Genomic DNA, 57,671 nt, shown 5'->3' with positions numbered 1-57,671 from the left:
AAATCTTGACTACATTGAAAATAGCGGTTTTTTGCTTTTTGGTATTTTTTAACGTCCGGCTCTGATTGAATTGCACAATGCGCAGCGCTAAGACCTTAAAACCTTCCAACATGAATGAATACTGAGGCGAAAGAACACTGTTAAAAATTAAAAAATAGGTGCGCATGATCCCTCAGTAACTATCAGGGGGGCTTTTGTTAAATATTTTTATTTTATAAACTTTCAAGATAAATGAATATGTTGTAGTCTATTTATCTTATGTTTTGATGATATGTAGAACTAAGAAAAATTTTGAAGATTTTTTTCATTCCTGCATAAAAAATGATACGTAACATTAGCTATAAATGTCACTTTACAGAGGAAGTAAGCTTGTGGGAGATAATGCATGAAAGCAATTGTGACCGGTATATCTGGACAAGATGGGGCTTATTTGGCTGCCTTTTTATTAGCAAAAGGATATCAAGTATATGGGACCTACAGGCGCACAGCCTCTACCAATTTCTGGCGTATTGAAGAGCTTGGTATTAAAAATAATCCGAATTTACAACTCGTCGAATATGATCTGACTGATTTAGGAGCTTGCATTCGGTTGGTTGAACTTATTCAACCTCATGAAATTTATAACCTTGCAGCACAAAGTTTTGTGGGAGTTTCCTTTGAGCAACCTTATACGACAACACAAATTACAGGCGTTGGCACATTAAATATATTAGAGGCTATTCGAATTATAAATCCCAGGATTAAATTCTATCAGGCCTCCACCTCAGAAATGTTTGGTAAAGTTCAAGAAATTCCTCAGCGCGAATCAACACCCTTTTATCCAAGAAGCCCGTATGGGGTAGCGAAATTATACGCTCACTGGATGACTGTTAATTATCGAGAGTCATATGATATATTTGCCACAAGCGGTATTTTATTCAACCATGAGTCCCCATTACGCGGACAAGAATTTGTTACACGTAAAATTACCAATAGCATTGCACAAATAAAGCTCGGCATGCTGGATACTTTAGAATTAGGTAATATAGATGCAAAGCGTGATTGGGGCTATGCGAAAGACTACGTTGAAGGAATGTATTTAATGTTGCAAGCGGCTAAACCTGATACATATGTTCTTGCAACAAATCGCACTGAAACAGTGCGTAATTTTGTAACTATGGCTTGTCAAGCTGCTGATATTCAAATTGAATGGGAAGGACGCGAAGAGCAAGAAAGAGGGATAGATGTAGCAACAGGAAAAACTATTATACGTGTAAACCCCAAATATTTTAGGCCTGCTGAAGTAGACTTGCTCATTGGCTCCTATCAAAAGGCCCAGGAAGAACTGGGATGGGAGCCCAAAACCACACTAGAAGAACTATGTGCCATGATGGTTGAAGCTGATATTTATAGAAATCAAAAAGGTATCTCCTGCTAATGAATCGAATATTGGTAACCGGCCTTCATGGATTTACAGGCCGATATATTAAAATAGCCCTAGAAGAAAATGGCTATGAAGTAATAGGCTTGAAATCCAACTTGACACACAAAGATGAGCTTATTAAAGAAATAGAGAAAATGCAGCCAGAAGGGGTTATCCATCTTGCCGCAATCGCATTTGTAGGACATGAAAATATAAATGCTTTTTATGAAGTAAACCTTATAGGCACTCGGAATCTGCTTGAAGCCCTGAGCTTAAAAGCACCGAACATAAAAAGTATTTTGCTTGCTAGTAGTGCCAATGTATACGGAAATCAAACTGAAGGCCTACTCAATGAATCTACAGCACCTAATCCAGCTAATGACTATGCAGTAAGTAAGTTTGCTATGGAAAAAATGGCATGCCTTTGGAAAGATAAATTACCAATTTTCATAGTCAGGCCTTTTAATTACACGGGTGTAGGCCAAAATCCCTCGTATGTCATTCCAAAAATCGTTTCTCATTTCATCCAAAAAAGAGAATTTATTGAGCTTGGTAATATTGATGTGTCTCGAGAGTTTAATGATGTGCGTATGGTAGCTAAGCTTTATGTAAAACTGTTGGAACTAATGCCTTTAAACAAAGCAATCAATATATGCTCTGGCCGCGCATACTCCCTACAAGATATTTTATCTTTATGCGAAAAAATAAGCGAACATCGTCTTAGGGTAGAAATCAACCCTGCCTATGTCCGAAAAAACGAGGTTCGTTTTTTAGCGGGTGATAATAGCTTGTTAAATACCATTGTAGGCGCATGGCAAGCCCCCAACATTGAAAATACATTAGAATGGATGCTTGCCCATTACACGTAAAAGTAAAAAATGCTTTACGCCTTAGCCAAAAAAGGATTATTTCCTATCGATAAGCTTTCAATAACCTGACTCAACCCATCTTTTGCTTTTGGATTTTCCAGTCCCACATAAGCACTTGTTATAAATAATTGATTGAGTTTGGCTCCCCCAAAACAGCAGCTTGTTGGACGGGTATTATCAAGCTCGATGAATTCGATGATTTGTCCTTCTGGATCATAATGTGTCAGGCATTGACCATCCCAGTTGGCGCTCCAAACATGATCGCGGGCATCAACAGTCAAACCATCAGGGTAACCACGATTTACTTTCGCAAACACTTGTCTGCTTTTTATCTGTCCTTTTTCTAAATTGAATCGGTAACGATAAATAATCTGCCTCATTGAATCTGTAAAATACATCCATTCATTATTTAAGCTCCACCCAATTCCATTCCCCACAACAAAGCCTTCATCGTGACTCAAAAGATGGGTTCCGTCATAGCAATAAAGTTTCCCGCTGGCATCTGTTTCTTTAATATCCTTGCTAGCCACCCAGAATCGACCTTTAGCATCAACTTTACCATCATTAAACATTTCATTACCTGAAATTTCAGGCTTGTGAAGAGATACGATTTTTTTATTATCGATCAATACCTTAACAATTTCTCTGGACAAAGCAGCAAGCAAATTACCTTCTTCATTTACCACGATACACCCAACTTTGTCTGGCATGTCTATAACATCCAGATGCTCAAGTTGTTCATCAATAGAATAAATTTTATGTTGATTAATATCGACCCAATGATAAAGCGCTCTAATTGGATTCCAAACAGGGCTTTCACCCAATTCACAATAACAAGAATCTAGTTTATTCATCATCTATTCCAGAGCATTGGCATTCTAAATGGTTCAGGATATCTTATAACAATATATCATTTTTATTAATATCAATAGATTAAATAATTGTCTCATGTAGTTAAGAAACAATTCACTAAGTTAAATAAATCTATTAGACTGTCTAAGTGTACCAATCATTAAAGGGATTTATAATGAAAGCCGTCATTCCAGTTGCAGGTCTTGGCACAAGGATGCTTCCAGCAACCAAAGCTATTCCAAAGGAAATGCTTCCTCTCGTTGATAAGCCGTTGATTCAATACATTGTTACCGAAGCCGTTTTAGCTGGAATCAAGGACATTGTGCTGGTAACCCATTCCAGTAAAAATTCGATTGAAAATCATTTTGATACCAGTTTTGAATTAGAGGCTACTTTAGAAAAACGAGTCAAGCGTGGCTTGTTAGAGGAAATATGCTCTATTATTCCATCAGATATCTCTTTAATGCATATTCGCCAGGGAGAGGCTAAAGGTTTGGGGCATGCCATATTATGCGCACGCCCATGCATTGGTGCTGAGCCTTTTGCAGTATTGCTCCCCGATGTTATTATTAATCCGTACCTGTCAAATTTAAAGCAAGACAATCTTGCAGCAATGATTGCCCGATTTCATGAAACCCAGATTAATCAAGTCATGGTGGAACCAATCCCCAGGGAAATGCTTGCTCACTATGGTGTTATTGACAGCAAAGGCAAACACTTGAAACCAGGAGAAACAACAGAAATTTTTAACCTCATAGAAAAGCCAACTCCTGAAAGCGCTCCTTCCAACCTTTCAATTGTTGGCCGCTATGTATTTTCACCTGCCATTTGGCCGCTCCTGGAACAAATCGAGCCCGGAGTGGGAGAAGAGATTCAACTAACAGACGCTATTGTCAAGCTTATCAATTATGAACCGGTTGAAGCCTATCATATTGTGGGGAAGAGTCATGATTGCGGCAATAAAGTAGGATATGTGCTTACGAATATTGAATTTGCGCTGCATCACCCGGAAGTTTCCTCAGCAGTTCGCCATGCAATTCGCGCCAAAGCAATGCAATTAGATAGGGAGAAAGTTTAAATGCATATTTTAGTTACAGGGGGATTAGGATATATTGGTAGCCATTTCATTGTCATGGCACTTGAAGAAGGAATTCAAGTAACTGCAATTGATAACTTATCCAATTCATCAATCCAAACCCAAAAAGCAATTGAAGATATTTGCGAAAAACCATTTCATTTCATCGAAACTGATTTAAAAGATAAAAATAAATTGGCAGAACTGTTTAAGCAACATAGGTTTGATGCAGTTGTTCATTTCGCAGGCCTTAAAGCAGTTGGCGAGTCCAATGAAAAACCACTGGATTACTACGAAAACAACATGATAGGAAGTTGGAATTTACTCCATGCGATGCATCAATCTGAAGTGAAAAAAATTATTTTTTCCTCCTCCGCGACTGTCTATGGAAAGCCTGTATTTAACCCCTATACCGAAGAGCATCGTAAACTGCCCTTTAATCCTTATGGACAAACAAAATCTCTTGTTGAAGAAATGATGTATGATCTTTGCCAGTCTGATAAGAAATGGTCTGCTATAGCATTACGCTATTTCAATCCCATAGGCGCCCATCCAAGTGGTAAAATTGGAGACAATCCCAAGGGTATACCCAATAATTTGATGCCCTATATTACCAAAGTCGCTGTTGGGGAGTTTGAAGCACTACGAGTATTTGGAAATGACTATCCGACTAAAGATGGAACTGGAGTTCGTGATTATATTCATGTAATGGATTTGGTCAATGGCCATTTAAAAACGCTACAATATCAACAATCACATTCTGGTTTTGATGCATTTAATTTAGGCACGGGGCAAGGATATTCAGTATTAGAAGTAGTCGAAGCATTTGAAAAGGAAAACCATATTCATATTCCCTTGCTATTTAAACCAAGACGAGCAGGAGATTTAGCTGCTTATTGGGCTGATCCCACTAAAGCACGTACGCTCTTGAATTGGCAAACCACTCGGAATTTGAATGAGATGATGCGTGATGCGTGGAATTGGCAAAAATCTCAATCCATTAGTTTTAGCTAAAAGTTTGGTTTTAAAATCATAGGGACTTAAGATGACGACTCTGAAAGAAAAAAATGTTTTTGTTGCAGGACATAACGGCATGGTCGGTTCTGCCATTATAAGATGCTTACAAGAACAAGAAGATTGCAATGTCATTGTTGCAAGTCGCCAACAATTAGAGTTGACTAATCAGGCTGAGGTCAAATCTTTTTTTCTTGATAATAAAATCGATCAAGTATATTTAGCAGCATCCAGAGTAGGTGGAATACACGCGAATAATACATATCCCGCGGAGTTCATTTATCAAAATTTGATGATCGAAGCTAATGTAATTCATGCAGCATATCAAAGCCATGTAAAAAAATTATTATTCCTCGGCTCCTCTTGCATCTATCCAAAGTACGCGCCTCAACCTATGGCAGAAGAAACACTGCTTACGGGTATTCTTGAACCAACCAATGAGCCCTACGCTATTGCTAAAATCGCAGGTATCAAACTTTGTGAAAGTTATAACCGACAATATGGCTGTGATTATCGCAGCGTCATGCCTACTAATCTTTATGGCCCTAATGATAACTTTCATCCGGAAAATAGCCACGTAATCCCTGCTTTACTACGTCGTTTTCATGAAGCACTGAAACGAAATGATAAAGAGGTTATTATCTGGGGTAGCGGTTCTCCAATGCGAGAGTTTTTACACGTTGATGATGTAGCAAAAGCATGTATTTTTGTCATGAATCTAGAAAAAGAAAAATATCAAAGGTTTACAGAACCCAGGTTATCTCATATCAATATTGGCACTGGAAAAGATTGTTCAATCAAAGATCTGGCAGAAATTATCGCCCAAATCACAGATTTCAAAGGCAATTTGATTTTTGATAAAAGCAAGCCCGATGGCCCACCACGCAAACTACTGGATATATCCCGCATCCAGGCACTAGGATGGCAAGCCAGTATTAACCTAGAGGAAGGACTCGAAAAAACTTATAAATGGTTTGTTGCCCATGAAAATAATTATCGCAAATAACAGGATTGCTGATACATTTTCCTTTGCAGTACTCAGTTGTAGAACAAAACTATGAGTACATTGGTTTCAATTGTAATGCCCTCCTTTAATCAGGGCATTTTTATTCGAGAATCTATCGAATCCGTATTAAGCCAATCCTATCAAAAACTGGAATTGATTGTTGCGGATGGCGGTTCCACGGATAACACCCTGGAAATACTTCAGGAAATTCAGGGAACAGATAAACGAGTACGATGGTTTTCTGAAGCAGACAAAGGACCTGCCAATGCTTTAAATAAAGCATTAAATCAAATTCGCGGGACGATAATAGGTTGGTTGAATTCAGATGATTTATATACGCCCGGGGCTGTCGAAAGAGCGGTTGGAATTTTGTCTTCGTCCCATCATTATTTGATGGTATATGGCCAAGGCCAGCATATCAATCAACAGGGCAAAACCATTGATCTTTATCCCACATTACCACCGCAAACCCCCATTGAACAATTCCGTTTAGGTTGCTTTATCTGCCAACCCACTGTTTTTTTTAGTAGGGCTATGAATATCATGCTTGGCCCTCTGGATGAACATCTTAAAACAGCTTTTGATTTCGACTATTGGGTTCGAGCTTTTCAGGGTTTTCAGGATAGAATAGCTTTTATTGATCATCTTCAAGCCTCTTCTCGCCTTCACCAAAATTGTATTACCCAAAAAATGCGCCGAATGATCGCTTTGGAGGGAATGCAAATTATTGACAAACACTTGGGATGGGTGTTACCAAACTGGTTTGAAACGTACGTCGATGAGTATTTAAATTCTGCAGTAAATTTGCAAAAAAAAGAAGCAAACGACCATTTACAAATAACACTTAAAGATGCTACCCCCTATTTAAAGGAGGTAACATTTTTTTATTTGCAAACACTAATCCAGAAAAAACTTGACGCCGTTTATTAGGGCGCAAAGAAATTCTTTTAGATTGTTACATATTTTTCTTCACACTAAAGCCTAATCGATATAAGAAAAAATCAACGAACAGGGCAGGAATAACGGTTAATATTTTCATACCCAAATATAATAAAAAAGGAAAGGCAATATGGGATTTACCCTTTTGCAATTGCTTATGAATAATTTTGGCCGCTTTATCGGCAGTCATCATAAACGGCTTGCTCGCTGGAAATTTATTGCTCATCTCCGATTGAATAAAGCCAGGACAAATGACAGAAACCTTGACACCTTGATGATGCAATAGCTCATGCAAGGCCTCACCATAAGCTTTTAATGCCGCTTTACTGGCACAATAAGCCGGGCTTACTGCCATCCCCCTATAAGCAGCAAGGGAACTCATTAACACAATATGTCCCTGGCCACGTTGGCGCATTCTATCAATTAAAGGAAGAATAGTGGAAATAGCGCCTTTTAAATTAACGTCTAACAAGTGGTTAATGTCTTCCCATTTCTCAGCATTGCAATGATCATCCAGATAAACAGCAATACCCGCATTTGCAATAATTAAATCAACGGGTTGATGCTCATCAATTTGTTTAACAGTTTCCTGTAAATGCAAATAATCTGTCATTTCATGATAATACACATTAACTTGCGCACCTTTGTTATGGCACTCGATAATTAATTGCTCCATTAAATCTTGATTACGTCCAAACAATGAGAGTTGGACACCTGGTGCAGCATACATCTTCGCTAAAGCGCCACCCAATCCCCCGGTTGCGCCAGTAATCAAGATGTGCTGGGTCTTTTTTTTCATAATCTAATCCTAATTGGTACACAAAGGTACGGCATTAATAATACGCAGCAGTAATTATCCATCCCAGACATCCTGACTTTTATTCAATCCCCTTCATAATTGAGGAAATAAGGGTGCAGGGCATCAAGCAGTCGGCTACCCACCAGCTCCCAGGTTGGAAGAGTAGCCTTGTCATTATTGTCCCATAAGGATTGATTGTTGATATGCTCAAGCCAACGCAGAATTTCATCCATCAATAGCGTCGGATCCCTGGTTTTAAAATAACTGACCAGTCCATTACCCGCTGAAATTTCCCTAAACACGGGAATGTCACGCGCCAAAACAGGTTTTGTATGTGCTAAGGCTTCTATAAGAGGCAAACCAAATCCTTCAGCCTCAGAAGCTAAAATAACCCCTTGACTCAAATTATAACAATGGTGAAGCATTTCATCCGTCACATTAACCAACCAGAAAAGATGCTTGTCCCGCTCCGGATGACAAGACAATTGGCGCTGTAGTTGTTGGGTCTTCCAACCCGGTTTGCCAATAATCAATAAAATAATATCTTGTTGATTACGCCATAATTGAGTAAAAGCGTCTAATACCTGTTGATATCCCTTACGTGGTTCTACAGTTCCAACCATTAAAATCACCTTTTTTTGGTAAAGCGAGGAAAGGAAACTTTGCATTTTGAACTCGATACCTACACTAGGCAAGCTTGAATTAATGTCTGAACCTTGCGAAATAACCGTTATTGGAATGTCATTTAACTTCAATCCCGACCAGCGCGCGAGATAGCTCCTGATTTCTTCTCTAACAACATTGGTTGAACAAAGAAAGCTATCGGCAAGTAAAGTAATCGCATACATCCAGCGATGAAAATTATGCTGGGTCTTTTTTTTAAACCAACCGGGATATAGCAAGGGTAACAAATCATAAATCATGAAATGCAGAGAGGCCCCTTGTGTTTTCCATTGCATAAGTTGCGTAAAATGATTCGCTATTTGCAATGCAGCGAGATCAAGACCTAAAAATATATCCCCCACCCCTATTTTGACCAGAGAGCCCGTCTCAACACAAGTAACCCCATTATTGTTTAAATTTAAAGTAACATGGCGATAAGCTTTCTTTCTTGTGGCTGCAACAGGACTGATGCAATACCCCTGAGGGGGATTTTGTATTAGTTGCACTAATAAAGATCTGACGCATCGTTGAATACCCGTTCGGCTATCCTTTTGAGCGATAATGGATACATCAACCAGCAGCTTCCTGGGAAACTGAATCAATGGATTTTCCTGATTCAGCTGCAATTGTTCTGCGATAAACCGGTTAATATTGGCTGATACTATAGGAAATAACAAGGCAAATAAGCGCGGATATCGAAGTAACTGCCCTATCAATCGATATTGATAATAAAGCCTGGTTTTCATAGTCCTGATATCACCTCCAATGTTGTATCAATCTTCTTTTAGCAATTCCATGCACGTATTGCAAGTTTCTGTAATACTCTCGTTGCTTGATCACTTATTTGTCCCTGAATGAGTGATTTTTTAATCTAATGCCCCTAATGCGTAAGGCATTTATTCGATAAAATTTGACCTGCGGGCTATACCAATTTAAACTCTTCGCGTGCATTCCATGTTTAGCATTCAGATATGCTATCCAACGTAATATACTAAACTATAAGGATATTTATTTAAATGGCGATAGAAATGGATTTGCTTTCAGAATCACCTAATTTTCCTAATAGATGCTTTCGCTCACCCAACTCCGGTAATGACAAGAACAGTCAATTATCAAATCTTAGGTTATGCGAAACGGCAGTCCTACTATTCAATGCAAAGATTTTGGTAATCACCAAGAATATGCTTATAAAATAGATAGTCACAGGTACTAGGGGTAACCTGGTAAATGTTCCCATCTTTTACGATGGGCACAACCATTTTTCTGTACATTATATTTTCATTGGTGGAATTCTTATCCATCTAATGCGAGGAAACAATATGACAAGCAGCACAAAAGCAAGCCTGCTTCATAGGACAACAAAGGTTGTGCGACAACACCTTCTCAACGGAGTGAACTCTCTTGGCTCCCTGCTTGAGCCCAATACCTATGACAGAGATGTTCTTCAAATACTAAAACAAATGGCGGGTGATCGATGGTGGGCAACATGGGGCTACACCTGAAATTCGGATGTTACACTCAGGGGATGCAATTCGAGTCTACCAATACCGAGGATTATCCAAGAGGAATCCACTCACATTTGATAGTAGTCTCGATGAACTGATGACATTCGTATTACTCATGACGGACGCGGCGGAGTTTTTCACTGATAGTGCATCATAGTAGCATTGAGTACAAAGTGTTCTACAATGAGCATGTTTCCAATATATGCGTTTTAAGTGAGGCTTCAATATCATTGGGAGTAAAATTTGTATACTCTTTGTTTAATCGGATAATCGCGTTCATATAATGATCTTTATGAGTCAATATTTCTTTTAAGTGTAAAGGAATTGCCTTTAAATCTTCGGCAATAGCCCCTAAACGATATTTGTGAATAATATCCAGTGTTCCAAAATCGTTAGAGGTTATTTGTTTTAGAACAATAGGCGGGGTCTGACTTAGAAGACAATCCATCAGAATTCCTGCCGTTCCTCGCCCAATGCTGCAATCTGCGAGTTGATACAATTCTGCTAGTGAAGCCTGATTAGATAGAGTAATTAAACGGATTCCAGGAGGAAGATCACTTGTCTGTATGGATTCAACCAAATGAGCATCTTGGCCGCAAACAGCGATCAAATTGAGAAGCATTCCATTAAAAAGTTGATGATTGTCAATTATTTTCTGGATAATTTTCTTTATTATTTCTCCGCCGAATCTTCCATTTGAGATCAATATAAATTGTCCATCAGAGGGTAATTGATATCGAGTAACAATACTTGTGCGGCAGCCAGGTTGATAAAATTTTTTTTCACGTACAGGTCCCAGCACTGAAACTTGTAATTGATTTCTTCGGGGTAGGGATGAGCGGTAACGAGTAAAATAAGGACTTAAGGGGTACCCCAGGGAATATCTGGTTAACAAACAACAGGCATCAAAAATTTTAGCTGCTAATGATGTTTTATCGGTAACATCCCGAGAGAAATACCCCGATAGACGGACACTCTTAATTATCTTGGCCGTTTCTTTTAGGTAAACCAGATGATGAGCATGCGCATGGAGCATGTCGACGAAAATGGCGCCTGAGGTAATGAATATGTAAAAAGGGATACCTTTACTCTTAGCATAACTGCCAATTAATCGATTTACATCAGCCGTAGAAATAATAATATCCGGATTAAAACGATCAACTCCCCGCTGTAATGCCTTGGGTGTCAGAATATAAAAAAAAGGAAGAAGAAAAATTCGCGATATAAAATTAAGGAAGAAGTCAGCAAGTTTCAAACAGTTTTTTTTAACCAGGAAATTCCAACCATTTACGAAAATATTATCCTTTTGATTAATAAGTTCAGAACTTGTTGTCAATTCAATAGTAACCATAGGATCATTAAGATATTCAGCGAGCATTTCGGCTGCCTTTTTATGCCCAGACCCCGTATTTTCATATATTATTAAAATTTTTTTTGGTTGTTGCATCTTTAAGTGATCCTTTAATCATCAGCTTCATTTTAAATTTTTATACAGATCCACAATAGTAAAAATTTTGAGCATCTAAAAAATAACGGCAAACTAAAAATGATGTGCTATTTCATTTACTGTATCACTTATCTGAGCTTCAGTATGGGCACTGCTTATAAAAAATCGTAATCGAGCCTGGTTATCAGGCACCGCAGGATATATTATAGGTTGTACATTAATATTTTTTTCATAAAGTTTACTCGATAAAAGAATCGCCCTCTTGGAGCTGCCGCAAAGAATAGGAATAATACCCTGTCCGGCACTAAATCCAGTATTAAGCTTTAATGCCTTAGCCTCTTCTAAAAATTGGGTTGATCGCGCCTTTAAAGTGGTTACCCGCTCAGGTTCTTCGAGCATAATTTCCAAAGCTTTAAGGGATGCTGCCGCGAGCGGCGGAGACATACCAACGCTGTATAAGAAACCAGGCGCAGAGAATTTAAGATGCTCTACTAATGCTTGACTACCAGCAATGTATCCCCCACAGCCGGCCAAACTCTTACTAAGCGTGCCCATCCAAATATCCACTTCATTTCCTTTTATCCCAAAAAGTTCATGAATCCCTTTGCCATTTGCTCCGAGGACTCCAATTGAATGAGCTTCATCAATCATTAAAAAAGTTTTATAGCGTTTCTTGAGGTCAATAAAAGCTGGCAAATCGGGATAATCACCATCCATGCTGTACAAACCCTCAATAATAATAAGCACTCGCTCGAACTCATGGCGACGTGTTATTAAAATATCCTCCAATGCCTGCCAGTTATTATGAGGAAAGGACAGCCTAAAAGCGCCGGATAATTTAATTCCCTGTAATGAGCTGTCGTGAATCAGTTCATCATGGATTATTAAATCCTTGGGACCGAATAAATAACCAATGGTGGTAACATTAGTCGCGTGGCCGCTAACAAAAATCAGCGCACTCTCTACACCGTACATTTTAGATAGAGCGGATTCCAATTGTTGATGAATGGGTCGTTCCCCAGAAACCAATCGGCTGGCTGATGCAGAAGTGCCATAACGCTTTATCGCATCTTGCGCTGCGGCATTGACACGAGCATCTCCATTTAGATTAAGGTAATTATAACTTGAAAAATTAATAAAGGATGTTCCACGGATAACAGAAGTCGCAGAAGCAGTTCCCTCATGAGTCAAAAAAAAGGGGGATGATATATTTAATTTTCGTAAATAAATTTGTTTTTGTTTAATTGTTTGATAGTTTGGATAATCTTCAAAACGATAAAATCGCTCTGGAATGTGATATGCTGATGAACGAGACTCAATCAGTTCATGGTTAGTATTATTGGCATTGTCTTTTAAACGCAGTTGGCGTTTGCTTAATGCCATCTTGATAAGACCATCCTTTAACTTATTCATTCTACTGTACTCTCGATCATTCTTGATTCTTTCTCCAGTTCCATTGCTTCCTTAACAGAGATAATCTCTCCATGAAGAGACGCCTCATGAAGAACCCTTAATATTGAAGCTTCATTTTCTGCTATGTTTTCGTTTGAATTACCTAGTTGGCTAACAATCCGTTCTGTTAATGTCTCTAATGACAATCCTTGAGACAATGTCATCATGGGTAAAGGAATATTAAAGCGTTGTTCAATAGCATTGCTTAATTCAGCGCCTACAAGGGAATCCATACCAATATTAAGCAGTGATTCTTTCCTATCTATTTTTTCCTTGGGTAGCCGCAGAATACGTGCAATATCCTCCGCCAACATATTACCCACCAGCTCCAATGCTTCTTGCGTTGATTTACCAGCAAGTAATTCATGAATATCTGCTGATTGCTCCTTATATTTTGAATTTTGATTTTGTTCTACTGCAAGTAAATTGGAATATTTAGGTGCATTCATCTTTGGAAATGTACTTTGCATTTTCCTCAAGTTTAAATCGGCAATTGCAACACCAATTTCATTATTGAGAATTAATTGTTCCAGCATATTCAAGGCATTTTCCGAGGTAAGAATTTGGCCTCCCAATTGGGTCATGAGTACCGATCTTAACTTTTCATTTCGTGCCAAATATCCAGCATCGTAAATTGGCCCCCAAGCAATAAATAAACCACTTAAACCCTGTGCCCGGCGCATGGCAATTAGTTTCTCCAAATAACAATTCGCAGCAACGTAATTGCCTTGTCCGGGATTTCCAAAAAGGGTAGTCACCGATGAATAAACCACAAAAAAATCCAATGATAGATCCCGGGTGCTCTGATGCAAATTCCAAGCCCCCTTCACTTTAGCAGCAAATACATTATTTATTTTTTGAGCATCCAAGTTTTTAATAAATGCATCTTCATAAACTGTTGCGGCATGAATAATTCCTTTCAATAGGATCTTGTTATTCTGCAGTGAGTCAATAAGCTGTTGTATTTTAACAGGATCACTGACATCAAGCGCCCGGATATCAACGTTGACGCCTTGCTCTGTCAAGCTGGCAATTGCGGGTTGGGCTTCTTCTTTCACTGCTCCTTGCCTACCCACGAGGATTAAATGGCGCGCCCCTTTTTTCGCTAGGTATTGGGCAGTCTTCAAACCAAATCCACTCAATCCTCCTGTAATCAGATAAGCAGAATGCGAACATAAGGATAATGAAGAAAGAGATTGGCTATTGAAAAAATAATCATCGGGCTTTTCTTTAAAATTGACGACAATCTTGCCAATATGTTTCGATTGCTGCATATACCGAAAGGCATCATGGATATTTTTATTGTCAAATTGTCGATACGGCAACGGGGATAAAATATTTTGCTTGAATAAATCCAGAATATTTCCAAAAAGCTGGGAGCATAAGCGCGGATTTTTAATGATTAATTGATCTGCATCAATACCAAAATAAGCGATATTGTTTTTAAATGGTCTTAACCCGATTTTACTATTGACATAAAAATCCCGTTTCCCTAATTCTAAAAATCTACCAAAAGGTTTCAAAATACTCAGATTAGCGTTAATGGCCTCCCCTGCCAGGCAGTTTAAAATAACATCAACCCCCTCGCCTGCAGTCTCTTGCATAATTTGATCCGCATAAGCAAGTGAGCGAGAATCAAAAATATTTGTTACTCCAAGGAGACGAAGGAAATCACGTTTTAATGCAGAGCCTGCCGTAGTATAAATTTCGGCACCAGCATGCCGAGCAAGTTGAATTGCAGCGAGCCCTACACCACCTGCGGCACCATGGATTAAAATACGTTCGCCAGGTTGTAAATGTGCCAGATGATACAAGGCATAATAGGCAGTGAAAAAAGCGATAGGGATACCCGCTGCCGTTGCATAATCCCATTGAGATGGCAAATGTGCGATGGCATGCGCTTTGGTAATCGTTTCGGTGCTAAAACTCGCCGGGGCAAATCCCATGACCCGATCGCCAACTTTAAAATTTGAAACCATTTTCCCGGTTGCAAGAATCTCTCCAGCGAACTCCATGCCTAGAGTAGCTCCCAGAAAACCATACTGTACCGCCTCATCGGGTACAAAACCCATTGTATACATAAGATCGCGAAAATTTAGCCCGGTAGCATGGGGTTTAACCAGCACCTCGTCTTCTTCGAGATTTCTCTCCTGAATGGGAAACCATTTTAAATGATTAAGAGAACCAGAGCGCTCAAAATCAAGCCTATATTCTTGTTGAGAATTGCATTCCAGCCGGCTTGGCGTTTGCGTACAAATGCGGACTCCATATCGTGCTGTAGCAGTAAGAATAATTTCATCTTCGCTGTCATCAAGAAATAATTCATTTGCAAAATTGTCTGCAAGTTCCGGCGTAATATCACCTTGTAAATCTATAAGCTTGCAATCGAGGGCTGGATGTTCATTGATTAACACTCGCCCAAACCCCCATAAAATGGATTGTACCGGGTTATGAAAAAATGGGGGGTTAATATCGCAAGGAGCGGCATTAGATGTAACCAAAAAAAGTTGGGGTGTCACTGTCCAACTATAATTTTCGATGATCTTTATTAAATCAATAAGCGCATTACATTTAGTTCCAGCTTCCTCTATTTCAATGTAGTTATCAACAAGAACAACAAGACGTAAACGGGTTGATTTTTTAATAAAAGGGGCTATCGTTTGCTCGAGGCAGGAGAAAAGCATTTCGCGGGCATTGCTGAAGGAATAAATATCCGCGATGTCTTTTCTTTTTTCCAGTGCCTGAGTCAAATGTTCATTCACCTTATGTTCAGGTGCAAGCACTAGAATATCTATAGGGTGTTCCTTTATTTCAGCGCCAATAACTGCTTTTGCATCACTGGCAGGCTGCGCCATAAATATAAAACTACCTTCTTGTTCGGCTGCTCCAGGTTCAAGTAAAGGTTCGGTATATTGAAAACCAGCATCTTTTAAGAGCTTACCCCATGTCGGCAAGGAATAAAAACGTGATAATGGTTCATTTTCTTCATTAAGACGCCACCATCCCGGTTTCAGACCCAAACTCATATCATAAAGACGATCACTATGCCTTTCAATGAGAAGTAACATACCATTCTTGCTTAATAAAGATCGCAACAGAGTCAGAGGATGCAACACATTGTCCACCTCATGCAAACAATTGCGAACCAATACGATATCAAAAACTTGGTCAGAAAAGGGTTTCTGAGTAATGAAATTTGAGTCAAGGACAAAGGTTGTTGTCTTGGCAAACAAATATTTACTTAGATGATGTTCTGCTTCCGAGCAAGCCGTTTCATCTCCCAGCGCCAGTAAATAATCCGTTCTATCTGCCGGAAGAGCGTTTAATAGATCAATAGTTAAGCTACTTAAACTTTGGCCAATATCCAAAATACGCAATCGCCTTTCACAGGGCCAATGACCTGCTAAAGCATGGATTGCTTCCCTGGCAAGGATATAAATACCATCAGCAGAAGGAGCACTATCCAGAAAATAATCGAAGGTATCACTTTTGTGCAGTAAAGGTAAAAACTCATCTGTGGCAATTTTTCCCTGCAAAAGCGAAGTTAAATACAGCCCCCAGCGCCCGACAATTAATAACTCGGGAAGATAATTTGGATAGCTGTTTAGTAGTGCATTCCAAACAAGATATGCATCATATTGTTCTTGGGGTTCAACAAAAGAGTATTCTTGTGTTTGATTTTTTAAAAGCAGGTTGTCTTCAACAAGAATTTTCAAGCATTGCTTTAAGAACGGTTGTTGCGACTGAATTATTCCAGCATCATCAATTAAAGAGTTCAAAGTGAAGGTGTGCTTATTTGCTGTAATTTCTTTGATCGCCTGATAAACAAATTGAGCAATCATCACATCAAACAAAGGCATTACTTCTTCAAAGTGACGTATCCGTTCTTCCTTATTTTCATGAGCAATGTCTTGGACACGTTGACTAATCATGCTTAATGTCGAAAAATCTATATATGATTGTGCCGCAAATGATAATAAATGTGCTTTATTAACATACATTTTCATAGCACTATTTTGTTTCCAAAAACATATGCTTTTAAAGCGGCAGTCCTCAATTAAAGCGATTAACGTACCGGAATTGTCAATGATCTTAAAACTGGCATGAATTCCCTGTTTCGTGGTAGCTAAAATTTCAGCATAAAGATATATTTGCTCAGGTAAGGGAGCCAAAAGCCGAACCCGTCCCATGCGCACAGGCAGCGCCGCCTGGTGAGTAAAACCCTGGCTATATAAAATACCAATCAGCAGCTGAAAGCAACCATCAAGAATAAAGGGTGGGAGACAATAATGCTCAAGCTCAGCAAGCATGCTTGGGTGAACAACCGCCCGCGCCAAAGCGCGTTGCTCCTGAAACCAAATATAAGAAATACATTGAAAGGTTTGTTCATAGACCAGCCCTATTGAGCGAGCCATAGTATACAGGACTTCCCCTTCGATAGGAGATTTAGCATCTTTCTGGAAGGAGTTGATGTCAATCTGCTCTGTTTCGGGAACTACAGGTTCGTGTATTACGCGTCCAACAGCATGAACGACCCATGCTTCATCAGAATGTCGATTGCGGCTTTTAATGTTGAAGTTCCCTTCTTGAGGTTGTAACTCAAAACGAGTAATCCGGCAGTTTTTTACATCGAAAACCATGGGAGCCAGTATATCAATATCTCGCACATCATGGTGATAATTGCCAAACCACAGGCGAGAAGCAGCCAACGCCATTTCAGCAAAACCAGAAGCGGGCATGATCTGGGTTCCGTCAACAATATGATCAGCAAGGTAACTTAAAAGGTGATTGTCTAAATGATTTTCCCAAATATATTCCTGGGGTCGGATTCTCCAGCCTAATAAAGGATGCTCGATACGTAAATCGGTTTGATTACTATTTTCACTCGTTGGTTGCAGCCGATGCACCTCTTTAATCCAGGGATACGCAGGCAAAGGAATTGCTTTTCCTGTAACCGGAAATAAACATGATTTATCAAAATTTGATCCGCTAAGTAAAACTTTATAAATGGATTGTTTGAGATCAAGAGACTCATCACCCTGTCGCTTTAAGGTAGTGAAAACTGCGCCTGTAACTTTTCTGGCACGCAATATGTCTTCGATATAGCGTTTTAAAATTGGCTGTGGCCCAACCTCAAGGAAAACTTTTACTCCATCATTGATTAATTGAGTGATTGCTTGTTCAAATTGTACGGGTTGGCGAACATTATTCCACCAATAATTTGCATCCAGTTTTTTACCACGAAGTTTAGTACCCGTTACAGTAGAGAAGAAATCAATTGAGCTGGTGTTAGGATGGATATCCTGTACTCCTGAGAGAAAGCTCGATTTTAAAGGTTCCATTTGTCGACTATGGAATGCATAATCAAGATCCAGTACCCAATGCAGGATATTGTGTTGGACGCAGAAATTATGTAATTGCGTAATCGCCGATTTTTCTCCTGAAACGGTACACCCTTTGGGGCTATTTACCGCGCAGACTTCCAAATAAGAGGATAGTTTTAATTCATTAATTAATTGGGCTGCCTCCCCGGCATTCAACCCAAGCGCGATCATTTTGCCTTGGCCACGGGTTTTTCCTTGCCAGAAGCTACGCTGAAAGATGACTTGGCACGCTTGTTCCAGGGTTAACGCACCACAAGCCCAGGCCGCGGCAACTTCTCCTACACTATGGCCTACAACCGCATGAAATTTGACTCCTTTAGCCATTAGACAACGGGTGAGGGCTACCTGCAGCGCAAATAAGCATGGTTGTGCAATTTCTGTGGTTAAATACCGGGCGCTTTTTTGCGTATTTAATAATTCCTCTTTAATTGAAAAACCCATTTGTTTTGGTAATAGGGAATCTACTTCTTCAATCGTTTCTCTAAATAATGGGTTACATGCGAATAGCTTGCATCCCATTTCCTGCCATTGAGAACCATTTCCTGAATATACCAGGGCTACACGAGCATTTTTTTCAACATGATGTCCATATGTTGCACCAAAAGAATCTACTTCCTGTCCGTCGCCAATTTGTTCAAGTGTGCCAATCAGTTCTTGGACAGTTGGACTATCGATGACCAGGCCTTTATTGAGTAAATTATGGCGGTGAGCTAGAGTATAGGCGAGATCGTGATGAATTTCTGGTTTTGTCCGAAGCAATTGAGCGTATTGTTTTGCCATTTTAGGCAGAACTCGTTCGTCATGCGCCGAAAATAACAAAGGAGAAGGATCTTTAGAAAGATAGGACGATGCAGGCACGACATGAGAAAATTTAGGATATGCCTGTAATACTACATGGGCATTAGTACCCCCAAAGCCAAATGAATTAACAGCCATAATATGGGGACTAGATCCTGGCGATAAATCTGTCAGTTGATCGACAACCTGCAAGTGCAATTGAGTGAAATCAATATCAGGGTTAGGAGCGTTATAATGCAGTGTTGCCGGTATGGCATTATTTTGAAGAGATAATACTGTTTTTAATATTCCTACCAGTCCTGAAGCCACTTCCAGATGTCCCAAATTACTCTTAATTGAGCCGATCAATAAGGGATTTTTATTTTTTTGCTGACGCTTTTTCCCTAAAGCAGTACCTATAGCCTGCGCTTCAATAGGATCGCCTACTGGCGTTCCAGTTCCATGAGCTTCCAGATAGACAATATCTTCTGGTGCAATTTTTGCTTCCTTGTGAATTTTTGTGATCAATTGGGCTTGTAATTCAGCGCTAGGCATCGCAATATTTCTAGTTCGTCCATCACTATTCACACCAGTATTAAGAATAACCGCATGAATGGGATCTCCGTCTCGTTCTGCGTCGGCCAGGGGTTTTAAAAAGAAAACGACGCAGCCTTCGGAGCGAACGTATCCATCAGCAGCAGCATCAAAGCTTTTACAACGCCCTGATGGAGAAAGCATTGATGCCTTAGAAAAACCAATAAACGGAATTGGCGACATCAATAAGTTGACCCCTGCAACAATTGCCGTTGATGACTCTCCACTCCAGATGCTCTTACAGGCTTGATGTAAAGCGACCATTGATGAGGAACATGCTGTATCAATTGAGACACTGGGGCCTCTTAAATTAAACATATAGGAAATTCGATTCGCGGCTATGCTCATACAGCTTCCGAGCATCATATGAGAATAGGTTACGGAGCAGTCATTAATATATTTGAACATATGCTCATTGCTGCCAATACCTACATACACGGCACAATTAGAACCTTCTAATTGTTCTACATTTTGACAGCCGTTCTCCAGAGCCTCCCACGTTGTTTCGAGAAGTATCCGCTGTTGCGGATCCATCTGGCGGGCTTCTCTAGGAGTAATATTAAAAAAACAGGCATCAAACTCATCAATTTTTGATAATACGCCTGCACTAAAGGTATAACTTTTACCAAGTTCTGTTTTTCTTGGATGCAGATAATTTTTAATTGGCCAACGATGATCATCAATAGAAGAAATCAGATCCTTCCCTTCTTTTAAAGCATCCCATAATTGCGTGATTGTAGATATGTCGCCAGGCAGGCGAAATGCCATACCCACTATGGCAATTTCCGTTTTCCTTTTGCTTCTCATGTACCTACCATTCCCTTTTGATTAAGTCACATTAATGAAATTAGCGCATGAGGGTTATTATTTTTATAAACCTTGAACCTTAAATTACACCAATTTTCAAAAGCCAGTTCGCTTCCTTAAATAGAACAACCTAATTATTTTACAACGTTTAACTATATGAAGTTTCAAAATAAGCCCACAGGAAACCTTAAGTCTAGCAATTTTTTTTATGATACAAAATAGTTTCATCAAAATTCGAAACCAGCATTGGGTTTGATTTTAAAAATAAATTGGAATATTTTAATTATCGTCCAGGCAACATATCAGATTTCGAGGAAGAAATCCTCATTTGATTAAAGCAAGATCAGTCACAATAAATTATGAATGTGAATAGAAGGATAAGATGAGAATTTTAATTACAGGTTGCGCAGGATTTATTGGCATGCATACCGCCTTACGCTTTTTAGAGCGTAAAGAGGAGGTCATTGGAGTAGATAGCTTAAATAATTACTATGATGTCCGGTTAAAAAAAGCTCGCTTGGCACAACTTACCTCTAGCCCTAATTTTAAATTTTATCCATTTGATATAGGACATTGCCAATCAGTACACAATTTGTTTGTGGACGAAAAGCCAAGTCTGGTAGTGCACCTGGCAGCACAGGTTGGAGTACGTTATTCACTCATCAATCCTCAGGCATACATTGATTCAAATATTCAAGGCTTTATGAATATATTAGAAGCCTGCCGGCACCATTCTATTGAGCATTTGGTCTACGCCAGCAGCTCTAGTGTTTATGGCAATAATATCCTTATTCCATTTGATGAGTCATATGATACATGTCACCCGGTAAGTCTTTACGCCGCAACTAAAAAATCGAATGAACTGATGGCTCATGTATACAGCCATTTATATCAATTACCAACAACAGGATTGCGTTTTTTTACTGTATATGGCCCATGGGGGCGACCCGATATGGCTTTTTTTAAATTTACGCAAGCAATGGTCACAGGAAAACCCATTGATATATATAACAATGGAGAAATGATACGTGATTTCACCTATATTGACGACATAGTGGAAGGAATTGTACGAATTGTAGATAAATCGTCTGCAACGGCAAATGATGATAATTTAACAAAAAACAGCTCTGCTGACGCTGACATACCCTACCGAGTTTTTAATATAGGAAATAATCATCCTATTGATTTAATTACCTATATCCAAGCAATTGAACATGCTCTCGGTATTAAAGCATTAAAAAATTATTTACCTATGCAACCCGGAGATGTCCTTGCTACAGCTGCTAATATTGAGGCACTTGAAGAATGGATTTCGTTTAAACCCAGCACACCGATTTCTTTAGGAGTCCAGCACTTTGTTGATTGGTATCGCGAGTATTACATGAAAATCATGCAATAATTAAATCGGGCAAAACCACACCATATTCCCAGGGATCAAATACGCCACCCATCAAACCCTAAGTGCCTACTAAAGCAAAATCTACAATTTATGCAAGAGCTCCATGATATCCTGGCTCGTTCAAAATAAGCTCGAGACATCCTCGCAAAATGAGTTTCAGACGCCCGGCATTTCGGACAAGGGTATTAAATTTTCCCTTGTCTGACTCATCATCCACATGATAGTTTAGACTCATTAGTTAAAAACAATGGTTATGTATTTTGTTTTTTAAGATCCTGAATAAACATAAGAAGTGAACGCAATGGAAAAAATGAAACCCTTACTATGCTGCTGTATTTTATTTTTCCAGATATGTCAGGTCTTTGGAAAACCGCCAAATAACTCTCCCGTTGTATCCCATCAACAAGAAATAATTAATTACAAAGAAGATGATTTTATTATAGCGAAATATCAGTTCACCAACGGTCAAAGCCTAAAAAATTTGCGCATACATTACATTACATTAGGCACCCCCCAAAAAAATAATCACGGTGAAATTACTAACGCAATTCTATTTTTACACTGGACTGGCGGCAGCGGGAAAGAAATGTTTGAGCATTTTAAAAAAGCACTATTAGCGCCAGGGAAGCCTTTTGATGCAAATAAATATTTTCTTATTTTCCCAGATAATATAGGCCAAGGACAATCAAGCAAACCCAGTGATGGCTTACGTATGGCATTTCCCCAATATCATTATCATGATATGGTGGCTCTGCAGCATCGACTGGTTACTGAACAATTAAATATTTCACATTTAAAAATGATTGTGGGTACCTCAATGGGGGGCATGCACTCCTGGATGTGGAGTGAGTTATATCCTGGGTTTATGGATGGGGTAATGCCTATTGTATCCCTCCCTCACGCAGTCGATGGCCGAAATTTATTATGGCGGCAAATCGTTATTAACAGTATCAAAAATGATCCATCGTGGCTTAACGGTAACTACAAGACACCTCCTTATGGAATAAAGTCAATATGGCCGTTAGTAGCAATGATGGTTGATGGTGTACCGCATATGCAACACATCATTGCCAATACTAAAGATGCGGTCAATTACATTGATAAAGCAATGTCAGACAGTGAGAAACAAGATGCCAATAATATAATTTATGTGATGTCAGCTTCAGAGGATTACAATCCAGAACCTTTGTTGCATACCATAAAAGCCAAAGTATTTGCACTCGACTTCACTGATGATGCATTAGATTCACCTGAATTTTATCAAATAGCTGCATTAATGAAGCGTGTAAAGCATGGGCAATGGATATTACAAAAGGGAACGCCATTATCGTACGGTCATTTTACTTTATTACATCCAGAATTATGGAGCGACCAAGCAGATCGTTTTGTGCAATGGGTTAATTAATAAAATACCAGGCTGCTGACATTGGACTCCTGCAGCCTAATTGATAATTGATTCGCGCCTTTTTCTCTCATTCCTTGTCTCTTCTGAATTATCCCGTTGATATGCACGCTTATTTCTCTCAACGCTCAATGCCTGTTTTGCATAGGCACTTGATGTTAAAATACACTGTTTCTTAAATTCATCACCAATATGATTGGCAACATAAATTGATGCTTCAGCGCCTCCATGTCCATCATAAACCCCCAGCAAAAAGGCAGGGGTATGGTGTGTTATCGTTTGTATTGCAACACTGATATTATCGTATGAACCATTTGTTTTTGCTTTGTAGGCCAATGCTTTTGCTAGTTCTACCTCCGGTTGCTTTTTATTTGATTTTAGAATTTCTTGTAATGATTGATATAAAAATTGCTCATGATCTCTTTTAGTGTCACTACTTGCGCCATCAGTAAACCCATCACAAGTGGCGATAATTTGTATCTTTCCTATTTTCTCGTGATTTGAGTTAACTTTTCTTGCAAGCTCATCAATACTCGTAATATCAATTGTTGCTTCAGAATAAACCCCATGTTGCTTGAGTAACTTATCACCAATAGCTCGTGAAATAGCGAGAACACCATCAACCCTGTCCCACATAACAGCCCCCCCTGCCTGCTCAATTCTCAGGGCTTCTTCCGGATCCGTAGGTTTATGAGTAACTGAATTTAAGCGGATGGCCCCCAAGAGACACTCCTCATTATCATAAATTGCCGCAAAAGATGCAGCATCCGCTAAAGTTGCCGTAATGAAATGACTTCGCCCATCGAATACTGTAGTCGAAGCAGTGGTGCCATCAGTGTATTCCATCTTTAAAATTTGCTCGTCCAAAATTCGATAAGTTGTCCATAGGCGCTTGCCAATTTCTTCTGGATTTAATGAAACCAGGGATTGTTCCAATGTTTCCCAGATTAGTGCATCTTCCTGGGCCGAGCGAAAGGGAAAATTTTGCATTTCAAAGTAACCAAACGATATATGTTTATCCTGGTACATTACATTTTCAGCCTCAGTTTGGTCGTATTTTCCAGGGAAAGAAATAGTCTTCGGCACATTTAATCCTAATTCGGATCTGATTTGATAATTATAGATAAACACAAATGGAAACTGGTAGTTATCAAATTTATTATTAAAATAATATTAATTTATGAAAATTTTTGATTTTAAACTCAAATTAAAACCAAAATTCAGGGCTTTAAGAAACAATATTGCAATCAAGAAGAAACCAGGGATAATAAGTCCTTTTACTCAGAAAGGAAGTAATATGCTGTCATCGGATAATATAAGATCCTTCTTAAATCAAAAAACAGATTATTTGATTAATTGGAACAGGGTAGGAAACTTATTTTTTAGCAATCACCGCTACTCAACCCGAGAATTAGTAGAGCGAGGTTTTGTCATTACATGCACCGCTGCAGGTGGTTTTTTAACCTGGAACAAAAGTGAAGAAGGAGGCGTTACACCCTTTGCATTAGGTGCATCATTAGCATTTCTTCTTTCTCATTCGGTGATTATATCTCCTTTAATCTATAAAAGGTTAAAGGCAAAATGGAGTTGTGACGAGCACATTAGAACCATCAACAGTAAACTGAATGATGAAGATAAGGATTTTGCCCAATTAGTCAAGCAGGTGATCGATAAAATCACGACCCATGCAGCAGAAAAAAGCCCTTCCGCGATCTGGGGAAAAAGGGATCGTCTGATGAAAAATCTTGAAACATGGATAGATGAAGAAGATCATGGCATGCTCGGTGATATTTTAAAGAATGAAGAAATAATCTCCCTTTTAGATAAAGGTAGCTTTCCTGAAACTGAATCATTAATGATAAAGTCCCTGTAAGGGATAAATGCAGCCCCTAAAAGGGGCTTATTTTTATAAGCGTATTTTCAGTAAAATGCCGTCTTGGTAATACTCAAAAGGTTGTAGCCAGGATAGGGGTTATACAAAAATTTGTTGGTTTTCGGGTACAAAAATGTTTGATGAAGTAATATTGGGTTTTATAAAAGGAGTATTTCGGTTTTTAGGATGGCTTCTTCTTGATGTAATTTTCGATCTTTTTATTGATCCATTTATTTATTCAACGGGCAAATTGACACTTAGAGTAATTACTCTGGGGCAATATCAGTTTGATAACCCCTCCCATCTGACAAAATTCTTCATTTACAGTGCTGGGGTTATCATCCTCCTTGCCGGGCTATATTTGTCGATTTCTATTGCCTTTATGTTTATTAAAACCGCCTGAATGCATTATCAAATGCATGCATTCTGGGCTGGTACAAACTCTTCTGAGGGCTCTTTCATAATTTCGTAAACAGCATCACGTAATTTCTCAGGAACATTAATCGAAAAAATAGGTACGATGTTTTCTTCATTATCCTGGTCTGTTGCGAGCCAAATTCTTTGCTGTTGTTTTCTAACACCAAAACTGTCTTTTTGGTAATACGCAACATTTTTTCCTTCTGTCAGGCCAAAACCTCTTCCCTCTCCTACATAATAAAATCCTGCTTTCTCAATAAGTGCTTTAATTTTCTTGTATTTCATCACATGATCTGCTTTATTTAAAAGCATGGATTGTAATTAAAAATCAATCAACTCACAATCCTGTTCTATATTTTCATAATAGAAAATAAGCTTTTGATGGCATAAAAAAATGGGGGGGTACGTTACAGTTTGTATTTTCAACTTGCTTAAAAATTAAAAATGAATAATAGTTGACTTAAATTCTACTTAATAGTTACAGAATCTCCTACGCATCACTTCTGGGAAATTCTACTCTTAACGGTTTTTATTTTGCGAGGGGTACCATCATGAGTAGTAAAAAATGTAATTGGCAAGCATATTTGGTTTATTCCATCATGATGCTTATTTTGCCTTCTATTGCGGATGCGAATAGAGAGCATATTGAGCGCTATAGAAATGGGCCTGTGGAGCGTCCCTACGAGCATCACCATTACCAAAATAAGGTGATTAAGCACAACAATGTTAATGTAAATAATGTTAATGTGAACAAAAACGTTAATGTGAATGTTCATGGAGGCGTAAAACCAGGGCATTATTATTATAAAGGAAAGAATTACAACTATTACCATAATGGTAAATATTATAACTACCGTTATAAGAATAATTATTACGTTTATTACCATAATGGCAGATATTATAATTACTACCATAATAATAACTATTATGTTTATTACAATAACGGACGCTATTACAATTATTTCTATAATGGTGCGTATTACTTATACTTTATCAATGGCATTTATTATAATTACTTCTATAAGGGTAAATATTACAAAACTTGTGTGCCCGTACCTGGAAAACCTGCAGAAATGGTATGCCATTAAATCTTTAGGGGCATATCTAAAGCCCCTCTTAAGTGACAATAGTCTTTGAATCATATTTTTTGGAGGTTGGCACCTTGAGCCAACCCCAATACTCTTAAAAAAGCGGCATGCATCCTGAAACATATGATCGAGCACAAATCGTAAACGTACTGAAAAAATTCTGTTTTACTGCATAAAAAGTAATTTTGACATGTCTTCGCCTGCAGAAGCACACCATAAAATATTTAATGCATCTTCATACTTCAGAGGTTTGATAATACAACCGGAGATATTTAAATCACTTGTCGCAAGCTTTTCTTCTGTAGTGTAAGCACCCGTAAGTACGAACACTTTAACATCGTTAAAAGTAAAGCCTTCCCTTAATTTTTTTAAAAAATCAATACCATTCATCTGTGGTAAATTAAGATCAAGTAATATTACATTAGGCTTAATTTTAAGCTGCCCATTAAATCCATACAACATATCCAGGGCACGTTTTCCATCTTTAGCTACAGCAACATTAATTGGCCTATCCATTTTCAGGAATTCACGCTCCACTGCCTTAATATCCACTTCATCATCTTCTACATACAAAATATCAACTTGAGTAGTCATGTTAAGCTCCCTATATTTTAACAGCTTAACTAGAGTTATAAATTTCCTTCTATACTACTTTAATTATACTACACCCTGGCATAATAAATTGTTTTTGTGAATAAAAGATGCTTATGGTTTTCATTAAGAAGCAAAGTAGATTTTATAATGACAAATTGTCCTATGATGCAAAAAATGTAAAAAATAACTATCTGGTTCTAGGGTCATATAATTTATTTATAAGTCTTTTATGTCGATATCAGGTTAATTTAACTACTTTGGCCATACGGATTAATTTATTTATCTTTATTTCCAGTGAGCTGCATTCGGTAACCAGCAAATTTAGCATCAAAGATAATAAATTTTCATCTTGTGGATAACCATCAAAAACTGCAACTAAATTGCGTTTACGCTTTAAAGCAAAAAGACTTTCTTCCAGCCTATTTAATGTGTTGCTTAAAAGCAGAAGACATTCCTTATCCCTGTCATTGATTGTAACTCCCTCATAAAGAATTAATGCAATAATCGAGGCATAATAACGAAAAATATGCCGGAACGATTGCAGAATATCTGCAGCGACCTGGGTATATTCAGAGTCCTTGTTTATTTCAACTTGTGCCTCATTAATTAATGTTTGAAAACGAAGAATGAGTCCCAAGACATTTGATTCGCACTGAATTAAATGTTTGGATAAGTCTGTTTTAGAATCATCTATATTTGCAAGATAAGTAGATAAAGCAGCATATTCGTTTAGAAATTTCTGCATTTCTAAAATGAGCACTTTTGTAGCCCGGACTGGAAAGAAAAACCGTAAGGTAAAAAAGCCAATTAATATCCCAATAATTACATTGGTTGGACGCATAAATACAAATGTAAAATCATTATAATTGATAAGGCAGATAGCGAGAGTGACACAACCTAAAATTCCAATATAACTGTGTTTCGTTCCTACAAATAAATAAGTATATAAAAAAATCCCTATAGCAAATCCAATAATATTCATAAGATAAGCATTATGAAAAAGCAATATTATAATCAGGCTATATAAAGCACTGCTTATCGTAGCGATCGTTCGCATAGAACAGCGAATTAACGAAGCTCCAATAGTGCGTTGTTCAAATAACACAATAAATAAAGAAATATAAACCCAAGCGGGCTCAACAATATCAAAATATGTTGTAATGATTAAAGCGATAACCATGCTGATGGCCATACGTGTGGCCATTATTGTTTTTTCGGAAGTTACTTCCATAAGAAAATTAATCCTTAAGAAAATTATATCTTGATAATGACATAACAAGTTGCTCCAATGGGCAACGGGTAATGTTTGGCATCATAATCATCGATCTTAATTTGCACCGGAAAACGCTGAGGCAACAGTATCCAATTATTAGTATCATTGGTTACTGTTTGTAATTGCGTCTTAGGGTTTGTCATTTGGCGGTTAGCTGCCCAAGCACGTGATACTACCGTGCCATGGTATAATTTCGTAGCAAAATACATTCGTGGAATAATGTAGACTTTAGCGCCTGTCTTGACCATGCGCAAATCAATTTCAGTAAAATTAGCCTGAATATAGAAATTATCTGTATCTACAAAAGAAAAAATGGGTTTATTAATTTCTATGGGGGTTCCCAAAGATAAGTACATATTTTGAATACGACCATTACTTTGAGCATAAACTGTCGTTTGCTCTAAATTAACTTTGGCATAACGCATTTTATAGATTAATGCTTTAATCTTGTGTTTTAGGCTCTGAATATTTTTTTCATCCACGCTAATTTGCTGCTTTTGCATATTTACTTTGGCGAAACTACCACGATCGTCATAGTGCAAATCTTTAACGTTAATTTCAGATATTGCCCCTGATTTTAAAACTGCTTTATTTCGAAGATAATTTAAGTGGATCCGCTTATATTCTTGATCATACTGTATCAGTAATTGTTTATCCTTTTCTAATTGATGCTGTAAACTCTGAAGATCCACCTTCGCCGTATGAACTTCTTCAATAAGCCTATTATAAGTGAGCTTGTAAGGCTCCTGGAACACAGTAAACAAGGGTTGTCCCTTATGAACATATTGTTCATTTTCCACATATAGATCCGTAATATATCCACTAACAATCGCAGCTACCGGGCGAACATTGGCGACAACAAAAGCATTATTAGTAAAGGGGATTAAAAAAGAGAAAAAGTAATATAAAACTGCAAGTAAGACCAAGGAAAGTACAACTGTATAAGGTTTTAACTTTCGAAACTTTTGTGTTACCATTTTTTAATATTAGTCATGTTATTTATATGGAAACCATTTAATTGCGCAGCCTGGCAACACTAATTATTTTAGTCATGACAAGTGCGCTAGTAGCATGCATGCCAAGCGCAAAAAACTCACAACCTTCGTCGATTTACATTCCTGCATACCTAAAAGCCTCAAGCAATGATGCATTAAATCAACTTCCTTATCAAGCGTGGTGGGAAGATTTTAGAGATCCTCTACTGAATCAGTTTGTCGAGAAAGCACTTCGTTACAATAATAATGTGACAATCGCCAAACGATCGATCCGTGTTTCGCAGGCTGAGCTGCAAACGATTCGCTTAAATTGGCTGCCTGGTCTAAATGTTTTAATGGGGTTTTCCCAAGATCCTGCCTTAGGAAATCCAGGTGTATTTTACGGTGTACTCCCCAGCTATTACCAAAATTTCGTTGCGCTTTATTTTCAACAAAAAAAAGCAGAATTTGTCTTAAAACGTGCTAAAGCATATTATCTTGGCGTACGTTTGACTGTTATTGGCGAAGTGACCAGTAGTTATTTCTCGCTTCTTGCCTGGAATCATCAACTAGAACTATTAAATCAAATCGAACAGGACAATAAAAAACTTTTAGTATCATTAAAAATTGCTAAAAACCAAGGCTTAGCAAATAATCTGCAATTATTAACCGTAACAAGCCAATTACAAAGCGTACTGGGATTACGACAACAGGCTCAAAACAACATCATCGCCAGCGAAAACGCGCTGCATTATTTAATCAATGAGCCACCCGGAAAAATAAAATCCGGTCCATCATTTATTAAAGTACCCAGTAAAGAAGTACCGCTGAACAAAATTAATACTCAAGTGATACTTCGTCGACCGGATGTAATGGTAGCCTTAACCTCGCTTTTTGCCGCATGTAGTGGGGTCAATATTGCTGAATCCCAACTTCTTCCAGCCTTAACGTTAGATTATTTTTGGGGAAAAGCCAGTTTAAATGGTACATTTAACAGTCCTACCCATTCAGCACCTTATGGTGATATATACGCAACATTTAATTTATCCCCCTCTTTGTTTGGACAAATTCTCACCAGCAAAGCCATTTTTAATAAGAGTTTGGCAGAATATAATAATGTCATCCAAAATGCATTACGCCTTATTGCCAATAGTATCGCTGCCAATCAAAAGCTGATGGCCAAATACCATGAAGACGCTCTCGCTTTAGAAGCGCTGAAGAAAAGATATCACTTGCAACAGGATCTCTATGCTAAAGGCCTTATTAGCCACAATGATTTGCTCTACAGCAGGATAGAAATTAACCAACAGGCATATCAACTCACCATCAGTAAACTGGAGCAATTAATCAGTGTTATTCGTCTTTATGAGGAGTTAGCCGCGGGCATACTTTATCAGGAAGAAAATACAGCCTAGTTATATACGGTTTTATCTGAATTCAGGAGAATAAAAAATGAATACGTCAAAACACATCCCTTTACCCCAAGATAATGAATTACCTCAAGAAACGGTAAATTTATTAAATAACCTTCCCCCTTTAAATATTCATCGTTTGCTTGCTTTAGCCCCAAATACCCATAAACCATGGTTGGATTTTGTGGCTGGTATCTATAAAGGAAACTTTGATCCAAGATTACGTGAAATTGCCATCTGTCGTTATGGATTTAAAACTAATTCGGCCTATGAGCTACTTCAGCATAAGGCATTAGCCAAAAAAGCAGGAATTAGTTCTGAAGAATTAGACATTATATGTACGGAACAAAAAGTCGTTTCTTTATCCAGTGAAGAAAATTTTATTTGCCAGGTAGTTGATGAGTTTGAGGATCTGGCAACATTAACAGATGAAACTTTTACCAGGTTACTTGAACGTTACAGTACCGCCCTCATTATGGAATTATTTACGATTCTCGGGCATTACAGCTGTGTTTGCCGAGTACTGAATGCTTCCAGAATCCCCTTAGAGGCTGTTAGTCCACTAGAGACATGTGAATCTCCCCTGAAGAAATAAATATAAAAATTAAATGGGCCTGGCTCTTGGACTTATCCTAATTTCTTAAGATAAGTCTCTTGCGCAAAGCGCGTAGTAATAATTGCGATAATGGCCCAGAATAATATATATAACGCCGGGGCATATTTATTACCCGTTAACTCAACTAAAGTCAGGGCAACTACAGGTATTGTCCCGCCAAAAAATGCCTGGCCTATATTGTACCCTATGGATACGCCGCTCGCTCGAACAGCAGTGGGAAACATTTCTGCAAGGATGGTAGGCACTGTAGCATTCATAGGTGCAAGCAATATAGCTAACAATATTTCGCCCGCAAGTACATGCCACCAAATACCACTCAAAAAAAGAATAAAGATCGGGTAAATAAAAATTAAGATGCCAAAAGCACCACACAAAAAAATCGGTTTCCTACCAAAGAAATCGGATAATAATCCCATCAAAGGGATTAACAACGTCAAAATGAATAAAGCGATAAAATTAGCAACCAGGGCATCTTTTAATATAAAGCCTTCTGATTTGACGAGAAAGCTTGTTATATAAGCAATAAGTAAATAATTACTGATAGCCATAATACTTGTAAAAATAATAGCCAACAATAATTGGCGTCGGTATTTAGAAAAAACAATTTTTGCAGGAAGTTCTGTTGTATGTTGGGTATGCAAAAAAGTACTTGGCTCCACGCTGCTCACACGTAAATAAATTCCTATTACCCCAAGTAGGGCACCTGTCAAATAAGCCAACCGCCATCCCCAGTCTCTAAGAAGGTCATCGGGTAACAAAACACTAAGAAAAGAAGCCGTTAATGAACCTAAAAAAATACCCAGAAAAGCAGTGCTTAATACCAAACTTCCTGCAAATCCACGTCGATGATCTGCCATATGTTCAATAAGGAAAGTGGTTGATCCAGGCAGTTCCCCTCCCACAGCGATTCCTTGAATTAACCTAAAAAAAACAAAAAGGACAGGTGAAGCGATACCTAAGGTATTAAAACCAGGGATCAACGCGATACATGCTGTAGAAAACGTCATAATAGACATTGAGAGGATTAACGTTTTTCTTCTCCCAACATGATCCGCATAATGTCCTAATAATACCCCTCCCAAAGGACGCATAAAAAAACCTACTGCAAATACACCAAAGGTCAGAAGGAGAGAAACAAAATATATCTTTGATGGAAAGAATATTTCGGCAAATAATGGAGTAAAATTAGCATAGAGAAGAAAATCAAACCATTCCAAAGTATTCCCGTATAATCCTGCAAAAATACTTTTTTTCTTATTAAGATTCATCATATTATTTTTTTAATAGCCCCTTATTTCTTTTATAGACTACTTTTAATATTTGTTTCCATTTTTTGAACTAAAATAATCTCTCAACCCTGTTGCCCATATGCTTACAAATCTCGAAAATGTTCTTATTAAAAATGCGATGAGTTTCTCCCTAATCAATTGTCCTTTATAATCGTCGAAAGCAATAGATCTGCGGATTAAGCTAATCTATTGGAAATAGTTATATTAAAGAGTTAAACATGAAAATAGTTATCAAAGTCGGAACCCAAAGTATTTTATCAAGTGATGGCACTCCATTTGAGCCTATTATGCTCCATTTAGTGGAGCAGGTTGTCACGCTTCAAAAAGCAGGCCACCAGGTTATATTGGTAAGTTCAGGTGCGGTCGCTTCGGGTCGAAAAGTGGCACGTCAATTTTTTGACCGCCAATACGGGAGTTCGATAGGAGAAAAACAGGTTTTAGCATCATTGGGGCAATATGAGCTGATGCATATTTATGCTTCGATGTTCAAAAAATATAATATGCTTGCCTCTCAATTGTTGCTTACAAAACAAGATTTTCAAACAAGACAACACTATTTGAATATTTCACGGTTACTACGTGAAATTTTAGAGCATAAGAATATTGTACCCATTATCAATGAGAATGATAGTGTTGCTATTGCAGAATTGATGTTTACTGATAACGACGAATTATCGGGTCTTATAGCCGCAATGATTAATGCGGATAAACTCATAATTTTGAGTAATGTGGAAGGGGTATACACAAAACACCCCAATGAAGCCGACTCAGAACTTATTTCCATGATCCATCCCAAAAATGATTGGCCTGAAGTTTCTGCGGTAAAAAGTCTTCATGGCAGAGGCGGGATGATTAGCAAGCTTGGAACAGCACGCAGGATGTCTAATCTGGGAGTAACCACACACATAGCGAGCATCAATCAACACGAAGTGATAATGCGCATCCTTAGTGAAGAATCTTTGGGTACTACTATTTTACCTACTAAAAAAAGATCAAATATAAAAAGATGGATTGCTTATGGTGAAAATAAATTAGGAACAATCACTATAAATACTCGCCTTGTCGAAATTATAAAAGAAAATAAACGGGTTATCAGTATATTACCTGTAGGGATTGAAAAATTTACTGGCGATTTTAAGCGAGGCGACTTAGTTGAAATACTGACTCCCAATAATGAAAAAATAGGGATTGGGCTTGCTAAATACGATGCAATTAAATTAAATGAATATTTAGGCCACTCCGCAAAACCGGAATTTATTCATTATGATCATTTACATATTTTTTAAGGCGCACTCATGATTGAAGAAGTCACTATCCAGCTTAAAGCAACTAAAAAAGACAGCTATAGCTTAAGATTTATCGATGAAGAAAAGAAAAACCAAATATTATTGGCCCTTGCGCAACGAGTACGAGATTCTGTAAATCAAATCATTGATGAAAATAAAAAAGATCTGGCCTTAATGAGTAAAGATGATCCCAAATATGATCGATTACTCTTATCTAAAGAACGGATTGAAACCATAGCGTCTGATATTGAAACAGTCGCCTCTTTACCCTACTCACAAACAAAAATCCTGGAACAAAAAAAACTTCCCAACGGATTAAATATCCAAAAGATTTCCGTTCCATTAGGAGTTGTGGCGATTATTTATGAATCACGGCCTAACGTAACGATTGATGCATTTACATTATGTTTTAAAACAGGTAATGCCTGTGTCTTAAAAGGTGGAAAAGAAGCTCATTACACCAATCTATTTTTAGTCTCATTGATTCACCAAGTACTCACTAATCACAACATGAGCAAATCTATCGCTTATTTATTACCTTTAGAACGAGAAGCGACTCATATTCTTTTAAAAGCCAATCAGTTCGTCGATGTGTGTATTCCAAGAGGAAGTCAATCATTAATCAATTTTGTACGTGAACATGCAAGAATTCCTTTTATTGAAACAGGTGCTGGGGTTGTTCATATTTATTTTGATAAAAGTGGGGATATAGACAAAGGCCGTTTAATTATTGACAATGCCAAAACGAGGAGAGTGAGCGTTTGTAACGCCTTGGACACATTAGTAATCCATACAGATCGATTGGTTGATTTGCCCTTAATCCTAATGCCACTTGCCAATAAAAAAGTTGAAATTTTTGCAGACCCACTAAGTTACCATGAACTAAAATCATTTTATCCAAAAGAATTGCTCCATAAAGCGACACCAGATGACTTTGGCCATGAGTTTCTCTCTTATAAAATGGCGATAAAAACAGTAGATTCAGTGAAAGAGGCTGTTAATCATATTATGGAATATAGTTCTGGCCATAGTGAAGCAATTATTGCAGAAGAGCAAACCGTACAGAGTTATTTTCTTGACCATATTGATGCCGCTGCTGTTTATGTTAATGCGTCAACAGCATTTACCGATGGTGGACAATTTGGCATGGGTGCTGAAATTGGAATTAGTACGCAAAAATTGCATGCCCGTGGCCCTATGTCTTTAGATGCGTTAACCAGTTATAAATGGGTGGTTTTGGGGGATGGGCATATTAGACCTTAAAATACGGGCATCGTGTAGCTTCACCTGCATCCCAATAATTGACCCGCTTGCTTTTGCTCACATAAATATTGTATTAATACTAACTCAATCCAAAAAATTGGCTTTAATGCTAATTGGGTTTAAACAAAGGAATGTTTATGTCTTTTTTTGAAATCATCGCCGTGCTCATCACGCTTTCGGCAATGTTTAGCTATATCAATTTTAAATTGTTTAAACTCCCGCCTACAATTGGGTTGATGGCCATAGCACTGGTGTTTTCCTTAAGTTTAAATATAGGTGGCATGATATGGCCTGAAATTATTTCAAATGCCAAAAGCTTTTTAGGGCAGGTTAATTTTAATGAAGCCCTGCTTCATGGGATGTTGGCCTTCTTACTCTTTGCAGGCGCACTTCATGTCAATATTAGCCAGCTTGCTGAACAGAAAGTCGTTGTTACTGTACTCGCCCTTATTGGCACACTTATATCCACTATTCTTGTAGGCCTGTTAACCTATTGGTTCCTCCATACACTCAACATTCAAATCACTTTTATCTACTGCCTGCTTTTTGGAGCCCTTATTTCTCCTACTGATCCAATTGCGGTAACAAGTATTTTGAAGGTTTTAGGGGCACCTAAAAATTTGGAAATGAAAATTGCCGGGGAATCGCTCTTTAATGATGGCGTGGGGGTCGTTCTTTTTCTTGGTATTGTTGAAATGGCCTCTGGCACACAAGAAATCAGTATCTCACATTTATTAATGCTGTTTGTTACTGAGGCAATTGGTGGAGTTTTATTCGGACTAGTAACTGGGTATATCACCTATCAAATGTTAAAATCCATTGATAATTATCAAGTCGAAATTCTTATTTCACTCGCACTGGTAATGGGAGGATATGCATTAGGAGAACGAATTCATATCTCAGCACCCATAGCAATGGTAGTCGCTGGTTTACTTATAGGTAATCATGGGCGAAAATTTGCGATGTCTAGTAAAACTCGGGAGCACCTGGATACTTTTTGGGAGTTGCTCGATGAAATTCTAAATGCTGTACTCTTCGTTATGATTGGCTTGGAAGTACTGGTATTAACCATCAATAATCAATATTTATTGATTGGACTAATTGCGATTCCGATAGTCATTCTGGCGCGATGGATCTCCGTAGCAATTCCATTAACTTTAATGCGACGTCAATTGGATTTCGCGCCACACAGTATTAAAATTCTCACTTGGGGTGGCCTACGAGGAGGAATATCAGTAGCACTAGCACTTTCTTTATGTGATACAGTTGGAAAAACAAATAAGTTTGCCTTCGATGCTATTTTGATGATGACCTATATGGTAGTGATTTTCTCAATCTTATTTCAAGGACTGACCATTGGTCCTTGGGTAAAGAAATTGTATGGGAAAGTTTAAGTGCACTTAACCAGATAAGCTAATATAAAATTCACCCTAAAATAGGTTAATTTTTTTATAGCGAACTGTTTTCATAACACCACATAAGCAACCAACCACACAGCACTCAATCCTTAATAAAACCTTAATATTGCATCTTTAGAATCACTCCTATCAAAAATGGTTCACCCACTTGGCCACTCTAAACCCTTTTTCGGAGAAAAGCATGAAGACAATTGTTATTATCACCCACGCTCCCCAAGGTACCTTAGGTGACCCAAGTTCTGCAGCCAAATTACAGCACTGCATTATCAGTGAATTTTCCAAGCAAAGTGAGCCAATTAACATCAAAGTGGTTGTCGATGTTAAACCTAAATATGTAGAGCCTGTCAAAAAGTTGTTTAAGAGCAATATGCCTTATCAATTGCTCGATGAATTTAATGAATCTACTTTAATTCCTGAGATTGCTGATGCTGATCTCATCATTCTCTACCCTACCCCTCATTTTTTTGATTACTCTACGGCGATGCTCATTGGAAAAGTAAAGAAACGTGTTCTTGCCCTTGGTGAATACGATATCGATTTAGACTATCAGCACCAAAACAGAAGTACTTTTTTTAGTACTGTTGTTGGATCAATTTTCCTTTCTACAGGCGTTGGCGAAAAAAATCTGGGGATTTATCTTAATGAACGCGACCTTTCTTACAAAAATTTATTTGATCTCATTCATCCTGAAGACTCCTCAAAATTACCTAAAGACTTAAAACAGAGCCAAGGACTGTATTTTGGTTATTTCAATAAAATAGCTAACTCTTATACGGGCGCAACTCCCGCACGTTTTATCACATTTGCGGCACATAATAACCCCGATCAGATAGAGATTGATATCATTATTCCATTGCAGGCGAAGGATGCCAGCAATTGCAGTCAAGAAAGTACAATGCGTGCATTAAGCGAGAGTGACTTTATCGAGAACTTACAAGGTCTTAATCAGGTACTCATTGCCTATTATCCTCCAGCATCAGGTTCCCCACTCTACCTGATTTATCATCCAGATGAAGGAACACATTCAGAAATAAGCAAAGAAGAATTTGAAAGCCAACAAAATAAATCCGACAAAATCATTCGCGTGTTTAACCCATTTCCTTTACAACAACAGTCCATAGAAGCATTTCTGGAAGTCTCAGAACCCATTAATCTATTGACTGGTGATCAAAGTATTTCAGAAGCCTTATCTTTTGCAAAAACTCCATTTTATCAGGCCATGTCATGGAAAACGAATTTTTATGAAGCCTTAAAAGAAGTGGCGCAAAAAAACGCGTTTACAACGCTTCATCGCTGGTTTGAACTCGTCAACGATAAATTTATATCATCGAAAAAACTTGCTGATTTTTACAAAAAACATCAGGAAACCCTGAAAAAAGAAACCCAAGATTTTCGCAATTATCTTCTTAAAGAGAAAAATTTATCCCTCAACATTACAGGCTACATTCGTTCCATGCTGACCCTTTCAACCTATGAACTTTTTAAAATCTTTATTGATAATATACCTCTAAATTTTAACTATTATGTCAGTGAACAAGGTGCATGTAACAAAGCAATCATTGGCAGTATGTCTCTTTTCGATCATTTTAATTTTTATCTGGCAGAAGCAAACAGCTATGAAAAAAATAGTATGATGAGCTACTTCATAGAACATATAGACCAAATTATCGATGTAAAAACAGAAAGTATTATTCACTTGCTTTCTAAATTAAAGCGCATACATCCAGAAATCAAAATACCCTTGCCTCACTCATTACTCATGAATATGATATGTGCTGAAGCAATGAGTCACACAAGCTCTATTGAGTGGAAATTTGACTCCTACATAGAAAAAAATGCGTTAATAGACTTCAAAAAAAATGAAATGGAGCGTGTTAAAAAGCCTATGCTGGATATGAACAACATTCCTATGTTGTTGGAATTGATCGCGGAAAGTCAATGTAATTCAAAAGAGAAAGTAAACTTACTTCAAACGATCATGGATAATCTCATTTGTTATGTGTCTAATTTTTCATCTAATGAAATCGATTCTTTAATGAAATCTATAATGCAGGAAAAGAGCCCTGATGTGTTACAACAGATATTCACATTTTTATTCACCACTCCCTGCTACCAAGATGCAATCCCATCTATTCTATTACATAGCGGAAAACCTAGCCCATACTTCCAAATTCCAGAAAATAAACGCATTGGTTTCCTAATGAAAACATTGACACATCCCCATGGCGATAATCTTTTATTTAAATTAACTCCTCTAGCGAGGCAATATATTTTAGATGAATTACTCTTTTCTAATACGTATGAGAAACAAAACTTATTTTGGAGTGAAAGCGGAAAATGGCTAAAACCCAATTTTATTCGCCAAATCCTTTCTGTCAGCAGAAAAGATGAGCAAATGATAATCATGCATTATTTGGAATCAGCTTTTAAAATAAATCCTTATAATAAAAAGATTCTGACGGATAATATGGACTATCTCCCTACCTATTTACAAGAGTTCCTGAATTCAACTTGTCTTGTTGATGACCTTAACTACTCATATTAGTCATGAAGAGTTTAAATAATGAATGCTTCATTTTTAGTATATTAGGGCAAAATTAAGATATGGTGGCTTTAAAGTGACTTAATGGAATAGCCTTTGTTCTTTTAAAGCATGGGTTAGCAATACTGTTTTAACAATGTATTTAGCGCCGCAATTAATCTATTGATTTCATTATATTTTTTACTTTGAAAGAATAGGTATTACTGTAATAGAATTTACTATTTGCCTTCCTTCCAAGATAACTGCATCCTGTCTAAAAACCATAGTAAAACGATTTTTCCCGCTATAAGTTGCCACAAAAAACTTTTCACTATATAGAAGCTATATTAGAGACATTGATCATCCTAAAAAACACTCAATGAGTTTCTTTTGCCTAACAAATTTAATCGGACTTTATTATCGGGCTTATTCAGCAATTTATAATATTCAACATCTACGTCCCGTGACCAAGCCACGAGACATCGGAATCTGAGTTGTCAACAAACACTAGCAATATTTTAGTTTTAGTAACGTATCTTGTGAGGTTAATAACAAGTGCAGAAAATAAGAGCTCGCAATACTCCAGGACCGACTGGACTCAATAGGTAACTCTTTAGGGTAACCACTTACATTAATTATCTTTACATTATTTTTTAGCGTTACTGTCGCATCGTGTTTACTACCAAACACGTTACCACCCTCAGCTACCGCTAAATCAACAATGATTGTGCCATTTTTTAGTTTTATTAAGGTGGACTCTGGAATTAACATGGGTGCAGCACTCCATGCGGTTGATGCTGTCGTGATAACGATGTCCACATCCTTAATTATTTGGTAAATTTTATCTTGCCTCATCTTTAATGATAAATGCCGCTCAACAACCATATTATTTATGCCTTGTAATTTAAGAAATGCAGATTTGGATACATCACTCGTTATTATGGTGTGGGGGATGTTGTGTTTCATACATACTTGAGATGCAGCTGTGCCCGCTTCACCACTACCAATAATTGCAACGTGTTGGACCGGTGCGTTAAACGATTCCATCGCATGATTTAAGGCTAATCTCCCCGCTATGCGGCTCATATCCTTCAAAGCGTCCATTGGTGTATTAGCCGGAAAATGAAATTGATCCAATGAATAATATTCGATTTTGGCTTTTTGATATTCGGCAATATGCTCAGAATCTCTTTCAAGAATATCTAATATACCTACCATTTTAGTATGCGGCTTTATGACACTGTTTTCTTTTATCTCTCGCGTTCGGTCAGGCCGTTTCACACGCATAATAATATCGATGTCACTAAATGCCTGACGATAGCTGTCAACCTGATCATAGTTAATATGGCGGATGTTAGCTCCTGCCAATATATAATCCACATTACTATAACCTGCCCCTACACCTGCAGAATCCTCAACATACACCATCACGCCCAAATTGATTAATTGAGCCACATCCCTAGGGAGCAATGCCACTCGTTTTTCATTATGGCGGGACTCTTTGACGAGTAAAATCTTGGGTTGCAAATTCGTTATCCTTTTTTAATTGATATACATAATATTTTTTAATTTATCGTCATACGCTTTACCTGTATGAATGACAGTTCTTGAACTCGAATTGGAATGAGGATTAATTCCTTTAATCACCGGGATTATAGCGTCATAATTTGGCCGTAATTTATAAACAATAGAGAGTCTTCTCTCTGTAGTTGATTTTAGAACTTGATGAAGCGGTGCTGGATAATAGCCATCCGTCCAAATTTCAAGAAACTCACCAAGCATAATAAATAACGTATCAGGAATGTAGGGAACAATTTTCCATTCGCCACAGACATCTCTTAGCATTAATCCTGGTTTATTTTGGGCAATAATGGTCATCAAACATAAATCTTTATGGGCACTCATCCCATATTGATCACCATCCTTAGGATTTTGCGAATGCGGATAACAATTAAGTCCTAATTGATGATTAGGATGATTGCAATAATCAACAAAATAATGTTCTCCTAAATTGAGATTCTTAGCGATTGTTGATAAAACATATGTGCCAATATTATCCAAAGAATAAAAACCAGTTTGCAAATATTTTTTAAAAATTGCACCATGCGCCTTTATAGCCTCTACCCCAAATAGCGAGGTTTTATTCTTTAAATCATTTAAATAACCCACTTTATACTGCTCACAGGGTTCATATTGCCGATGAGCCAATTCACTAAACTCACTACCTATTCCTCTATAACCTAAATAGCGATTATCAGCAGAAGCGATATAACTTTTTTTTATTGAGATATCTGAGTTAAAAAAATGCTCTGCTTCAGAAAAAAGCCCTTGTAAATCAAATTGTGTTATTGATGTAAAGCCACTAAGAAAAAAAGCGCCATAAGTTTTACATGCCTCATGCATTTTACTATATTCTTCAAGTCCAGACTGTTGGTCTTTCGTCTTTGAAATATCAATCAAGGGCAGGTTAATGAAATGCTTGTTATGCATGATCACTCTCGGTAACGGGTTAAAATAAAAGAAATTCCAATAAAATCTCTCTGAACTATAATCCTTAACGAGGGTAAGTTGTTTCCTATAAGTAAACAATGACTTACAATGAACAACATCTTTTACTATTTGCGTATAATCGATGGGGATGTTAGACGATACAGCACTATTTGTGGCTGTAGTGCAACAAGGTGGATTTAGCCACGCAGCGAGACATTTAGGATTATCATCGGGTTTAGTAAGTCGCCGCATTGCGCACTTGGAATCCAAACTGGGTGTAACACTTCTCAAACGAACCACAAGACAGTTACATTTAACCCCCGAGGGAAAGCTGTTCTGGCAACATTCTTACCGAATCCAACAGGAATTGAACGAAGCACTTAGCTTAATCCAATCATCAGCAAAAAAGCCAAAGGGATTAATAAGGATCAGTGCCCCTTCTTATTTTGGGCGACATTATTTAACACCTCTTTTAAGCCAATTTTTAGATGATTTTCAAGACATCAAAATTGATTTGGTACTCGATAATCAAAAGTTGGATCTCGTCAAAGAGCAGCTGGATTTAGTAATTCGTGGCGCAGGTTATATGGATAATGAAACCATGCTAAAAGACAGCAGCTTGCAAATGAGGCTAATAACTAAAGAGAAGATTTGTTTATATGCCAGTACTGAGTATCTCCTCAAACATGGGGAGCCTAAATTAATAGATGAGTTATTAAATCATAGAATAATCAGCTGCATGAACTTAAACCACATCAATCAAGAAAAATGGAATTATACGTATGATAACAAACATGGAAGTGTTACATTTGAACCCCAATTTAATTGCAACGATATCGACAGCGCGCTTATTGCTTGCGTTAATGGATGTGGGATAGGGAAATTTACTGACTTTAATGCCAAAATAGCATTACAGCAAGGGCAACTGCGGCCAATCCTAACAAAATATGATTTTGGTTTTTACCATTTGTATGCAATCTATCCTCATCAGCAGGCCTTACCCAGGCGAACTCGACTCTTACTGGATTTTATTATGACCCATCTTAAGCCTTCCTAGGAGATGCAGTCTAAAAAATACGCCAAATTGTTGAATTATCGCAAAAATACTTGAAAAAATTATCCATATCATAGAAGATTCTAGTGGTCGACATAGCATAATGCCCAGTGCATATTGCTCCCCATTGATGGCAAAAAAGGACAAAGCCCATGCTTAAGAACCTCTCGACCACTATACCGCTATCGCTACTTTTAATGACCTTATCGATGCCCATTTTTTGTAATACAACAACGACTCTCCAAGGCTCTGATGCTGGTGCGACGTCCACAATGGTTATCCCTGCAGAGATAGAAGCTATCATAAATAAGCCTATGTATAAAAATGCAACATGGGGATTACGCGTTCTTAATCTTGAAACAGGGAAAGAATTATTAAATTTAAATTCAGACACCCATTTTTTTATAGGCTCAGTTCGAAAAATATTTAGTGTAGGTGCGTTATTAAATAAAGTAGGCCCAGGCCATCACTCTGTAACCACCGTGCATAAAGAAGGTGTGATTGACGATGGAAACCTGAAGGGTAATCTAGTGCTGGTTGCATCTGGTGATTTGACTATGGGCGGTCGTACCCTTCCCAATGGTAAAATCGCCTTTACTCCATTTGATCATAATGAAGCTGATTCTTTAGGTAATGCAATTCTTACGAAAACAAATCCTTTGGCAGGATATCAAAATTTAGCAAAACAAATCAAAAAATCGGGTATTAATTCAATAAACGGTGATGTTATTATAGATGATAGACTTTTTGATGCGTTCTACTTCAGGGATCAATTTTATGTCTCTCCTATATTTGTTAATGATGATGTTGTCGACGTCATTATTAACCCTGGTAAAGTCAAAGAAAAATCGCTTGTGGACTGGCTCCCAAAATCAGACGCTTTTAGTGTAGTCAATGAGCTCGTTACCGTACAGCCTAATAAAAAATATACCCTGGAACTAAAACCTATTCTGCCTGAGTGTATCGGAAAACCCAATTGTTTTGGCTTAATCAAAGGAGATTTACCAAGCAACTTTTCTCCTCCGTTGACCAACAGCTACCCCCTGATTCAAACTTATAGAATCACAAAACCTGCGAATTTCGCAAGAACAATATTCATTGAGGCGCTGCAACAAGCAGGGGTTGATGTGTCCAAGATTACCAAAGTAAAAGATAATCCTACACATCTACTCAAACCCAGCCATTTTTATAATGAGGAGAATCAGGCTGCATCGCTTCAATCACTTGCATACCAAGAGCATGCAAAATTTATTCTCAAAGTGAGTTACAATATAGGTGCCGATACGAGCCTAATGCTTTTGGGCCTCACCGATGGGGAGCGTACTATGGCTGGCAGTTTAGCTATGGAGAAAAAACAACTCCACGACAAATACGGTATTACCACTTCAGATTATCATTTTATTGATGGCAGTGGCGGAGGTGATACGACAGCAACAAGTAGAGTTGTTACCCAATGGTTAGAAATAATGTCTCAACAAAAAACGTCTTTCGATGCCTTTTTTAATGCATTACCCATCCTTGCAGTCGATGGCTCATTAGACTTTGTTAAGAATTTCAAAGCAAATCCAACACTTGCTGGAGCAGCGGGCAATGTTTATGCAAAACCAGGTTCTTATGTAGTCGGCACAGAATCTGGAATGCTCCTTAAAGGGCAAGCTTTAGCAGGGTATATCCATAGTAAAAATAATCATAATTTGGTATTTCACCTAGTTGTTAATAATATCCCGATTAACTCATTGGATAATTTGTTGGAGGTATTTCAGGACCAAGGAGAAATAGCAGCACTTTTATGGCGTGATCAATAATTTCATTCTAGCTTAGATTGAAATCGGAATAAGCATAATTAAGTGCAATTTGATCTGGAGTTATCGCTGGAAATTGCTTTAAGATGCTCTCAGAACGAGACTCTTGAGTCAGTTCAGAAATAAGCTTATCTATATCAATGTTCAAATATCCCGCGTAATCTGCAACTATTGGACGCCAAATGATGTTGAGGTAATCCTTTATGGAAAAAAACTCTTCGCCATTATGAGTGATTCTCGCCTCATTGCCTTTTTTTAAGACACTATCGCGGTTAAGAATGAACCACCTGTTTTCTGGCAGAAGTAATGACTCTTTTGTCCTTAACTTATGTAAAATACTCATAAAGGAGAGGAGCATTGCTTGCGTAAACACATAAAGCTTTGAAAGTGCAGTAGTATCAGCAACCCTGATCTCAATACGGTAGCCTGCTGATGGATGTGTTGGATCAATTGCTTTCGGAAGAATATCATACCATACATTATATTGACGTAATGTATCTGCTTTATCCGGTAAATGATTGCAATAGTGCTTAAATTCACTTAAGTTACGAATGTCTAAAGGTAATGGGCCAGTACGGCTGCCACTTAGAGAGTCGTTAAGGCGAACCCTGTATGATTTATAATTCGTGTTTTTATTGGCAAAAACAGGTGACGATTGCGTAATTACAGAGCATGGCCACATATATACTTGCAGCCAATGACACAATGGAATCAAATAGTCGATGTCGTTAACACCAATCCCGAGATTTATTTGGTAACTGCAGTAAAATAAGGGACCGCCTTGTTCCGCCATGAGCGGCAGCGAGGCCAAGCAATATGAACTGTCAGTCATGACTAATTCATCACGACCTCTTCCCGGATGCAAACCCAACAAAAGCAACAAATATCCTTGTTGTGATAAAAAATCATTGGCGGCATTCAAGCAGCCGGAAAGGCTCTGAAATGCCAAATCCAAATTGTGATAAGGCAGGGTAGACAGTTCAATTGTAGCGGCATCAAACTCTGTCTGAATCGCAGGATATCCCTGGGAAAGAAAATAGGATGAAATTTTTTGGAATGCTCTGTTATTAAAGTCTAGGCTCGCCTTTCCTGTATGTATATCAATCACATTGGCTTCTAATTCCAAGCCAATAGATAGTTCATGAACATCCATATTGATGGCTATTTTATTAAGACAAGTGCTTACAAGCATAGATTAATTAAATTTATTTTTCAAATATCCATAAGAGGACAATTTGATAGGCTATTATTTTTACATAACCCTTAACTTAAACCTATCCATTTTGGCGTGAAATATGCATGCAAATTAAGATTATTATTGATTCATAAAATAGGTATTAGAGAATGGAAGCACATCCCATACATACATGCAAAACTCTCGTACTTGACAGTTCGTTGACCGCACAAAAACGAGATGAGTTGAAAGAGTACTTTCAAAAAACCTTTGAAATATATGAAAACCTATTTTCTTGTATTACAAATGAGAAAGCCTATTATCTCCGTGCCGAGCCTTTAAGACACCCGTTGATATTCTATTATGGCCACACTGCGACTTTTTTTATCAATAAACTTATTCTTGGGCAATATATTGATAAAAGAATTAATGAACGATTTGAATCTATGTTTGCTGTTGGTGTTGATGAAATGTCCTGGGATGATTTGAATACTGCCCATTATAATTGGCCAACAGTAAAAGAAGTTACTAATTATCGTAAACAAGTAAAAATATTAATTGAAGGATTGATTGATTCAATACCTGATGGAACACCAATAAACCAGGACTCTATAGTGTGGCTCATTTTAATGGGTATTGAACATGAGCGAATTCATCTTGAAACATCTTCCGTTATTTTAAGAATGGTTCCATTAATCTATTTACATAAATCCCAAAACTGGACATCTTGCCAAGAAGCAGGAAATGCCCCGGCAAATGAACTAATCGCTGTAACGGGTGGGCGCCTCCTATTAGGTCGTGGAAATGAAAATACCCTCTTTGGATGGGATAATGAATTCGGCAACAAAGAGGTTTTAATCAACGATTTTCATGCCTCACAATTTTTAGTCTCTAATCAAGAGTTTTTACTTTTTATTGAAGCTGGAGGCTATGAAAACTTTAACTGGTGGACTTCTGAAGGAAAACAATGGTTATCATATACCAAAGCAAAAATGCCTCGCTTTTGGCGGTTTGAAAATGGGCAATTTTGGCAAAGAAACTTACTTGAGGAAATACCTTTACCGCTTAACTGGCCGGTTGAAGTAAATTATCATGAAGCTAAAGCTTTTTGCAATTGGAAGTCACTTGTTGAAAACAAATACATCCGTCTGCCAACAGAAGAAGAGTGGACTATTCTACGGAATAAAATTGAAGAGAATGTTACTGATTGGCAACAAGCCCCGGGTAATATTCATCTTGAATACTATGCGTCATCTTGCCCAATCAATAAATTTAAAAATGGCCCTTTCTATGATGTTATAGGCAACGTATGGCAATGGACTGAAACGCCTATAGATGCCTTCCCAGGTTTTAAAGTGCATCAGCTGTATGATGATTTTTCCACTCCAACTTTTGATGGACAACACAATTTAATTAAGGGAGGCTCGTGGATTTCAACCGGAAATTTGGCTACAAAAAAATCACGTTATGCATTTAGGCGCCACTTCTTTCAACATGCAGGTTTTCGTTACGTTCAAAGTGATACCCCTTTACAGTCAACAGAAAAAATGAATGGCTATGAAACTGATCCGTTAATTTCCCAGTCTTTAGAGTTTCATTATGGAAATGAATATTTCGGGGTACCTAATTTCCCTGTAACCTGTATTAATCGATGTAAAGAATTTTTTATGAAAGGCCCTCATTTAAAAGCATTGGATATTGGTTGTTCTGTAGGTCGCTTTAGCTTTGAATTGGCCAAGTACTTTGAACATGTTGACGCAATTGATTTTTCAACCCGATTTATTCAGCAAGGAGTACATTTAAAAGAAGCAGGAATTATTCGATATGCAATAACTTCCGAAGGAGATTTAGTGGATTATAAAGAATTGAAATTGTCTGACTTGGGTTATGATGAATTAATTGACAGGATCCATTTTATTCAAGGCGATGCGTGTAACCTAAAGCCAATTTTTAAAGGCTATCATTTCGTATTTTGCGGTAATTTAATAGACAAACTTCACAATCCAACCCTTTTCTTAACATCAATCAGTGATCGCCTTAAACCCAAGGGAATTCTGGCTTTAACCTCGCCCTATAACTGGCTCGAGAAATACACTGATAAATCCAATTGGCTAGGTGGAATTAGAGTGAATGGAGAATATCAAAAAACCCTGGAAGGCTTAAAAATTTTATTAAAACCTCGATTTAATTTACTTGTAACAGAAGACATTCCCTTGGTAATCCGTGAAACTGAGCGTACATTTCAACACTCCATAGCACAATTAACACTATGGCAATTAAAAAAATAGATACTTATTAAACCATGCTTCACACAGAATGAACCTTCGCTGCGCATCAAGCCTGAAAGACGCGCCAAGGAGACCAGAATAAGTTAAGGCACGGGGGGTTTTTGAGCAATCATTTAAAATCAAATCATGCTCCCTCTTGTCAGGACTCAAATGAATTAAATTCTCGCAGCGATATTTTTTTCAAAATCTCTTCAATAGGTAATCCCATTACATTGTAATAGGAACCTTTTATTTCTTTTACAAAACTATCCCGTACTTGTTGAATACCATATCCTCCAGCCTTATCAAAAGGATCTCCTGAGTCAATGTAATTTTTTATTTGCTGTTCTGTTAAAGAATGAAATGTAATGTGGGTTGTCACATAATTAACACACCATTGCTGTTCGGGTAGAAAAATTAGCGCATAACCCGTATACACTTCATGAGAATTACCGCTTAACAGATGCAACATTCGCGATGCATCTTCATGGTCGCGCGGTTTTTCCAAAATATGTTCCTGATAAGCCACTGTAGTGTCTGCTGCCAAAATAAGATCCACATCCTCTATTGCTCCTTGAGACAAAATCGTTTGTGCTTTTTCTCGCGCAAGGCGAGTTACATACTCTTTAGCTTCTTCGTCTTCTTGTCGAATTTCTTCAATATCAGCCGGCATAACCACTGCCGTCAATCCGTGGTGCTGCAATATTTGTAAGCGTCTTGGAGAAGCACTAGCTAGAATAATTTTTAATTGAGCGTTTGATTTCATGATTCCATTGATTATTTGATGTTTAAAGCATCTATTATTTAAAGTTGTTTTTGCTCTATAATCAACCAAAAAATACTTAATTTAAGTATTTTTGCTGTTTTAATTTCAAAACATGAATAGATCGAGACCATGAAAATTTATCTTAAAAAATCAAACTGTAGCGCACTTTTAATTTCTTTGCAGACTTTACTGAAAAAAATGAGTGAGCCAGTTGATTCATTAGGCAAGGATGATTGGGAACAGAATATTATTATCACTTTTGATAAAGAGATTCCTGTCTCTTTCCAACAAGAAATTATAAATTGTCTTAACAAACTATGTCTTGAGCTGGAACAAAAAAAAATGACTATTAGTTTAAGCTTCAATAAGACCGAACACATTGCTCCCGAGATTAAAAAATATATTTTGGTTGAAAATAGAGCGCTATGCAGACACTTAAATACTGGTTTTGAAGAGTTAATTGTTTCATCGGATGAGTTAACTGATTATGTTTTAGAAGACAGTGAGTTATCAAATTTATTGAATGGAATTGAAAAATCATTATACAGCCTCGCTAATGTTGACTTTATCCCCTTGATACAAACATTCCCTGGTTCATGTTTTGCCTGTAGTATTTTAATGGTTCTGAAAGAACTTAAACTGATTAATGAACCCACGCGTACCCAAGAGCTCCGAATTTACAAGCAAATCTGGCTGGCACCTGGCAAACAAGCAGATATAGAAAAAGTAATTTTCTATCTAAGCCAATATAAAATAAAAATGATCGGCTTGGATTTCATAGAAAAAACTGAAGACTTATTAGATTTAAGCAATAGAATTAAAAAAAATCGCCCTGAATTGTCGCAGCATATTATAAATCAATATACCTTATTTCATCAGAATAAAAACAAAATAAATCAATATAATGTATTAAAAATAGAAGATCCTCATGCAATGAACAACGAGTTTTTCCAAGGAGGTTTTACCTTTCTTATCTCTCGCTCCTGGAGTAGTCAGGGACTTCATGTTTTATTTGCACGGGTATGGCAAGATAAGTTTCAAGTCATTGATCCTGAACATGGTGAAGTCAAAATCTATCCTTCATTCGCAGAGTATTATAACCGTTTTGAAAATTTCAATAAGTCGTTTACAGGAGTAGCATTACATATTGTCCCTGACTAATGGATAATTCAAATTTCGTAACCAATCTTATGGATCCATTTTCTACTTGGGACTTTTGCAAAGGAAATGCAAAGTGGAAATCCATTTCAATTTGCGCATCTGATTTTTTAAAATAAAAAAACGTAAGGGACATTGCCCCCCAATTTGATTAAGGACTAGGGGTATCATCCTCCGTTACCTTTTCTAAATCCTGTCTTAAATTTGATAACTCCTTTTTAAATTCGCTTATTTCCCTAGCTAATCCCTTTTCGCTACCATGAAACAAAGAGGCGGCACCCAAAAGTCCTGTTGTGGCAACACCAGCGCCAACACCAATGCTTGCGGCCAAACCGACACTCCCTATTGCAGTCAGCAGTAAACTACTACCACCAGATGGAATTGCTGCTAATACCCCAATAACAACAAGAGCTGCACAGGCACAAGTTAACAAACTAATACCTAAAGCTTTCCATCCTGGAGACGGTTTTCCCGATACCCGTTGTGCCAAATCTGTTAACTCCTGGGCATGTTTCATTGACTTTGGTTTTTCATTGCAATCGAGTAATGTCGCATTAGCACAAATTAATACATCGTTTAAATCCTTAAGATCATTCTGACTCAAGTGTTCTGGATGATCCCCTGCAATTTCTTGAACCTGTTTTAATATATTTGCAGCCCTCGCAAAGAGTTCGTTGTATTGATCTTGATGAGGGATTGCAACTGCTTCAAAAGCTTTTAAGCTTTTCCTATATAAATAAAGCATCAGATTATCCAAAGATTCCTTTTCCTCTGCAACGGGAACAATATCCTCTCGAGGAGGAACTGGATGAATTGCAAAATAGTCAGCTATAGCCTCTATCCGCGCATGTAATCCTGCCCAAACCTCTTTTGCTGGCTTATATTTATCATCAATTTCTTTAATCTTGTGCAATATCAGCTCAACCCCGGGATGATCTTCGAATGCAGCTACCAGGATTGGATTGATGTCATCCAATCCAATGTGATGGCATGCTTCATCAAAAGCAATATTTTTTGCAATTGCTTTTTGTTGTGCTGCTATATAAGATGCTGTATTAGTAAATAGAGCAACAATAATATATAAATCTTCAACCTCACGTATATCATCCACATTTAAACCACACAGTTTTTCAATGATTAAATTTTTCGATAATTCATAAAGTTGTGCCGCATTAATTTCTGTTATCTGATTTAGTAATTCATCTCTCAATGCAATAAACTCTTCGGGTGTACGCGGACTGTTTATATTCTCTTCTGGCATTTTCAACTCCTACATCTCTTGGTTATTCGAGTATAAGAAATGAAAATTAAATCCATCTGATTTCTCAAAGACATAATTGAAAAGAGGTATGTCATTTTGTAATACCGAGTTAAGCGTTCAATAGCCCGCTAATTTCGCAGAAGGTGAGCTTTTGAAAATGTTTCGAGTCTCGTCACCATGCACAAAAGCAATAGCCTATTGTTGCTTAAGTTGATGCCTTTGCGCGACAATGGAAAACTCATTAAGTCAATGACAGGACGCTTCCGTGCTCTTGTCTTCATCGAGCATTGGAAAATACCCCTTCCCTTTTCAGACGTAAACAACCCAAAATGGTTTTTTTTGCACAAAAACTAATATTATTAAGCTTCCTTTAACATTAATGTGATATCATTTTGCCCATTTTGTTGGTTTATTAATAAGCAGGGGAAATAATGAAATATTATTCCAATTTCACCAAAGATTCGTTTTTTAACTTAGATGCAAAATCTCAAAAATTACCATTGCCAAGCCTGGAGGCTTATAACATATTAAGAGAGACATATGCGCTTAGTAATATTTCGTCCATAGTTTATAACTTTAATCAATTGGTAGATAAAGATAACAGTGTTTTAAAATCTCACCACTATGGTAAGGGGCCTCTTGATAACCAGGCATTTATCACCGAGGTAAATGATATTTTAGCTCGATTAACTGCTGCGGTGAAGAATGAGGAACCTTATCAATGTTTGTTTGGAGATGTCGTAAGATTAAAAGAGCATCTGCAGGTTATTATAGGGTATTATCAAAACCAACTGAAGAAAGGCTTACCAGATGCCAAGGCTTATAAACCCTCTGAATCCTTTACCACTCTTATAACGTCAATTGCTCACTATGAAAAACCATTCATTGATGATGCAGAGTCACAAGAATTAGCTAAGTTTGTAATTAATCGTAATGCACGAGATATTATGGAGAAGGACATGCTCAGAATAACTGACATAGTCATGGAGCCTTTCTTGTATGATCATAAAAAATCATTTTCCTATTGTTAAATCTTTTTCGCATTTCATACAAACTTCCTTATGTAAATAAAATATTGAAAAGCGGCTTTTATGCCGCTTGTTTTGAGTCAGTTTGCGCCAACCAAATTGATTATTTTCATCGAAATGAATCAACAATATTCCTTAATAGAATACCCCAATTCCTATTCTTATATCCATGTCACATTTCTTTAATATGCTCTACGTAGAATGGATTATATAGAGGTAATAATACCTATTTGGATAGGAGAATATTATGAAAGCCAAGATTGAAGTATCACAAATTGGTGGACAACAACGCTATCAATTGACATTTCCCGCCCCCCCAATAGAAGGCGTTACATTTAGTGGCGGTGGCCCTAAAGGTATTGTTTATGCTGGCGCTATCCAAACATTAGAAGAAACTAATATATTAAAAGGTGTAAAGCGTGTTTCAGGAGCTTCTGCAGGAGCGATGACTGCAATGATGGTTGCAATTGGGATGAGTGGCAATCAAATAGAAGAAATGCTTAAGAACACTGATATAAAAAAATTAATTGATGTCGATTTAAGTCCTACCGTAGGTGCTGCTGTGAATTATGTTAGGAAAGGTCGTGACTCTGGAGAAAAGCTTCGGGAATTTATGAATAACATGGTTAACCAGCAAATGGAGAGTTTATTATTAAAAGTAACAAATAAAGAATCAGAAGGGTTTCGTGTTTTAACCCTAAAGCTTGCCAATAACACACCATTTACGTTTAATGATTTACGCACGATTAAAAGTATCTTGCCTGAGGATCAACGCTATCTTATAAAGGATCTGTATATAGTTGCTACCAATAAAACAAAAGGTGAGTTGGAGGAATATTCGTTTGAAAATACTCCAGATATGTCTATAGCCCAAGCAGCCCAGGTTTCTGGTGCTCATCCTGTAATGTTTAAACCATTTATCAATGAGAATGGCGATAAAATTGCTGATGGTGGAATCTTAAATAACATGCCAGTCCAACAGTTGGAAAAACGTAGTAAGCGCATTCGTTATAATGAGGAACAACAGAGTGTTAGTAATTTATGTTTTATCCTTGGGGATGAAAAAACACATATCCAAAATCAAGAAGTATTATTAGGTTCACAATCTACACAGGAGTCAATACTCAAAAAGGGACTTAAATCGGTAATGAATTTGCCAATCTCAAAAGCCCCTTTTGGAGGCAATTTTATTGCTTCCGCTGGTGAAGACGCTAAAACCGCTCGAAAGTTATCCTCTCGGGTCATTCCATTATCATCTCATGAAATTACTACTTATACTTTAGATGTAGATGAACCAGTGAAAGAAAAAGTAATTAATGAGGCGAGGAAGACTACGGGGGCATACCTTGTTGATCATCACCTGGCCCATGAAATTCCCAATGAAAAAGCTGGAGAGCCTTCTACGTTTATCGAAAATAATGATACTGAATTACTGCACTATACTTTTAATGATGCCTTGGAAATGGGTTTAATGCTTATGGATGAGCACTTGTCGTATATAATTGATCATTCTGACCAGATTGTTTTAGATCCAGATATTCCAGAGAGACAACAAGATGCAACGAAAGCCAAACTTGAAATGGCAAGGGAAATTAGGACAATAGAATCATTAATCAAAGCTTGTATCTTTAACTCAGAGATTACTGGCGTTAGTCCTCAAGATAAAGTGCTCGAATTAACAGATAAAATGTCTGTGATTTTAAACAGGAATCCTCGCTATATGCACTTGATTCAAGAGCGATTAAATACTGATACTTTAGGTCAATACATGCACTTGGCCAATAATGGGGTACATAATAAAGTTGCAATCCAGAATAACGAAGCTTTATGCTTAAATTATTCATTACTTTGTAAAAGAATTGATGGGCATATTGCATTGTTAGAAAAGGAAGTCATTAATCGAAATGTGGGGGCTTTCCATCGTACTACTGAAACAGATAAACTATTTGCATCGAGACTTATTGATAATTTTTCTGAACTTAAAACTAACAAACCTTGCCGTTTTTCGATAAGAGATATGCGTGAAAATATTAAAAACTTAAGCCATCATAATAAAGATTTTCTTAATGGTCTTTTGAATGATCTTGAAACAGCTGAAAAATTTTTAAACCCCAAATGCAGCTCCTCCACAAGCAATTATAGAAATGTTCTTGTAGAGATACAAAAAGAAAGGTCTATCCACTCTACCATGTCTAACAAATTCTAAGTACGTACGTCTGTACGTCATTGTGCTTTATGGCTGAAAAGCTTCTTGAACTTTAGAACGCTATTGCAAAAAAATTGCAGTAGCGTCGTTTTATTATATATTTCCAGTTTGGTTTATTAAAATATAAAGGGTTCAAATAACCCATTATATTTATAATATTTTTAATCATGCGATAAGCTATTTGGAGAATCAATTAAATTTTAATCACTTAGATATCTCGTCAATTATAATCGATACCATTTTTATCCCAATCCCCTCTTTAAATATTAAGTACAATGTAATATATTGATAAATCAAGGTGTACATTTAACCCACTCTTTGAGAGCCTAAACATTGCGATGTTCCGTTGAGATAATGCTACCTGATCTGCAACCTCAGCCAAATCTTGCTGACCAAATATTTATTTCTTCTCTAAACAGCAACAATTTTAATGAACAAGAGTTTTTCTCTCAAATTACGGTTAATTCACTCTCTTTTATTGTCAAAATCGCTAATTTCTCTTTTCATTTTGCCACTCTTTGTGAGAAAGATGAGTACAGGGCTCTTTGGAAAGAACTTTACTCTGCTATGGGGTTAATTATTACTAAAAATAAACCTCGTGCTATAGCTTTTTTTGCTCATGATGAGGAAATCGTCAATCATTTCACGCTAGTGCGAGCTGCCTATTATTTTCATCTTTCACAACAAGCATTGGAAGCAAAAGAAAAAGCGTTTTCCAGGCAGGAACTTTACTGGTTAAATCAAGCAATCAAGTTTGAATCAATTCACGCAAACCAGCGTTACATCCAATTTTTATATCAAAAATTAGATACCATGCTTTCTCACGATGAATATGGAAAAATTCTAATTGAAGTAATTAATCGTTGTAAGACAAACTTAAACCAATATGGAAGTTATGCTTACATGATGCTCGCTGAAGCTTTTTTTCGTTATGCTGCATGGGCGCAACAAGCTGGGAACTTTAGTCGCGCAAAATCGGCAATCAGCGCATCAGTTAATGCCTGTGTCAAAGCCGAAAATTATTTAAACCAAAGTATATTCTCTATTCACAATGCAAGCTTGGGAGAGGGTTTAAAAAGGAGCAACTCTCTTGGTTTGGAAAGCCCTCAAAAAGCGCTATTATTTCTAAATAATTGGGCAATAAATAATCTAAAAGAACAGGGATTGTTAACTCCTGCATAATTTTGGATACGAGTATCCCAACAAATTTTAAATGTTTTGCGGCACCTGAAATTGCCCCTCATCGCCGTATCCTTACTGTTTTTTCGACTAAATTATCCCGACTCTCACTTCATGATTACGATTTTACAAACGTAACGGTTGAAAAGAAGCAATTTAACCGTTACCATAAAAAATAATTTCTATACGAATAATTTGAATGGAAATTATATGGGGTGTTATTTATAGAAACAAACGAGTCAATGTAGGTGTTGCAATATCCTCAAAACAGTATTGAGAATAACTTTCAATACATCAATTACTAGCACCCTCCGAAATGATTAACACAGGAGGATTATCAAATGGATAATCAACGTAATAACCTTTTAAATTTAACTAAGAATATTTCACAATTGGCATGCCCCTCTGAGCATGGAGAAATTTATTTTAAAAGTAATGGAGTTTTAACGTTAGGAGTAGAAATCGAACTCCAACTCATCAATCCTGAAGATTACAATCTATGCTCAAGAGCCACCGAAGTGCTGAATGCGACAGCACACCTTGAAAAAATTAAACCTGAGTTTTATTTGAGTACTATAGAAGTAAATACAGATAAATGCAGTACTGTTCAGGAAGTAGAAGAAGATCTCCATAAAACACTTGCTTCATTGCAACATGCAACAAAAGGGTTAGGAGTTTTATTTGCCACAACAGGCTCTCACCCATTTTCTAAATACTCGGATTGGATTGTTTCGCCAACAGCACGTTATCAAGAACTCATCGATAGGAATCAATGGCTTACACGACGCATGAGTGTCTATGGATTACATATCCACCTAGGCATGTCTAGCGGCGAAGACTGTATTCGTTTTAACAATTTTTTCATGTACTTTTTACCTCATTTATTAGCACTTTCTTCAAGCTCACCCTTTTGGCAGGGAATAGATACAGGGCTTGCCTCTTATAGACCAACCACTTATGAGGCCCTACCCACCGCAGGGCAGCCTTATCAAGTCAAAACATGGCAAGACTTTGAAAATCTGTATAAAACATTAAAGTTATGCGGCTCAATTAACTCCCTTAAAGATTTATGGTGGGATTTAAGACCAAGCCCTGGCTTTGGAACACTAGAAATACGTGTTTGTGATGGCGCTGCAACCCTATCAGAAACGTTGGCTTTAGTTGCCTTGGTTCATGCTCTTGCCCATTGGTTTGCTGATAATGGAAGTTGGCTTGAATCAGTAGCCTATCCCCCTTATTGGCTTTCTCGTGAAAACAAATGGAGAGCCATTCGTTATGGCCTAGATGCTGAATTATTAATGAATACGGAGGGAAAAACCAAGTTAATGCGTGAGGATATCTATGAATGGATTGAAAAATTAAGCCCATACATCAAGAAATTAGGCTATCAAACATATTTCTCTAACCTTAGTGTTATCATGGATACGGGTACCAGTTCCGAACGCCAACGGCATGTATTTTCTCATAATCGATGTATTAAAGAGATTGTGAAGCACAACATCAGCGAATTCTTACTGCAAAAACCTCTATACAAACACGAATCAATTATTGCATGCCCCTAAAAGCCCTTACTAATAAACAGCCGAGGAACACATCGATGAAACAAATAAGCTATACCTCAAAAAAGTTGGGATCTATAGTCATTGAAAGCAGGTTAAATCAATATACAATTTTCTCAAACAGATTGGAGGCCCGTTCCCTCAACCAGGATGACGAACATTTTTTAATCGATAAATATACTCAACTTTTAAAAAAACCTGAGAATATAAACATGTTTGGTGAAGGAAAAATTTGGCAACCATCTACTGTAAAAGAATTTATACAAGATGAAACCAAATGTTGGAATTCGGGTAATAAATTTTCTGTGTTTTCAATT

The 57,671-nt window shown here is 37.4% G+C and carries 44 protein-coding genes (1 of these 44 only partly in view); 27 read left to right on the top strand and 17 right to left on the bottom strand.

What is annotated here, in order from left to right:
- Nucleotides 1-385 precede the first annotated feature (385 nt).
- Both gmd and EKG34_RS12290 read left to right on the top strand, forming a co-directional pair.
- Nucleotides 386-1,417 carry a GDP-mannose 4,6-dehydratase gene (gene gmd / locus EKG34_RS12295; RefSeq protein WP_003634450.1) on the top strand — a complete coding sequence of 344 codons (1,032 nt, stop codon included), beginning with the start codon at nt 386-388 and terminating at the stop codon, nt 1,415-1,417.
- Entirely contained in the window at nt 1,417-2,271 is an 855-nt protein-coding gene (locus EKG34_RS12290; protein ID WP_003634448.1) for an NAD-dependent epimerase/dehydratase family protein, read from the top strand. Before gmd ends, EKG34_RS12290 begins: the two co-directional genes overlap by 1 nt.
- Nucleotides 2,272-2,285: 14 nt before the next feature.
- Here the strand turns inward: EKG34_RS12290 and EKG34_RS12285 are convergent, their stop codons facing one another.
- Nucleotides 2,286-3,125, bottom strand: a complete 840-nt coding sequence (locus EKG34_RS12285; RefSeq protein WP_003634447.1) for an SMP-30/gluconolactonase/LRE family protein — start codon at nt 3,123-3,125, stop codon at nt 2,286-2,288.
- Between the two features lie 173 nt (nt 3,126-3,298).
- On the opposite strand from EKG34_RS12285, the gene galU reads away from it, so the two are divergent.
- From galU to EKG34_RS12265, 4 genes are read left to right on the top strand one after another with little or no spacing between them, the layout of a single operon-like run.
- The gene (galU, locus tag EKG34_RS12280; RefSeq protein WP_003634445.1) at nt 3,299-4,201 is read left to right on the top strand and encodes a UTP--glucose-1-phosphate uridylyltransferase GalU; all 903 of its coding nucleotides are present in this window, start codon (nt 3,299-3,301) and stop codon (nt 4,199-4,201) included.
- On the top strand, nt 4,202-5,212 hold the full coding sequence (gene galE / locus EKG34_RS12275; protein ID WP_003634443.1) for a UDP-glucose 4-epimerase GalE: 1,011 nt from the start codon (nt 4,202-4,204) through the stop codon (nt 5,210-5,212).
- 31 nt (nt 5,213-5,243) lie between these two features.
- Nucleotides 5,244-6,218: a GDP-L-fucose synthase gene (gene fcl / locus EKG34_RS12270; RefSeq protein WP_003634442.1), complete on the top strand. Its 975-nt coding sequence runs from the start codon at nt 5,244-5,246 to the stop codon at nt 6,216-6,218.
- A 51-nt stretch (nt 6,219-6,269) separates the two neighbouring features.
- Nucleotides 6,270-7,148, top strand: coding sequence for a glycosyltransferase family 2 protein (locus tag EKG34_RS12265; protein ID WP_012979513.1), 879 nt, complete (start codon nt 6,270-6,272; stop codon nt 7,146-7,148).
- A 25-nt stretch (nt 7,149-7,173) separates the two neighbouring features.
- Here the strand turns inward: EKG34_RS12265 and EKG34_RS12260 are convergent, their stop codons facing one another.
- Entirely contained in the window at nt 7,174-7,956 is a 783-nt protein-coding gene (locus EKG34_RS12260; RefSeq protein ID WP_003634437.1) for an SDR family NAD(P)-dependent oxidoreductase, read from the bottom strand.
- Nucleotides 7,957-8,039: 83 nt separating this feature from the next.
- Nucleotides 8,040-9,365 (bottom strand): glycosyltransferase family 4 protein, encoded by a 1,326-nt coding sequence (locus EKG34_RS12255; RefSeq protein WP_003634434.1) that lies wholly within the window; start codon nt 9,363-9,365, stop codon nt 8,040-8,042.
- A 573-nt stretch (nt 9,366-9,938) separates the two neighbouring features.
- On the opposite strand from EKG34_RS12255, the gene EKG34_RS12250 reads away from it, so the two are divergent.
- A complete protein-coding gene (locus EKG34_RS12250; protein ID WP_003634432.1) occupies nt 9,939-10,121 on the top strand; it encodes a hypothetical protein in 183 nt (60 codons plus the stop codon).
- Nucleotides 10,122-10,302: 181 nt separating this feature from the next.
- Here the strand turns inward: EKG34_RS12250 and EKG34_RS12245 are convergent, their stop codons facing one another.
- The 3 genes from EKG34_RS12245 to EKG34_RS12235 form a co-directional block, all read right to left on the bottom strand.
- The gene (locus EKG34_RS12245) at nt 10,303-11,571 is read right to left on the bottom strand and encodes a glycosyltransferase family protein (protein WP_003634430.1); all 1,269 of its coding nucleotides are present in this window, start codon (nt 11,569-11,571) and stop codon (nt 10,303-10,305) included.
- A gap of 93 nt (nt 11,572-11,664) precedes the next feature.
- The gene (locus tag EKG34_RS12240) at nt 11,665-12,984 is read right to left on the bottom strand and encodes an aminotransferase class I/II-fold pyridoxal phosphate-dependent enzyme (RefSeq protein WP_012979515.1); all 1,320 of its coding nucleotides are present in this window, start codon (nt 12,982-12,984) and stop codon (nt 11,665-11,667) included.
- Complete coding sequence (locus tag EKG34_RS12235; protein ID WP_003634426.1) at nt 12,981-20,585, bottom strand: type I polyketide synthase; 7,605 nt, start codon at nt 20,583-20,585, stop codon at nt 12,981-12,983. The genes EKG34_RS12240 and EKG34_RS12235 overlap by 4 nt, the downstream gene beginning before the upstream one ends.
- A gap of 382 nt (nt 20,586-20,967) precedes the next feature.
- Between EKG34_RS12235 and EKG34_RS12230 the strand changes: the two genes are divergently transcribed.
- Together EKG34_RS12230 and EKG34_RS12225 are read left to right on the top strand one after the other, a co-directional pair.
- Nucleotides 20,968-21,984, top strand: coding sequence for an NAD-dependent epimerase/dehydratase family protein (locus EKG34_RS12230; RefSeq protein WP_003634423.1), 1,017 nt, complete (start codon nt 20,968-20,970; stop codon nt 21,982-21,984).
- A 301-nt stretch (nt 21,985-22,285) separates the two neighbouring features.
- A complete protein-coding gene (locus EKG34_RS12225) occupies nt 22,286-23,389 on the top strand; it encodes an alpha/beta fold hydrolase (protein WP_003634420.1) in 1,104 nt (367 codons plus the stop codon).
- A 36-nt stretch (nt 23,390-23,425) separates the two neighbouring features.
- Here EKG34_RS12225 and EKG34_RS12220 read toward each other — a convergent pair whose 3' ends face one another.
- Nucleotides 23,426-24,472: a PP2C family serine/threonine-protein phosphatase gene (locus EKG34_RS12220; RefSeq protein ID WP_223800064.1), complete on the bottom strand. Its 1,047-nt coding sequence runs from the start codon at nt 24,470-24,472 to the stop codon at nt 23,426-23,428.
- A 211-nt stretch (nt 24,473-24,683) separates the two neighbouring features.
- Between EKG34_RS12220 and EKG34_RS12215 the strand changes: the two genes are divergently transcribed.
- Together EKG34_RS12215 and EKG34_RS12210 are read left to right on the top strand one after the other, a co-directional pair.
- Entirely contained in the window at nt 24,684-25,259 is a 576-nt protein-coding gene (locus tag EKG34_RS12215) for a hypothetical protein (RefSeq protein WP_012979516.1), read from the top strand.
- Between the two features lie 133 nt (nt 25,260-25,392).
- Nucleotides 25,393-25,662, top strand: a complete 270-nt coding sequence (locus tag EKG34_RS12210; protein WP_003634414.1) for a hypothetical protein — start codon at nt 25,393-25,395, stop codon at nt 25,660-25,662.
- 8 nt (nt 25,663-25,670) lie between these two features.
- Here the strand turns inward: EKG34_RS12210 and EKG34_RS12205 are convergent, their stop codons facing one another.
- On the bottom strand, nt 25,671-25,961 hold the full coding sequence (locus EKG34_RS12205) for a hypothetical protein (protein WP_012979517.1): 291 nt from the start codon (nt 25,959-25,961) through the stop codon (nt 25,671-25,673).
- Between the two features lie 266 nt (nt 25,962-26,227).
- Between EKG34_RS12205 and EKG34_RS12200 the strand changes: the two genes are divergently transcribed.
- Nucleotides 26,228-26,764, top strand: a complete 537-nt coding sequence (locus tag EKG34_RS12200; RefSeq protein WP_003634410.1) for a hypothetical protein — start codon at nt 26,228-26,230, stop codon at nt 26,762-26,764.
- A gap of 165 nt (nt 26,765-26,929) precedes the next feature.
- Here the strand turns inward: EKG34_RS12200 and EKG34_RS12195 are convergent, their stop codons facing one another.
- The 3 genes from EKG34_RS12195 to EKG34_RS12185 form a co-directional block, all read right to left on the bottom strand.
- Nucleotides 26,930-27,358: a response regulator gene (locus EKG34_RS12195; protein ID WP_003634408.1), complete on the bottom strand. Its 429-nt coding sequence runs from the start codon at nt 27,356-27,358 to the stop codon at nt 26,930-26,932.
- Between the two features lie 238 nt (nt 27,359-27,596).
- Entirely contained in the window at nt 27,597-28,589 is a 993-nt protein-coding gene (locus EKG34_RS12190; protein ID WP_003634407.1) for an FUSC family protein, read from the bottom strand.
- A gap of 23 nt (nt 28,590-28,612) precedes the next feature.
- On the bottom strand, nt 28,613-29,608 hold the full coding sequence (locus tag EKG34_RS12185) for an HlyD family secretion protein (RefSeq protein ID WP_003634405.1): 996 nt from the start codon (nt 29,606-29,608) through the stop codon (nt 28,613-28,615).
- A 98-nt stretch (nt 29,609-29,706) separates the two neighbouring features.
- Here EKG34_RS12185 and EKG34_RS12180 point away from each other — a divergent pair, with 98 nt between their 5' ends.
- Together EKG34_RS12180 and EKG34_RS12175 are read left to right on the top strand one after the other, a co-directional pair.
- On the top strand, nt 29,707-31,020 hold the full coding sequence (locus EKG34_RS12180; protein WP_012979519.1) for a TolC family protein: 1,314 nt from the start codon (nt 29,707-29,709) through the stop codon (nt 31,018-31,020).
- Nucleotides 31,021-31,057: 37 nt separating this feature from the next.
- Complete coding sequence (locus EKG34_RS12175) at nt 31,058-31,612, top strand: carboxymuconolactone decarboxylase family protein (RefSeq protein ID WP_003634400.1); 555 nt, start codon at nt 31,058-31,060, stop codon at nt 31,610-31,612.
- A 32-nt stretch (nt 31,613-31,644) separates the two neighbouring features.
- Here the strand turns inward: EKG34_RS12175 and EKG34_RS12170 are convergent, their stop codons facing one another.
- Entirely contained in the window at nt 31,645-32,901 is a 1,257-nt protein-coding gene (locus EKG34_RS12170; protein ID WP_012979520.1) for an MFS transporter, read from the bottom strand.
- 239 nt (nt 32,902-33,140) lie between these two features.
- On the opposite strand from EKG34_RS12170, the gene proB reads away from it, so the two are divergent.
- The 4 genes from proB to EKG34_RS12150 all read left to right on the top strand — a co-directional run bounded on the left by proB (nt 33,141) and on the right by EKG34_RS12150 (nt 39,434).
- Nucleotides 33,141-34,208 carry a glutamate 5-kinase gene (gene proB, locus EKG34_RS12165; RefSeq protein ID WP_003634397.1) on the top strand — a complete coding sequence of 356 codons (1,068 nt, stop codon included), beginning with the start codon at nt 33,141-33,143 and terminating at the stop codon, nt 34,206-34,208.
- Between the two features lie 9 nt (nt 34,209-34,217).
- Nucleotides 34,218-35,471, top strand: coding sequence for a glutamate-5-semialdehyde dehydrogenase (locus tag EKG34_RS12160; protein WP_003634395.1), 1,254 nt, complete (start codon nt 34,218-34,220; stop codon nt 35,469-35,471).
- A 137-nt stretch (nt 35,472-35,608) separates the two neighbouring features.
- Complete coding sequence (locus EKG34_RS12155; protein ID WP_003634393.1) at nt 35,609-36,865, top strand: cation:proton antiporter; 1,257 nt, start codon at nt 35,609-35,611, stop codon at nt 36,863-36,865.
- Nucleotides 36,866-37,070: 205 nt separating this feature from the next.
- Entirely contained in the window at nt 37,071-39,434 is a 2,364-nt protein-coding gene (locus tag EKG34_RS12150; RefSeq protein ID WP_012979521.1) for a hypothetical protein, read from the top strand.
- A gap of 483 nt (nt 39,435-39,917) precedes the next feature.
- Here EKG34_RS12150 and EKG34_RS12145 read toward each other — a convergent pair whose 3' ends face one another.
- Nucleotides 39,918-40,937, bottom strand: coding sequence for a Rossmann-fold NAD(P)-binding domain-containing protein (locus EKG34_RS12145; RefSeq protein WP_003634386.1), 1,020 nt, complete (start codon nt 40,935-40,937; stop codon nt 39,918-39,920).
- Between the two features lie 15 nt (nt 40,938-40,952).
- Nucleotides 40,953-41,900, bottom strand: a complete 948-nt coding sequence (locus EKG34_RS12140) for a 2OG-Fe(II) oxygenase family protein (RefSeq protein WP_003634384.1) — start codon at nt 41,898-41,900, stop codon at nt 40,953-40,955.
- 148 nt (nt 41,901-42,048) lie between these two features.
- Here EKG34_RS12140 and EKG34_RS12135 point away from each other — a divergent pair, with 148 nt between their 5' ends.
- Complete coding sequence (locus EKG34_RS12135) at nt 42,049-42,957, top strand: LysR family transcriptional regulator (protein ID WP_223800065.1); 909 nt, start codon at nt 42,049-42,051, stop codon at nt 42,955-42,957.
- A 149-nt stretch (nt 42,958-43,106) separates the two neighbouring features.
- Nucleotides 43,107-44,759, top strand: coding sequence for a D-alanyl-D-alanine carboxypeptidase/D-alanyl-D-alanine-endopeptidase (locus EKG34_RS12130; protein ID WP_003634380.1), 1,653 nt, complete (start codon nt 43,107-43,109; stop codon nt 44,757-44,759).
- 7 nt (nt 44,760-44,766) lie between these two features.
- Here EKG34_RS12130 and EKG34_RS12125 read toward each other — a convergent pair whose 3' ends face one another.
- Nucleotides 44,767-45,948, bottom strand: a complete 1,182-nt coding sequence (locus EKG34_RS12125) for a glutamate-cysteine ligase family protein (RefSeq protein ID WP_012979522.1) — start codon at nt 45,946-45,948, stop codon at nt 44,767-44,769.
- 152 nt (nt 45,949-46,100) lie between these two features.
- Between EKG34_RS12125 and ovoA the strand changes: the two genes are divergently transcribed.
- Nucleotides 46,101-48,218: a 5-histidylcysteine sulfoxide synthase gene (gene ovoA / locus EKG34_RS12120; protein WP_003634377.1), complete on the top strand. Its 2,118-nt coding sequence runs from the start codon at nt 46,101-46,103 to the stop codon at nt 48,216-48,218.
- A 139-nt stretch (nt 48,219-48,357) separates the two neighbouring features.
- On the opposite strand, the gene EKG34_RS12115 is transcribed toward ovoA, so the two are convergent.
- Nucleotides 48,358-48,963, bottom strand: coding sequence for a Maf family protein (locus EKG34_RS12115; RefSeq protein WP_003634375.1), 606 nt, complete (start codon nt 48,961-48,963; stop codon nt 48,358-48,360).
- A 129-nt stretch (nt 48,964-49,092) separates the two neighbouring features.
- Between EKG34_RS12115 and EKG34_RS12110 the strand changes: the two genes are divergently transcribed.
- Nucleotides 49,093-50,124 carry a hypothetical protein gene (locus EKG34_RS12110; RefSeq protein ID WP_003634373.1) on the top strand — a complete coding sequence of 344 codons (1,032 nt, stop codon included), beginning with the start codon at nt 49,093-49,095 and terminating at the stop codon, nt 50,122-50,124.
- A gap of 148 nt (nt 50,125-50,272) precedes the next feature.
- Here the strand turns inward: EKG34_RS12110 and EKG34_RS12105 are convergent, their stop codons facing one another.
- Nucleotides 50,273-51,382 (bottom strand): hypothetical protein, encoded by a 1,110-nt coding sequence (locus EKG34_RS12105; protein WP_003634369.1) that lies wholly within the window; start codon nt 51,380-51,382, stop codon nt 50,273-50,275.
- 431 nt (nt 51,383-51,813) lie between these two features.
- Here EKG34_RS12105 and EKG34_RS12100 point away from each other — a divergent pair, with 431 nt between their 5' ends.
- The 5 genes from EKG34_RS12100 to EKG34_RS12080 form a co-directional block, all read left to right on the top strand.
- Complete coding sequence (locus tag EKG34_RS12100) at nt 51,814-52,413, top strand: hypothetical protein (protein ID WP_003634368.1); 600 nt, start codon at nt 51,814-51,816, stop codon at nt 52,411-52,413.
- 244 nt (nt 52,414-52,657) lie between these two features.
- Nucleotides 52,658-54,616, top strand: coding sequence for a patatin-like phospholipase family protein (locus EKG34_RS12095; RefSeq protein ID WP_003634365.1), 1,959 nt, complete (start codon nt 52,658-52,660; stop codon nt 54,614-54,616).
- A 354-nt stretch (nt 54,617-54,970) separates the two neighbouring features.
- Entirely contained in the window at nt 54,971-55,798 is an 828-nt protein-coding gene (locus EKG34_RS12090; protein WP_003634363.1) for a DUF5630 domain-containing protein, read from the top strand.
- A 338-nt stretch (nt 55,799-56,136) separates the two neighbouring features.
- Nucleotides 56,137-57,357, top strand: a complete 1,221-nt coding sequence (locus tag EKG34_RS12085; protein ID WP_003634360.1) for a carboxylate-amine ligase — start codon at nt 56,137-56,139, stop codon at nt 57,355-57,357.
- A protein-coding gene (locus EKG34_RS12080; protein ID WP_319014224.1) for a GNAT family N-acetyltransferase crosses the window boundary here: on the top strand, nt 57,348-57,671 show its beginning. 414 nt of this gene lie beyond the right edge of the window; only the first 324 of its 738 coding nucleotides appear in the window; the start codon lies at nt 57,348-57,350; its stop codon lies off the right edge, out of view. The genes EKG34_RS12085 and EKG34_RS12080 overlap by 10 nt, the downstream gene beginning before the upstream one ends.

Origin of the sequence: Legionella longbeachae, from assembly GCF_004283175.1 — a bacterium.
GTDB lineage: Bacteria > Pseudomonadota > Gammaproteobacteria > Legionellales > Legionellaceae > Legionella > Legionella longbeachae.
The sequence above is the reverse complement of the archived record's forward strand: the minus strand, read 5'-3'. Positions and strand labels throughout refer to the sequence as shown.

Bases quoted from the DNA above. Each gene is read 5' to 3' on its own strand.
- gmd (WP_003634450.1), top strand. From the start codon at position 386: ATGAAAGCAATTGTGACCGGTATATCTGGACAAGATGGGGCTTATTTG.
- EKG34_RS12290 (WP_003634448.1), top strand. From the start codon at position 1,417: ATGAATCGAATATTGGTAACCGGCCTTCATGGATTTACAGGCCGATAT.
- EKG34_RS12285 (WP_003634447.1), bottom strand. From the start codon at position 3,125: ATGAATAAACTAGATTCTTGTTATTGTGAATTGGGTGAAAGCCCTGTT.
- galU (WP_003634445.1), top strand. From the start codon at position 3,299: ATGAAAGCCGTCATTCCAGTTGCAGGTCTTGGCACAAGGATGCTTCCA.
- galE (WP_003634443.1), top strand. From the start codon at position 4,202: ATGCATATTTTAGTTACAGGGGGATTAGGATATATTGGTAGCCATTTC.
- fcl (WP_003634442.1), top strand. From the start codon at position 5,244: ATGACGACTCTGAAAGAAAAAAATGTTTTTGTTGCAGGACATAACGGC.
- EKG34_RS12265 (WP_012979513.1), top strand. From the start codon at position 6,270: ATGAGTACATTGGTTTCAATTGTAATGCCCTCCTTTAATCAGGGCATT.
- EKG34_RS12260 (WP_003634437.1), bottom strand. From the start codon at position 7,956: ATGAAAAAAAAGACCCAGCACATCTTGATTACTGGCGCAACCGGGGGA.
- EKG34_RS12255 (WP_003634434.1), bottom strand. From the start codon at position 9,365: ATGAAAACCAGGCTTTATTATCAATATCGATTGATAGGGCAGTTACTT.
- EKG34_RS12250 (WP_003634432.1), top strand. From the start codon at position 9,939: ATGACAAGCAGCACAAAAGCAAGCCTGCTTCATAGGACAACAAAGGTT.
- EKG34_RS12245 (WP_003634430.1), bottom strand. From the start codon at position 11,571: ATGCAACAACCAAAAAAAATTTTAATAATATATGAAAATACGGGGTCT.
- EKG34_RS12240 (WP_012979515.1), bottom strand. From the start codon at position 12,984: ATGAATAAGTTAAAGGATGGTCTTATCAAGATGGCATTAAGCAAACGC.
- EKG34_RS12235 (WP_003634426.1), bottom strand. From the start codon at position 20,585: ATGAGAAGCAAAAGGAAAACGGAAATTGCCATAGTGGGTATGGCATTT.
- EKG34_RS12230 (WP_003634423.1), top strand. From the start codon at position 20,968: ATGAGAATTTTAATTACAGGTTGCGCAGGATTTATTGGCATGCATACC.
- EKG34_RS12225 (WP_003634420.1), top strand. From the start codon at position 22,286: ATGGAAAAAATGAAACCCTTACTATGCTGCTGTATTTTATTTTTCCAG.
- EKG34_RS12215 (WP_012979516.1), top strand. From the start codon at position 24,684: ATGCTGTCATCGGATAATATAAGATCCTTCTTAAATCAAAAAACAGAT.
- EKG34_RS12210 (WP_003634414.1), top strand. From the start codon at position 25,393: ATGTTTGATGAAGTAATATTGGGTTTTATAAAAGGAGTATTTCGGTTT.
- EKG34_RS12205 (WP_012979517.1), bottom strand. From the start codon at position 25,961: ATGAAATACAAGAAAATTAAAGCACTTATTGAGAAAGCAGGATTTTAT.
- EKG34_RS12200 (WP_003634410.1), top strand. From the start codon at position 26,228: ATGAGTAGTAAAAAATGTAATTGGCAAGCATATTTGGTTTATTCCATC.
- EKG34_RS12195 (WP_003634408.1), bottom strand. From the start codon at position 27,358: ATGACTACTCAAGTTGATATTTTGTATGTAGAAGATGATGAAGTGGAT.
- EKG34_RS12190 (WP_003634407.1), bottom strand. From the start codon at position 28,589: ATGGAAGTAACTTCCGAAAAAACAATAATGGCCACACGTATGGCCATC.
- EKG34_RS12185 (WP_003634405.1), bottom strand. From the start codon at position 29,608: ATGGTAACACAAAAGTTTCGAAAGTTAAAACCTTATACAGTTGTACTT.
- EKG34_RS12180 (WP_012979519.1), top strand. From the start codon at position 29,707: ATGCCAAGCGCAAAAAACTCACAACCTTCGTCGATTTACATTCCTGCA.
- EKG34_RS12175 (WP_003634400.1), top strand. From the start codon at position 31,058: ATGAATACGTCAAAACACATCCCTTTACCCCAAGATAATGAATTACCT.
- EKG34_RS12170 (WP_012979520.1), bottom strand. From the start codon at position 32,901: ATGAATCTTAATAAGAAAAAAAGTATTTTTGCAGGATTATACGGGAAT.
- proB (WP_003634397.1), top strand. From the start codon at position 33,141: ATGAAAATAGTTATCAAAGTCGGAACCCAAAGTATTTTATCAAGTGAT.
- EKG34_RS12160 (WP_003634395.1), top strand. From the start codon at position 34,218: ATGATTGAAGAAGTCACTATCCAGCTTAAAGCAACTAAAAAAGACAGC.
- EKG34_RS12155 (WP_003634393.1), top strand. From the start codon at position 35,609: ATGTCTTTTTTTGAAATCATCGCCGTGCTCATCACGCTTTCGGCAATG.
- EKG34_RS12150 (WP_012979521.1), top strand. From the start codon at position 37,071: ATGAAGACAATTGTTATTATCACCCACGCTCCCCAAGGTACCTTAGGT.
- EKG34_RS12140 (WP_003634384.1), bottom strand. From the start codon at position 41,900: ATGCATAACAAGCATTTCATTAACCTGCCCTTGATTGATATTTCAAAG.
- EKG34_RS12135 (WP_223800065.1), top strand. From the start codon at position 42,049: ATGTTAGACGATACAGCACTATTTGTGGCTGTAGTGCAACAAGGTGGA.
- EKG34_RS12130 (WP_003634380.1), top strand. From the start codon at position 43,107: ATGCTTAAGAACCTCTCGACCACTATACCGCTATCGCTACTTTTAATG.
- EKG34_RS12125 (WP_012979522.1), bottom strand. From the start codon at position 45,948: ATGCTTGTAAGCACTTGTCTTAATAAAATAGCCATCAATATGGATGTT.
- ovoA (WP_003634377.1), top strand. From the start codon at position 46,101: ATGGAAGCACATCCCATACATACATGCAAAACTCTCGTACTTGACAGT.
- EKG34_RS12115 (WP_003634375.1), bottom strand. From the start codon at position 48,963: ATGAAATCAAACGCTCAATTAAAAATTATTCTAGCTAGTGCTTCTCCA.
- EKG34_RS12110 (WP_003634373.1), top strand. From the start codon at position 49,093: ATGAAAATTTATCTTAAAAAATCAAACTGTAGCGCACTTTTAATTTCT.
- EKG34_RS12105 (WP_003634369.1), bottom strand. From the start codon at position 51,382: ATGCCAGAAGAGAATATAAACAGTCCGCGTACACCCGAAGAGTTTATT.
- EKG34_RS12100 (WP_003634368.1), top strand. From the start codon at position 51,814: ATGAAATATTATTCCAATTTCACCAAAGATTCGTTTTTTAACTTAGAT.
- EKG34_RS12095 (WP_003634365.1), top strand. From the start codon at position 52,658: ATGAAAGCCAAGATTGAAGTATCACAAATTGGTGGACAACAACGCTAT.
- EKG34_RS12090 (WP_003634363.1), top strand. From the start codon at position 54,971: ATGCTACCTGATCTGCAACCTCAGCCAAATCTTGCTGACCAAATATTT.
- EKG34_RS12085 (WP_003634360.1), top strand. From the start codon at position 56,137: ATGGATAATCAACGTAATAACCTTTTAAATTTAACTAAGAATATTTCA.